46 protein-coding genes, 1 tRNA gene and 2 pseudogenes (1 of these 49 running past the window's edge) are annotated in these 49,813 nt (G+C 70.6%); 16 read left to right on the top strand and 33 right to left on the bottom strand.

The features are described from left to right. Positions 1-298 precede the first annotated feature (298 nt). A complete protein-coding gene (locus tag ABD419_RS02805) occupies positions 299-1,471 on the top strand; it encodes a thiolase family protein (RefSeq protein WP_344481447.1) in 1,173 nt (390 codons plus the stop codon). Between the two features lie 106 nt (positions 1,472-1,577). Here ABD419_RS02805 and ABD419_RS02800 read toward each other — a convergent pair whose 3' ends face one another. From ABD419_RS02800 to ABD419_RS02765, 8 genes are all read right to left on the bottom strand, one after another. Beyond that, entirely contained in the window at positions 1,578-2,387 is an 810-nt protein-coding gene (locus ABD419_RS02800) for an IclR family transcriptional regulator domain-containing protein (RefSeq protein WP_344481444.1), read from the bottom strand. A 34-nt stretch (positions 2,388-2,421) separates the two neighbouring features. Further along, positions 2,422-2,871, bottom strand: a complete 450-nt coding sequence (pcaC, locus tag ABD419_RS02795) for a 4-carboxymuconolactone decarboxylase (RefSeq protein ID WP_344481442.1) — start codon at positions 2,869-2,871, stop codon at positions 2,422-2,424. Further along, positions 2,858-3,844: an alpha/beta fold hydrolase gene (locus tag ABD419_RS02790; protein ID WP_344481441.1), complete on the bottom strand. Its 987-nt coding sequence runs from the start codon at positions 3,842-3,844 to the stop codon at positions 2,858-2,860. The genes pcaC and ABD419_RS02790 overlap by 14 nt, the downstream gene beginning before the upstream one ends. Then, positions 3,841-4,917, bottom strand: a complete 1,077-nt coding sequence (locus ABD419_RS02785) for a lyase family protein (protein WP_344481438.1) — start codon at positions 4,915-4,917, stop codon at positions 3,841-3,843. Before ABD419_RS02785 ends, ABD419_RS02790 begins: the two co-directional genes overlap by 4 nt. A 108-nt stretch (positions 4,918-5,025) precedes the next feature. Further along, positions 5,026-5,814 (bottom strand): protocatechuate 3,4-dioxygenase subunit alpha, encoded by a 789-nt coding sequence (gene pcaG, locus ABD419_RS02780; protein WP_344481437.1) that lies wholly within the window; start codon positions 5,812-5,814, stop codon positions 5,026-5,028. Then, complete coding sequence (gene pcaH / locus ABD419_RS02775) at positions 5,811-6,530, bottom strand: protocatechuate 3,4-dioxygenase subunit beta (protein WP_344481435.1); 720 nt, start codon at positions 6,528-6,530, stop codon at positions 5,811-5,813. Before pcaH ends, pcaG begins: the two co-directional genes overlap by 4 nt. A 35-nt stretch (positions 6,531-6,565) precedes the next feature. After that, on the bottom strand, positions 6,566-7,285 hold the full coding sequence (locus ABD419_RS02770; protein WP_344481478.1) for a CoA-transferase subunit beta: 720 nt from the start codon (positions 7,283-7,285) through the stop codon (positions 6,566-6,568). 221 nt (positions 7,286-7,506) lie between these two features. Then, entirely contained in the window at positions 7,507-8,316 is an 810-nt protein-coding gene (locus ABD419_RS02765) for a CoA transferase subunit A (protein ID WP_344481433.1), read from the bottom strand. 214 nt (positions 8,317-8,530) lie between these two features. On the opposite strand from ABD419_RS02765, the gene ABD419_RS02760 reads away from it, so the two are divergent. Continuing rightward, a complete protein-coding gene (locus ABD419_RS02760; protein ID WP_344481430.1) occupies positions 8,531-10,000 on the top strand; it encodes an aldehyde dehydrogenase family protein in 1,470 nt (489 codons plus the stop codon). Positions 10,001-10,113: 113 nt separating this feature from the next. Further along, positions 10,114-10,189: transfer RNA gene (locus ABD419_RS02755), tRNA-Ala, on the top strand. A 562-nt stretch (positions 10,190-10,751) separates the two neighbouring features. On the opposite strand, the pseudogene ABD419_RS24940 reads toward ABD419_RS02755, so the two are convergent. The 4 genes and pseudogenes from ABD419_RS24940 to ABD419_RS02740 all read right to left on the bottom strand — a co-directional run. Then, a pseudogene (locus ABD419_RS24940) lies at positions 10,752-11,831 on the bottom strand (recombinase family protein); the annotation flags it as partial. Beyond that, on the bottom strand, positions 11,828-12,022 hold the full coding sequence (locus tag ABD419_RS02750; protein WP_344481428.1) for a hypothetical protein: 195 nt from the start codon (positions 12,020-12,022) through the stop codon (positions 11,828-11,830). The gene ABD419_RS02750 and the pseudogene ABD419_RS24940, both read right to left, overlap by 4 nt. A 292-nt stretch (positions 12,023-12,314) precedes the next feature. Next, positions 12,315-12,785, bottom strand: coding sequence for an NUDIX domain-containing protein (locus tag ABD419_RS02745; RefSeq protein ID WP_344481426.1), 471 nt, complete (start codon positions 12,783-12,785; stop codon positions 12,315-12,317). 339 nt (positions 12,786-13,124) lie between these two features. Further along, positions 13,125-13,718 carry a hypothetical protein gene (locus ABD419_RS02740; protein WP_344481423.1) on the bottom strand — a complete coding sequence of 198 codons (594 nt, stop codon included), beginning with the start codon at positions 13,716-13,718 and terminating at the stop codon, positions 13,125-13,127. Between the two features lie 222 nt (positions 13,719-13,940). Here ABD419_RS02740 and ABD419_RS02735 point away from each other — a divergent pair, with 222 nt between their 5' ends. From ABD419_RS02735 to ABD419_RS02720, 4 genes are all read left to right on the top strand, one after another. Further along, positions 13,941-15,011: a helix-turn-helix domain-containing protein gene (locus tag ABD419_RS02735; protein WP_344481421.1), complete on the top strand. Its 1,071-nt coding sequence runs from the start codon at positions 13,941-13,943 to the stop codon at positions 15,009-15,011. Between the two features lie 133 nt (positions 15,012-15,144). Then, positions 15,145-15,621: a hypothetical protein gene (locus ABD419_RS02730; RefSeq protein WP_344481419.1), complete on the top strand. Its 477-nt coding sequence runs from the start codon at positions 15,145-15,147 to the stop codon at positions 15,619-15,621. A 382-nt stretch (positions 15,622-16,003) separates the two neighbouring features. Next, positions 16,004-17,803 carry a GmrSD restriction endonuclease domain-containing protein gene (locus tag ABD419_RS02725; protein WP_344481416.1) on the top strand — a complete coding sequence of 600 codons (1,800 nt, stop codon included), beginning with the start codon at positions 16,004-16,006 and terminating at the stop codon, positions 17,801-17,803. Between the two features lie 743 nt (positions 17,804-18,546). Beyond that, positions 18,547-19,167, top strand: coding sequence for a dihydrofolate reductase family protein (locus ABD419_RS02720; protein WP_344481414.1), 621 nt, complete (start codon positions 18,547-18,549; stop codon positions 19,165-19,167). Positions 19,168-19,200: 33 nt separating this feature from the next. Here the strand turns inward: ABD419_RS02720 and ABD419_RS02715 are convergent, their stop codons facing one another. The 6 genes from ABD419_RS02715 to ABD419_RS02690 all read right to left on the bottom strand — a co-directional run bounded on the left by ABD419_RS02715 (position 19,201) and on the right by ABD419_RS02690 (position 24,605). Beyond that, positions 19,201-19,842, bottom strand: a complete 642-nt coding sequence (locus ABD419_RS02715) for a response regulator (RefSeq protein WP_344481412.1) — start codon at positions 19,840-19,842, stop codon at positions 19,201-19,203. After that, positions 19,839-21,080 (bottom strand): sensor histidine kinase, encoded by a 1,242-nt coding sequence (locus tag ABD419_RS02710; protein WP_344481409.1) that lies wholly within the window; start codon positions 21,078-21,080, stop codon positions 19,839-19,841. The genes ABD419_RS02715 and ABD419_RS02710 overlap by 4 nt, the downstream gene beginning before the upstream one ends. Before the next feature lie 3 nt (positions 21,081-21,083). Continuing rightward, complete coding sequence (locus ABD419_RS02705; RefSeq protein ID WP_344481407.1) at positions 21,084-21,788, bottom strand: ABC transporter permease; 705 nt, start codon at positions 21,786-21,788, stop codon at positions 21,084-21,086. A 57-nt stretch (positions 21,789-21,845) separates the two neighbouring features. Then, positions 21,846-22,757 carry an ABC transporter ATP-binding protein gene (locus tag ABD419_RS02700; protein WP_344481405.1) on the bottom strand — a complete coding sequence of 304 codons (912 nt, stop codon included), beginning with the start codon at positions 22,755-22,757 and terminating at the stop codon, positions 21,846-21,848. Positions 22,758-22,981: 224 nt separating this feature from the next. Continuing rightward, entirely contained in the window at positions 22,982-23,611 is a 630-nt protein-coding gene (locus tag ABD419_RS02695; RefSeq protein ID WP_344481403.1) for an ADP-ribosyltransferase, read from the bottom strand. 142 nt (positions 23,612-23,753) lie between these two features. After that, positions 23,754-24,605, bottom strand: coding sequence for a D-alanyl-D-alanine carboxypeptidase family protein (locus ABD419_RS02690; protein WP_344481400.1), 852 nt, complete (start codon positions 24,603-24,605; stop codon positions 23,754-23,756). Between the two features lie 87 nt (positions 24,606-24,692). Between ABD419_RS02690 and ABD419_RS02685 the strand changes: the two genes are divergently transcribed. Continuing rightward, positions 24,693-25,454: a response regulator transcription factor gene (locus ABD419_RS02685; protein ID WP_344481398.1), complete on the top strand. Its 762-nt coding sequence runs from the start codon at positions 24,693-24,695 to the stop codon at positions 25,452-25,454. Next, positions 25,447-26,562 carry a sensor histidine kinase gene (locus ABD419_RS02680; RefSeq protein WP_344481396.1) on the top strand — a complete coding sequence of 372 codons (1,116 nt, stop codon included), beginning with the start codon at positions 25,447-25,449 and terminating at the stop codon, positions 26,560-26,562. The genes ABD419_RS02685 and ABD419_RS02680 overlap by 8 nt, the downstream gene beginning before the upstream one ends. Here the strand turns inward: ABD419_RS02680 and ABD419_RS02675 are convergent. From ABD419_RS02675 to ABD419_RS02660, 4 genes are read right to left on the bottom strand one after another with little or no spacing between them, the layout of a single operon-like run. Continuing rightward, positions 26,534-27,004 (bottom strand): GNAT family N-acetyltransferase, encoded by a 471-nt coding sequence (locus ABD419_RS02675; protein ID WP_344481393.1) that lies wholly within the window; start codon positions 27,002-27,004, stop codon positions 26,534-26,536. The genes ABD419_RS02680 and ABD419_RS02675 overlap by 29 nt on opposite strands. 5 nt (positions 27,005-27,009) lie before the next feature. Further along, positions 27,010-27,660 carry a D-Ala-D-Ala dipeptidase VanX gene (gene vanX / locus ABD419_RS02670; RefSeq protein WP_344481391.1) on the bottom strand — a complete coding sequence of 217 codons (651 nt, stop codon included), beginning with the start codon at positions 27,658-27,660 and terminating at the stop codon, positions 27,010-27,012. Continuing rightward, on the bottom strand, positions 27,657-28,685 hold the full coding sequence (vanA, locus tag ABD419_RS02665) for a D-alanine--(R)-lactate ligase (protein WP_344481389.1): 1,029 nt from the start codon (positions 28,683-28,685) through the stop codon (positions 27,657-27,659). The genes vanX and vanA overlap by 4 nt, the downstream gene beginning before the upstream one ends. Beyond that, positions 28,678-29,667: a D-isomer specific 2-hydroxyacid dehydrogenase family protein gene (locus ABD419_RS02660; protein ID WP_344481386.1), complete on the bottom strand. Its 990-nt coding sequence runs from the start codon at positions 29,665-29,667 to the stop codon at positions 28,678-28,680. The genes vanA and ABD419_RS02660 overlap by 8 nt, the downstream gene beginning before the upstream one ends. A gap of 447 nt (positions 29,668-30,114) precedes the next feature. Between ABD419_RS02660 and ABD419_RS02655 the strand changes: the two are divergent. Beyond that, a pseudogene (locus ABD419_RS02655) lies at positions 30,115-31,419 on the top strand (UDP-N-acetylmuramoyl-tripeptide--D-alanyl-D-alanine ligase); the annotation flags it as partial. A gap of 109 nt (positions 31,420-31,528) precedes the next feature. Here ABD419_RS02655 and ABD419_RS02650 read toward each other — a convergent pair. After that, positions 31,529-32,521, bottom strand: coding sequence for a TetR/AcrR family transcriptional regulator C-terminal domain-containing protein (locus tag ABD419_RS02650; protein WP_344481384.1), 993 nt, complete (start codon positions 32,519-32,521; stop codon positions 31,529-31,531). Positions 32,522-32,738: 217 nt separating this feature from the next. On the opposite strand from ABD419_RS02650, the gene ABD419_RS02645 reads away from it, so the two are divergent. The 3 genes from ABD419_RS02645 (at position 32,739) to ABD419_RS02635 (ending at position 34,955) form a co-directional block, all read left to right on the top strand. Further along, positions 32,739-33,305, top strand: coding sequence for a hypothetical protein (locus tag ABD419_RS02645; protein ID WP_344481382.1), 567 nt, complete (start codon positions 32,739-32,741; stop codon positions 33,303-33,305). 78 nt (positions 33,306-33,383) lie between these two features. Further along, the gene (locus tag ABD419_RS02640) at positions 33,384-34,073 is read left to right on the top strand and encodes a GNAT family N-acetyltransferase (protein ID WP_344481379.1); all 690 of its coding nucleotides are present in this window, start codon (positions 33,384-33,386) and stop codon (positions 34,071-34,073) included. Positions 34,074-34,082: 9 nt separating this feature from the next. Next, positions 34,083-34,955, top strand: coding sequence for an alpha/beta fold hydrolase (locus ABD419_RS02635; RefSeq protein ID WP_344481377.1), 873 nt, complete (start codon positions 34,083-34,085; stop codon positions 34,953-34,955). A gap of 79 nt (positions 34,956-35,034) precedes the next feature. Here ABD419_RS02635 and ABD419_RS02630 read toward each other — a convergent pair whose 3' ends face one another. The 8 genes from ABD419_RS02630 to ABD419_RS02595 form a co-directional block, all read right to left on the bottom strand. Then, on the bottom strand, positions 35,035-36,576 hold the full coding sequence (locus ABD419_RS02630; protein WP_344481374.1) for a pectate lyase family protein: 1,542 nt from the start codon (positions 36,574-36,576) through the stop codon (positions 35,035-35,037). A gap of 146 nt (positions 36,577-36,722) precedes the next feature. Further along, a complete protein-coding gene (gene ligD, locus ABD419_RS02625; protein WP_344481372.1) occupies positions 36,723-37,619 on the bottom strand; it encodes a non-homologous end-joining DNA ligase in 897 nt (298 codons plus the stop codon). A 78-nt stretch (positions 37,620-37,697) separates the two neighbouring features. Then, a complete protein-coding gene (locus ABD419_RS02620; protein WP_344481370.1) occupies positions 37,698-38,174 on the bottom strand; it encodes an SRPBCC domain-containing protein in 477 nt (158 codons plus the stop codon). Then, entirely contained in the window at positions 38,171-38,521 is a 351-nt protein-coding gene (locus tag ABD419_RS02615) for an ArsR/SmtB family transcription factor (protein WP_344481367.1), read from the bottom strand. Before ABD419_RS02615 ends, ABD419_RS02620 begins: the two co-directional genes overlap by 4 nt. A gap of 152 nt (positions 38,522-38,673) precedes the next feature. Next, positions 38,674-39,012 carry a hypothetical protein gene (locus ABD419_RS02610; RefSeq protein WP_344481364.1) on the bottom strand — a complete coding sequence of 113 codons (339 nt, stop codon included), beginning with the start codon at positions 39,010-39,012 and terminating at the stop codon, positions 38,674-38,676. Positions 39,013-39,041: 29 nt separating this feature from the next. Continuing rightward, entirely contained in the window at positions 39,042-40,157 is a 1,116-nt protein-coding gene (locus ABD419_RS02605) for a bifunctional 2-methylcitrate synthase/citrate synthase (RefSeq protein WP_344481361.1), read from the bottom strand. Then, a complete protein-coding gene (prpB, locus tag ABD419_RS02600; RefSeq protein ID WP_344481359.1) occupies positions 40,150-41,049 on the bottom strand; it encodes a methylisocitrate lyase in 900 nt (299 codons plus the stop codon). Before prpB ends, ABD419_RS02605 begins: the two co-directional genes overlap by 8 nt. Then, positions 41,049-42,548, bottom strand: coding sequence for an MmgE/PrpD family protein (locus tag ABD419_RS02595; RefSeq protein ID WP_344481356.1), 1,500 nt, complete (start codon positions 42,546-42,548; stop codon positions 41,049-41,051). The genes prpB and ABD419_RS02595 overlap by 1 nt, the downstream gene beginning before the upstream one ends. A 137-nt stretch (positions 42,549-42,685) precedes the next feature. Here ABD419_RS02595 and ABD419_RS02590 point away from each other — a divergent pair, with 137 nt between their 5' ends. After that, positions 42,686-44,095: a short-chain fatty acyl-CoA regulator family protein gene (locus tag ABD419_RS02590; protein ID WP_425555888.1), complete on the top strand. Its 1,410-nt coding sequence runs from the start codon at positions 42,686-42,688 to the stop codon at positions 44,093-44,095. Between the two features lie 5 nt (positions 44,096-44,100). On the opposite strand, the gene ABD419_RS02585 is transcribed toward ABD419_RS02590, so the two are convergent. Continuing rightward, entirely contained in the window at positions 44,101-46,065 is a 1,965-nt protein-coding gene (locus ABD419_RS02585; RefSeq protein WP_344481353.1) for a potassium transporter Kup, read from the bottom strand. Positions 46,066-46,357: 292 nt separating this feature from the next. Between ABD419_RS02585 and ABD419_RS02580 the strand changes: the two genes are divergently transcribed. Then, entirely contained in the window at positions 46,358-47,839 is a 1,482-nt protein-coding gene (locus ABD419_RS02580) for a glycoside hydrolase family 43 protein (RefSeq protein WP_344481350.1), read from the top strand. 151 nt (positions 47,840-47,990) lie between these two features. Here ABD419_RS02580 and ABD419_RS02575 read toward each other — a convergent pair whose 3' ends face one another. Continuing rightward, positions 47,991-48,449: a universal stress protein gene (locus ABD419_RS02575; protein WP_344481348.1), complete on the bottom strand. Its 459-nt coding sequence runs from the start codon at positions 48,447-48,449 to the stop codon at positions 47,991-47,993. A 207-nt stretch (positions 48,450-48,656) separates the two neighbouring features. On the opposite strand from ABD419_RS02575, the gene ABD419_RS02570 reads away from it, so the two are divergent. Continuing rightward, on the top strand, positions 48,657-49,813 hold the 5' portion of the coding sequence (locus tag ABD419_RS02570; protein WP_344481345.1) for a basic amino acid/polyamine antiporter. 283 nt of this gene lie beyond the right edge of the window; 1,157 of the gene's 1,440 nt are visible here — the first part of the coding sequence; its start codon is at positions 48,657-48,659; the stop codon falls past the right edge of the window.

Genomic DNA, 49,813 nt, shown 5'->3' with positions numbered 1-49,813 from the left:
CCCGCACCCCGCACCCCGCACCCCGCACCCCGCACCGAGTGTGATGTCCGCCCATCACCCGATCCGGTGAAATCCGGTCGGGAGACCCGGTTTTCGGGGCGTTTCTGTCGGACCCCTCGGCAAACATCGCCGCTACGGTCCCCTTCTGGGTGGGTGGGGGCTAGGGACGGTCTCCTGCCTTTAGCCCTCAATGCCCCTTGCGAAGCCCCCTCGCCTTCACTAGTGTTCGCATAGAGCACACAGTTTCACTGAGCGCACACCACTAATGGACCACTTCCGCAGACCCCCGGGGGCCGCCGTGAGCACCGCCTTCATCCTCGACGCCGTCCGCACCCCGATCGGCCGCCACCGCGGCGCGCTCGCCGGAGTGCGCCCGGACGACCTGGCCGCCAAGGCGATCGCGGGCCTCGTCAAGCGCAGCCCCGGCCTGGACCCGTCCGCCGTCGGCGACGTCGTCCTCGGCAACGCCAACGGCGCGGGCGAGGACAACCGCAACGTCGCGCGCATGGCCGCCCTCCTCGCCGGGCTCCCGACCTCGGTCCCCGGCACCACCGTCAACCGCCTCTGCGGCTCCGGCGCCGAGGCCGTCGTCGCCGCGGCCCGCGCGATCGAGTGCGGCGACGCCGCAATCGTCGTCGCCGGCGGCGTCGAGTCGATGAGCCGCGCCCCGTGGGTCCTCCCGAAGACCGAGCAGCCCTACCCGCGCGGCGGCCTCGAACTCGCCGACACCGCGCTCGGCTGGCGGCTCGTCAACCCCGCCATGGACTCCCGGTGGACCGTCAGTCTCGGCGAGGGCGCCGAGATCCTCGCCGACGAGTTCGGCATCACCCGCGAGGCCCAGGACGCCTTCGCCGCGCGCAGCCACCGCCTCGCCCACGCCGCCTGGGAGTCGGGCGCCTTCGAAGACGAGGTCCTCCCCCTCCCCGAGCTCGCCCGCGACGAGGCGATCCGGCCCGCGACCTCCCCCGAGATCCTCGCGAAGCTGCGGACCGCGTTCCGCGCCGACGGCACCGTCACCGCCGGCAACGCCAGCCCCCTGAGCGACGGCGCCGCCGCGCTCCTCCTCGGCGACGAGGCCGCCGCCGCGGACCACGGCAGGCCCTTGGCGCGCATCGTCTCCCGCGCGGTCGCGGCCGTCGACCCGCACCGGTACGGCATCGGCCCGGTCGCCGCCGCCGAGCGGGCCCTCGAACGCGCCGGCATCGGCTGGGGCGACCTCGACACCGTCGAGCTCAACGAGGCGTATGCGGCGCAGTCGCTCGCGTGCCTGGCGTCCTGGCCCGACCTCGACCCCGAGATCGTCAACCCGCAGGGCGGCGCCATCGCGATCGGCCACCCGCTCGGATGCTCAGGCGCACGACTCCTCGCGACCCTCGCATGGCGGCTCCGCAGGGAGGGACGGCGCTACGGCCTGGCGGCCCTGTGCATCGGCGTCGGCCAGGGCATCGCGGTCGTCATCGAAGCGGCCTGACGGCCACCGCACCGCACCGCACCGCACCGCACCGCACCGCACCGCACCGCACCGCACCGCACCGCACCGAGTGAAGCCAAGCACCGCCGAACCGGATAGCGCCCGCTCAGCCGAACTGGATCGCCATGTCCGCCAGGATCCTCGCCGCGGTCGCCATGAGCGGCGGCAGCAGGTCGCGGCGGGCCGAGTCGAGGTCGGTGCGGCTGGCGTGCGAGGAGACGTTCACCGCCGCGACCGCCCGGCCCCACTGGTTCCGGATCGGGACCGCGATCGAGCGCAGCCCCTCCTCCAGTTCCTGGTCGACGAACGCCCAGCCCTGCGCGCGGACCCGGTCGAGCTCGGCGCGCAGCCGGCCCTCGTCGGTGATCGTGTGCGGCGTGAACGCGGTCATCTCGGACGCGGCCAGCGCCGCGTCCAGCCCGTCCGCGTCCAGGTCGGCCAGCAGGACCCGGCCCATCGAGGTGCTCACGGCCGGGAAGCGGGTCCCGATGTTGATGGAGACGCGCATGATCCGCTGCGTCGCGACCCGTGAGACGTAGACGATGTCCGTCTCGTCGAGCACCGCGACCGACGCCGACTCCTGCACCTCCGCGACCAGGCGCTCCAAATGCGGCTGGGCGACCTCGGGCAGCGACAGGCTCGACAGGTACGCGAAGCCGAGCTCCAGGACGCGCGGCGTCAGCGCGAAGTACCGGCCGTCGAACCGCACGTACCCGAGCTCGGTGAGCGTCAGGAGGAACCGCCGCGCGGTGGCGCGGGTCAGCCCGGTCTCCTTGGCGACCTCGCTGAGCGTCATGGCCTCCCGCTCGGCCGAGAACGACCGGATGACGGCGAGCCCGCGCGCGAGGGTCTGCACGTAGTCGGAGTTGCGGGGCGCGCTCGTCGTCGCCTCGTCGCTGTCCGGGGTCTCCTGCATGGGCTCAGCCTATCCGTGCGCCGCGGGACGTGACTCAACCGCGCTCGGCGATGCCGTGGCCGTCGGGGTCACGTTCGGGGAGGTCGCCGAAGCCCTGCTCGTCGAGGGCCGCTTCGGCGGGGCCGCGCCCCGCGACGATCCCGCCCGCGACGTGGAAGGCCTGGTTCGCCCGCGGGAGCCCGGCGTACACGGCGGTGTGGAGGAGGACCTCCTTGATCTCGTCGGCGCTGACGCCGTCGTCGAGGGCGGCGCGCACGTGCATCGCGAGCTCGTCGTCGTTGCCGAGCGCGCACAGGACGCCGATGGTGAGCAGGCGCCTGGTGTGCGTCTCGAGGCCGGGCCGGGACCAGACGCCGCCCCAGGCGTACTCGGTGATGAACTCGCCGAAGTCGCGGTCGAAGTCGGTGCGGGCGGCGTTCGAGCGGTCGACGTGGGCGTCGCCGAGCACGGTGCGGCGTACGGCGTCTCCGTCAGCTTTCGTCATGGTCGTCCTCCAGGAACTCGGTGATCAGTCGGTTGAACCAGTCGGGTCGTTCGGCGGTGAGGAGGTGTTTGGCGCCCTCGGCGAGGACCATGCGGGCGCCGGGGATGCGCTCGTCGAGGAACGCGGCGTCGGCGGGGGTCGTGACCTCGTCGGCGGTCCCGCCGACGATGAGCGCGGGCGCGGTGATCCGGTGCACGTCGTCGCGCTGGTCCATGGCGCCCAGGGCTTCGCAGCAGGCGGCGTAGCCGTCGTCGTCGCAGGCGTCGAAGTGGCGCCGGAACCCGGCGACGGTGTCGGGCTGGTCGCGCACGAAGGCGGGGGAGAACCAGCGGCTCATCGCGGCGGCGCTGATGGAGGCGGTGCCGTGGGCGCGCACGGCGTCGGCGCGGTCGCGCCAGCCTTCGGGCGTGCCCAGCTCGGCGGCGGTGGAGACGAGGACGAGGCGGTCGACGCGTTCGGGCCGGCTCACGGCGAGCCGCATGGCGACGGCGCCGCCGAGCGAGACGCCCGCGAGGTGCGCGCGCTCGATCCCGAGATGGTCGAGGAGGTCCACGACGTCGCCGGCGAGGTCGTCGACGGTGATCGAGGCACTGCCGGGCCGTTCGCCGGTCCCGTCCTCGACCTGCGCGCGGCCGCCACGGCCGGTTCCGAGGTCACCATGGCCCGTTCCGCTGCCGCTTCCGTCGCCACGGCCGGTCCCGACCTCGCCTCCACTCTCGCGGCCGGTCTCACGGTCACCTCCACCAATCCCGCGGTCAGCTCCGCCAACGCCACGGTCGGACCCACTGTCACCTCCGCCTCCGCCGCCGGTCGCGAACGGCGTGCGCCCGTGGCCGCGGGCGTCGAAGCGGATCAGGCAGAACCGGTTCCCGAGGGGCGTGACCTGCGGTCGCCACATGTCGACCGTGGTGCCGAGCGAATTGAGGAGCACGAGCGGCGGGCCGTCGCCGTCGATCTCGAAGTGGGGGATCATCCTTCGGCCTCCCGCAGGTTCCGTGCCATGGCGTCGACGTCGTATCGCAGGCCCTCCAGGGACTCCCGCAGCCAGGCGGCGGCGGACCCGGTGAGCCGCAGCAGGTCCGAGAGGGTCTCCCATTCGCTGTGCCACAGCCCGGGGGAGCGCTGGAGCTCCTGCGGCATCGCGGCGAACAGGGTCGCCACCAGGCCCGGCGTGCGGGCGGCGCACGCGCGGGCGCAGGTCGCGGCGACCGGGTTGCGCTTGTGCGGCATCGAGGTCGAGCCGCCAGGGCGCCCTTCGGCGACCTCGCCGATCTCGTTCTGGCTCAGCAGGATGACGTCGACCGCGACCTTGGCGCACGCGCCCGCGGCCTCGGCGGCGGCAGCGCCGATGCGGACGACGGGTCCGCGCGAGGTGTGCCCCAGGGACCGGCCGGGGTCCATGCCGAGACGGCGCAGAAAGTGCGCGGGCAGGTCCTTCTCCGGGATCATGCGCTTCGACCAGTTCGTGCCGACCGGGCCCGCGATGACACCGGGGAACGCGAGCCCTTCGAGTGCGGTGCGGGCCTGGCGGATCCCGAAGCTCCAGCGGCCGTTCAGGTTCGTGATGTCGATGGGGGCCGCGCGCTGGAGCAGCGTCCGGCCCCACAGGGTCGGCACACGGTCCCATCCCTCGTTCAGGAGGTGTTCGAGCAGCGCGTCCTCGCAGGCGCGCAGGTCTTCCGCGACCGCGGCGACGGCGTCCCTTGCGACGAGCATCATCGCGGTGTCGAGGATGTCCTGGCTGGTCGCGGAGTAGTGGATCGCGTCGTGGTGGGCCTCGGGCACGAGTTCGCGGAGCCGCTCGACGACGCCCGCGACCGGGTTGCCGATGGTCGCGGCCGAGGCGGCGACGGCGGCGGGGTCGAAGTGCTCGGGGACGGCGGCCGCGGCGACGGCGTCGGCGGCTTCGCGGGAGACGTGCCCGGTGTCGGCGGCGGCCTCGGCGAGGGCCGCCTCGGCCCGGAGCATCGCGGCGAGCCAGGCGCGCCCCGAGACGGCCTCGGCGGCGCGGCCGCGGGAGAAGACCGCGTCGAACAGCTCGGTCATCAGGTCCCTTCCGTTCGCTCGGACATCGGATCCCGGCGCGCCCGCTAGCTCGGCGGACTACTCCGGGCGACGGCCCCGACGACTTCGAGTGCTCGGGCGCCGGGGTGCTCAAACATCGAAGAACACCGTCTCATCCTCTCCTTGGAGCCGGATGTCGAACCGAAGACCATCGTCATCGGGGACCGCGAGCAGCGTGTGCCGCCGGTCGTTCGGGACCTTGGCGAGCACGGGGTCGTAGGCGTTCAAGGGCTGGTCGGGGAAGTACACGCGAGTGTGCAGCTGGAGGAGCAGGCCGCGGGCGTGGACCATGACCGCGAGGTGCGGGGCGCAGCTGTCGCGGGTCTCGCCGGGCATGACCGTGGTGAACGCGAAGCGGCCCGCGGGCGCGGTCGAGCAGCGCCCGAACAGGCCGCCGTGCGGGCCGGCGCCGAGTCGGCCGTCGCCGTCGGCCTGGAGGACCTCGACGAGCGCGTCCGGCACCGGCTCCCCCGCGCCGTCGAACACGGTCCCGTGGACGCGCAGGTCGCCGCCCGCGACGATGACCGGCCCGCCCTCGTACGGGAGGGCGAAGCCGTAGAAGGGCCCGACGGTCTGGCCGGGGGTGAGTGCCTGCTCCGCGGCCGGGCCGGGGGTGAGTGCCTGCTCCGCGGCCGGGCCGGGCCGCTCGTGGACGGTCCGGTCCCGGGCCTCGCCAGCCGTACTGTCGGCGCGGCCGCGGGCCTCGCCGGCGGTCCTGTCGGCGCGGCCGCCAGCCTCGTCGGCGGTCCGGTGCCCGGCCTGGTCGGCGCGGTCGGCGCGGTCGCCAGCCTCACCGGCGGCCCGATGCCCGGCCTGGTCGGCACGGTCGCGGGCTTCGCCGGCGCTCCGGTGCCCGGTCCGGTCGGCGCGGTCGGTCATCGGACCTCCTCGGGGAGGTCGCTCTCGAAGACCGTCCGGTCCGGGCCGCGCAGGACGATGTCCCAGCGGTACCCCGTGGCCCACTGGTCGACCGTGGCGTCGAGGTCGAAGGACGCGACCATGCGGTCGCGCGCGGCCGCGTCGGTCACCGATCGCATCACCGGATCGTAGGCGACCAGCGGGTCGCCGGGGAAGTACATCTGCGTGATGAGCCGCGAGGCGAACGCGGTGCCGAACAGCGAGAAGTGGATGTGCGCGGGCCGCCAGGCCTTGTCGTGGTTGCGCCACGGGTACGGGCCCGGCTTGACGGTGACGAACCGGTAGTCCCCGTGCTCGTCGGTGAGGCAGCGGCCCACGCCGGTGAAGTTCGGGTCCAGCGGCGCGTCGTGGGCGTCCTCGGCCTGCGCGTACCGGCCCGAGGCGTTCGCCTGCCAGACCTCGACGAGCTGCCCGGCGAGCGGGGTCCCGTTGCCGTCGCGGACCCGCCCGGTGACGACGATGCGCTCGCCCAGCGGGGCCCCGTCGTGCTGCGCGGTGAGGTCGCCGTCGAGGGGCCCGATCGGGCCCGCGCCGAGGAACGGCGCGGACAGCTCGGTCTCAGGGTCGTGGAGCGGGACCAGCGGCCGCTTCGGGTGGCGCAGCGCGGTGGAGCCGTAGGCGGGGAAGTCGCGGTCGGGGTGGACGCCGCGGCCGTCGCGGCGCAGGGGGCCCGCCATGTCGTCGCTCCTTCGCTGGTCGAGTACCCGGATCGTCAAGAGGTCAAGGCGCGCAACGCGTCGAGTTCGGTCGCCGACGGCGGCTCGGTGACCGCGAGCGCGGGCGACACGAGCAGCGGCCAGCCGGTCCGGGCGACCGCCTCGCCGGGGTCGGCGCCCGGGTGCACGCTCACGAGCACGAGCTCCCGGGTGTCCGGGTCGGGTTCGAGCACACCGAGGTCGGTGATGACGCGGACCGGTCCGGCGCCGCGCAGGCCGAGCCGTTCGCGCGCGCCGGGGCCGTCGCCGTGGCCGACGGAGGTGGTGAAGTCGAGGCGGTCGACGAAGATCCGCGGGGTGTGCCGCACGACCACGATCGTCTCCCGGCACGAGGCCGCGATCTCGGGGGCGCCGCCGGCGCCGGGCAGGCGGACCTTCGGGCGGCGGTAGTCGCCGATGACGGTGGTGTTCAGGTTCGCGTACCGGTCGAGTTGGGCCGCACCGAGGAAGCCGACGTCGATGCGTCCGGGCTGGAGCCAGTAGTTGAAGATCTCGGCACTGGAGACCACGGTGTCGGCGGTCTCGGCGAGCGATCCGTCCCCGATGGACAGCGGGGGCCGGTCGGGCTTGGAGCCGATGGTCCCCGACTCGTAGATGAGGACGATGCCGGGGGCGCAGGTCGCGCGGGCGAGGTTGGCCGCCAGCGAGGGCAGTCCGATCCCCACGAAGCAGGTCCGCCGCCCGGCCAGCGCCCGCGCGGCGGCGACGGTCATCATGTCCTCGGCGCTGGGGGCGCCCGCGCGGTCGTCACTGTTCGGAGCGCCCGCGAGGCCGTCCTTGTTCGGGGCGTCCGCGCGGTCGTCCTGGTTCTGAGCGCCCGTGAGGCCGGGCGTGGCGCTCGTCCCGACGCCGGCCGCGCCGGCCGACTCTCGGTCCGTGCCGTTCACGCGGCCCACGCCGTTCGAGTTGTACTCGCCGTTCGAGCTGTACTCGCCGTTCACTCGACCCCCATGACGTTCGCGTCGATCCAGGACCGGAAGGCCTCGCGGTCGCGGCTGACGGCGTCCCAGTCGCGGTAGAACCCGTTGTCGCGGTCGGTGTACCCGGCGGCATAGGAGGGCGCGGCGCCGCCGGGGACCTCGCAGACCCAGTCGACGACCCAGTGCGGCAGCAGGATCGCGCCGGGCACGGGCTCCAGCTCGTCCACGACCTCCTCCACGGTGACGACCGAGCGCGCGGCGGCGAGCACGGCCTCCTTCTGCGCGCCGACGATCCCCCACAGCTGCACGTTGCCGTGCCGGTCGGCGCGCTGCGCGTGGATCACGGCCGCATCGGGGTTGAGGGCGGCGACGGCGGTGAGCCGCTCGCCGGTGAACGGGCAGGTGACGGGTGCGATGGAGTCGGTGACGTCGACCAGGTCGGTCCCGGCGTACCCGCGCAGGACGGCGAAGGGCAGGCCGGAGGCGCCGGCCACGTACCGGTTCACCATGCCCGCGTGGGAGTGCTCCTCGATGGCGAGTTCGCGGGGCCAGCCGTGCTCGACGGCGTCCCGGAGCCGGTGGAGCGACCCGACGCCGGGGTTGCCGCCCCAGGAGAACACCAGCTTCGCTGCACAGCCGGCGCCGATGAGCTGGTCGTAGATGACGTCGGGGGTCATCCGGATCAGGGTCAGGTCGCGCCGTCCCTGCCGGATCAGCTCGTGCGCGGCCGCATGGGGGATGAGGTGGGTGAAGCCCTCCATCGCCACGGAGTCGCCGTCCCGGACGGCCGCGGCGAGGGCTTCGGGGAGGGCGGCCAGGACGGCCATGCGCCACCTCCAGGGGAGTTCGGTATGCGAACGAACGAAGCATACACGAACATCTATCGTTTTCCAACGGCCGCGAGTTCGCACCCCTTGCCTGGAATACCCGATCCCGATACGATGCAGGTGTTCACATGACGAACATCGATCCGCAAGACGAACACCCGGTACCCTCTCGGCCCTCCGCACGCTCTCCCCCACGCCGACAGGAGCGACGACGATGTCCACCGAACTCCCTTCCCCCGCCTCCCTCCTCGACCCCTCCATCTGGGACTCCGCGCGCTTCGACGGCGCCTGGCACCCCTCCCGAACGGTTCGCGCCGTGAAGGAGCCGGCCACCGGCGAGACCCTCGCCCACGCGGCCGCGGCGACCCCCGCCGACGTCGCCGCCGCGGGCCGCGCCGCCGCCGCGGCCCAACCCGCCTGGGCCGCAACCCCGTTCCATGCCCGCGCCGCGGTCCTGCGCCGCGCCGGGAACCTCTTCGAGGCCCACGCCGCCGAGATCCACGAGTGGCTCACCCGCGAATCCGGTGCCGTCCCGATGAAGGCCGGCTTCGAGACCCACGTGGCCGCGGCGGAATGCCACGAGGCCGCCGCGCTCGCCTCCTCCCCCATCGGCGAGCTCATCCCCTCCGAGTCCCCGCGCCTCTCGCTGGCCCGCCGCGTCCCCGCCGGCGTCGTCGGCGTCATCGCCCCGTTCAACGCCCCGCTGATCCTCGGCATCCGCTCCGTCGCCGCGGCCCTGGCCCTCGGCAACGCCGTCGTCCTCAAGCCCGACCCGCGCACCGCGGTCTCCGGCGGCGTCGTCATCGCCCGCGTCTTCGAGGAGGCCGGCCTGCCCCCGGGCCTCCTCCACCTCGTCCCCGGCGGCCCCGACGTCGGCGAGGCGATCGTCACCGACCCGAGCATCCGGGTCGTGTCCTTCACCGGCTCCACCCGCGCCGGCCGCGCCGTCGCCGAAGCCGGCGGCCGCCTCCTCAAACGCGTCCACCTCGAACTCGGCGGCAACTCCGCCCTCCTCGTCCTCGACGACGCCGACGTCGAACAGGCCGCGAGCGCCGCCGCCTTCGGCTCATTCTTCCACCAGGGCCAGATCTGCATGACCGCCGGCCGCCACCTCGTACACGAGTCGCTCCACACCGCGTTCGTCGAGGCCCTCACCGCGAAGGCCGAGGCCATGACCGTCGGCAACCCGTTCACCGACAAGGTCGACCTCGGCCCGGTCATCGACGAGCCCCAGCGCGCGAAGATCCACGCCCTCGTCGAGGCGAGCGGCACGGCCACCACCGGCGGCAGCTACGAGGACCTTTTCTACCGCCCTACGGTCCTGACCGGCCTCACCGACGGCACCCCCGCCTGGCGCGAGGAGGTCTTCGGCCCCGTCGCCCCTGTCCGCTCCTTCAAAGACCCCGACGAGGCCGCGGCGTTCGCCGCCGACTCCGAGTACGGCCTCTCTCTCGGCATCATCACCCGCGACGTCATGAAGGCCTGGGACCTCGCCGAGCGCATCCCCACCGGCATCGTCCACATCAACGACCAGACCGTCAGCGACGAGGCCCACGCCCCCTTCGGCGGCGTCCGCGCCTCCGGCACCGGCGCCCGCTTCGGCGGCCGCCCCGCCAACATCGAGGCCTTCACCGAAACCCGCTGGATCACCATGCAGTCCCGACCCGGCCCCTACCCCTGGTAGAACCCCAGCTCACCAACGTGACCCCGATCTCGCGCCCCACCCCGGGCCCGCCCGCCAACACTGTGTAAACTGGTCCCGGTTCCAAGGTCTACGACCTCTGGAACGCCAATCAAGGGGCTTTGGCGCAGTTGGTAGCGCGTTTCCATGGCATGGAAAAGGTCAGGGGTTCGAATCCCCTAAGCTCCACCATAGGGTTCGCACTTGAACCCTGACCCATGGGAAGAACGGCACCAGCCTCCGGGCAGGTGCCGTTTCGCCGTTCCCGGTCCCGGAACGCGATCAGCGGAGCGATGGACTCCGACACCCCGCCCCGGAGCACGCTGGCCCGTCGGTCAGCGTCGGCGTCCAGGTAAAGGCGGGTGAAGCAGATCGTGTTGAGGACCTTCCGCTCGTCCTCGGAGAACGACTCGTACAGCGCCCGGGGCCGGGCGAGCAGGTCGATGAACGGTGCCACCGTTGCGACCGCCTCGTCGAGCCGGGGCCGGTCTGCCTCGGCAAGCTGGGCCTCGACCGCGTCGCGTTGCGCCTTGATGCCCTGGATCTTCGCGGTGAGCTTCTCGGTGGGCCAGTCGGGGTCCCCGATCAGATCGAGCACCTGGTCCTCCAGAGCGGCGAGGCGCTTGCGCTCGCGCTTGAGGTTCCGCTTCAGTGCTGAGGTCGTCTCCGCATCGGCCCGCCCGACCCGCTCCAGTCCCTCTCGAGTGAAGGCGGCCTCGTTCGGCGACAGCGCGATGGTCGCGTAATGCGCGGCTACTGCCGACTCGACCTCGGCCACGGGGAACCGAGGCAGCTTGCACCCGTCGCCCTCGTTGCGGCCCATGCACAGGAAGTAGAAGTACAACCGCCCAGTCTTGGACTTGCCACGTTCGATGATGAGCCGCCGCCCGCACCGGGCACACCACACGAGGCCCTTCAGGTAGTGGTCCCACTTCCGCTCGCGGGTGCCGGCCCCGCGCTGGCGCACGAGTACTTCCTGCACCCGCTCGAACTGGTCGGCGTTGATCAGCGGCTCGTGCCGCCCCGGGTACTCAGCGCCGTTGAAGGACACGTACCCGAGGTAGTACCGGTCCCGCAGAATCTGCCCGATCTTGTGAATCGACAGCTCGGTCCCGGCCGGATACGTCTTGGTCGGCCGCGTCCGCAGTCCAGCGCTGACCGCCAGCTCCCGCAGCCCCTTGAACGAGAACTGCCCAGTCGCGTACCGCTCGAACAGCATCCGCACCAGCGGGCCGCGCACCGGATCAGGCACGACGGTCCGCACCTCGCGGCCCTCGACCATCTCGCGGACGTTCAAGTACCCGAGCGGTGCCCGTCCCGGCGTCCCGCCCCTCGCGGCCTTGGCTTCCATCTTGTAGGCGATGTCCTGGCCCGAGACACGCGATTGGTACTCGTTGAACCCGTCGACCATGTGCGCCATGAGATCCCCGGTAGGGGAGTCGTCGGTCGGGTCCTTCACCGACAGGATCGTCATCCCGAGGCCGCGCAGCTCCTTCTTCGTGAACGCCGCATCAGCGGTATCCCGGAACAGGCGCGAGCGCATGTACACGACGATGTAGGCGACATCGCCTTCATTGCGTACCCGCCCCATCATCTTCCGGAACGCGGGCCGCCCGTCGATCGAGCGACCGGACTTCCCGGGTTCGACATACTCGTCAGCCACCTCAAGGCCCATCCGCTCCGCGAGCGCCAGACACGCTTTCCGCTGGGCGGGGATCGAGTTCCCCTCCGGGTCGTAGTCGGTGTCCACCTGCCCCTTGGAGGAGACCCGCAGATACACCACAGCCCTGCCCGCAGCCCCTTGTCGCCCCGTTTTCCGCCCGTGCCCGGTCATGCCGTCGCCCCTTCACCATCGCCTGAATCGCTGTCAGGGGCCGCAGCACCGCCCGCATCGGCCTGGTCCCGTTCCCGGGCGACCCGGCGCGCAACACGCAGCAGCAGCGCCGCCAACTGATCGGTATCGATGACCTCCCGGCGCGCACCGGTGACCCGGATACGCCGATCCACCCGGCTCATCGAACCCACCGCCTGGCGGTAAATGTGCTGGTAGCAGCCCCATCGGCGACCGTAACGCGAACTCGTTGCAGATACGAGCATCGGGCACAGACGGGTGAACAGCCTCGCTCAGTCGGAAACCACTCGGGCTGCGAGAAGAAGGAAGACGACCAAATCAAAATGGGCGGCGAACCGTCGCTTCGGTCTCAGAGACCAACCAAGGTACCTGCTCGCCACCGAGTCGTCCAGCAATCCGAATGCAGGCACCCGCACCGACCCGCACGATGCGGGTACTGAATGCATCTTCTTGTCCGGTCGCCGCCTATCCGATGTACGGCTCGGATCGATCTGCAAGGCCGTGCGCAATGCGAAGCCGCATCGACGGATTGATGGGCAGACGGTCAAGCTCCTCGACGCCGATCCAGGCGACTCGGGTGGACTCCGAACTCGTCGCGATGCTGCCACCCGTCACGCGCGCTCTGAAGGCGATCGAGAACTGCTGGCGGACCTCGCCGTCCCCGTACTCGATCAGGTGCCCAGGATCGGTGTAGAGGCCGACGATGCCGGTGACCTCGACATCGAGTCCGGTCTCCTCCTTCGCCTCGCGCACTGCCGTCATGGCGATCCGCTCACCGAGATCATGCCCGCCGCCGGGCAGTGCCCAGTCCCCGTTGTCTGACCTCTGGATCAACAGCACCCGGCCCGCTTCATCGGTCACGAACACCACCGTTGAAGGAACGACACTGTTGGGTGCAGGGGCATCCGGGTTGTTGATGTGATCGATACGGCCCATACCTCACCTTGCCACGGACACAAGCCCGCTCGTTTCAGCACCGGTGGGGAACCAATGAAGACTTGAAGTTTTGCTGCTCAGTTAGATATAAGTCCGCCCAGCACCGAATTTTGAGCCCGATACCTCTGAACAGGTGTTCCACCGTTCTGTCAATACGCATCTCCATACGCTCCCCGAAGCCCGGCGACATGCGTACAGAGACGCGGGGTGGAACCTCCGGAGTGAACGGCACCCGCACCGCACCCGCACCGCAAGTCCACAGTCGCCTTGGCTCCACCATGAGTCGGGGGGTGTGGGGCCGCCGCCACCTCGGCGGCCCCACTAGGGGAGGGAAGGGCCCTATCGGCTGCCGTTCTCGGCAGCCCGGATCAGAATCGCCTCGCTCTCGCGCCGCCATCGGCGGCGTCGTTCGTCGGGCGTCCCCTTCCATCCAGGTCTGGTGACGAGCCCGCAGATCCGGCCCGCCTCGTGAAGCAGATCGGCAACCGGCGTCAACCCGTTCTCGGAGTTGACGACGCAAAGCACCGCATGCTCAGGCGCGCTCGTCGGCTCGACAGCGAACCGGAACCCGTCAAGATCGAACACCCCAGCGACGCTCGCGGGCAATGGTGTGGGCTGCGCAGGACGCTGCACCTCGGCGTGCCAGTCCGCGATCAGCGACGCGATGTGGCCACGCTGCTGCGACTTCCAGGCCGGAGTCTGCTCGTTCCACGGGACTCCCCACCGCACCTCGCGCACAACTCCACCCGCGTGCAGCGCGTACCCGATCTTCACCGGCTTCCCCAGGTAGTCGAGCCACACCGACGCGTACCCGGTCTTCCGCCGCGCTTTCAACGACAGCCGATTCCCACGTACCGTCTCCCACTCGCCCAGCACCTCGAACTCGGTGCGGTTGCCGGTGCGGCCGTCGACTCGTAGTCTTTGATCCGTCACCATTTCTCCTCGTCTGTAGATCTGGTGAGGCGGCCCGCCGGAAGCTTGGAACCCGAAGGCGGGCCGCACTTATTGCATCGACAGCGGACCTGCGAAGCGACAGGTCAACAGGTCGCCCGATTGAGGGACCGCCACCGACTGTTGTCTCTGTAGTGTGGATTGAGCCACGATGTAAGTGCCATATCTGGAGTGATTCCGTTTGATTCCATCCGGAGCAGATCGATGACAGCAGACGTGAACCGGCTTATCTTTGGGCGCGTAGTCCGATCGCTGCGCGAACGCGCCGAGCGCGGACGCATCGAGTTCGCGGAGGCATGCCACACCTCGCCCTCGCACCTGCGGAACATCGAGAACGGCCACAAGTCGCCGAGCCCCGCCCTGTTGGAAGACCTTGAGCGCGAACTGGACACGCAGGGACTGCTCGCGGACCTAGCGACCTGTGGAGAGAACAGCATGCGCCGACGGATCGTCCTGCAATCCCTCGCACTTCTGGGCGCAGCCATCCCCGAGGCTGCCTCCAGCGAAGGAACGATCGGCACCGCCCAAGTCGACGTCGTGCGATCGATGACCGCAACCCTCCGAGGCATCGACAGCCTCCACGGCGGCACTCACGCCAGCCACAGCATCACCGCCTACCTGCACAATGTCGCGCTACCGATGCTCGATCAGCCCCACACCAGCAAGCTCAAGACCGATCTCTTCTCATCCGTGGCCGAGCTTGCTCTCCTCGCGGGCTGGTCGGCGTTCGACGCCGGAGTGCAAAGCAGCGCCCGAGCGTGCTTCGCCCAGGCACTCAAACTCGCTGGCGAAGCCAACAACCCCGAACTCGCCTGCGAGACGACCATCGCGATCTCGAACCAGGCCGCCATCCTCGGCGACGGCCCACGAGCAGTCACTGCCGCACAAGCCGCCCTCGACGCTGCCGAATCAATCTCCAGCCCCGCTCTCAAAGGTGAGGCCCGTATGGCGCTCGCTCACGGCGAAGCCGTCAACGGCAACACCGCGACCGTCGCACGCCTCATCACCCAAGCAAGCCGCGACATGGACCGCGCCGATCGCCCCGACGGACCCGCTTGGATCAGCCACGTCGGCAACGCCTGGTTCGAGGGCCGCATCGCGCAATGCCTTCACCTCACAGGCGACCGCACTAACGCCGCAGCGGCGGCCGAACAAACCGCGGCAAACGCCCGGCCGCTTCCCCGGGGAAACGTTCTCAACCTCGGACACATGCCCTGGTCATGTTCGCGGCCGACCGCCCCGAAGAAGCAGCCATATACGCTGGCCAAGCCCTGAAATCCGCCGAGCAAGTCCAATCGGCCAGGGTTGAGGAGTACATGACCCGCCTGGAAGTCGCAGCCGCCCGCTACGACAGCCTCCCCGAGGTCGCCGACCTCCGCACCGCACTCTCGACGAGATAGGAACGCCCGTGAGAATCGGCATCACCGGCCACATGAACCTGACCCCCGCCACGGTCGAACTCGTCCGCACCACCCTGAAAACCGAGCTCGCCCAATACGACCCCACCGACCTCGTCGGAGTCTCCTGCCTCGCCGAAGGCGCCGACTCAATCTTCGCCCAAGCCATCCTCGACGCCGGCGGCCAACTCGAAGCCCTACTCCCCGCCCCCGACTACCGAGACACCCGAGTCAGCAAAGCCCACCTGCCAACCTTCGACGCCCTCGTCAGCCAAGCCCACAAGATCCGCTACATCGCCGAAGCCTCCTCGATGCAGGTCTACGCCCAGGCCAACACCACCATGATTGAGACCATCGACATCCTCTACGCAGTCTGGGACGGCAAACCCTCCACCAAAACGGGAGGCACCGCCGACGCCGTAGCCACCGCTCGCATAGCTGATATCCCAGTGAGTCTGATCTGGCCCAAAGGTTCAAGTCGCTTCTAGAAAGCTATGTTTACCTCTCGCGCATTGCCCGTCATAATCCAGATTTTATATCTCAAAGCATCTTTTTCTTACAGATTTATGCGCAGTACATGCAATTGATGCTGACTAGTCGACTGTCCCCTCGCTTGGCATCGACTTCGCTGCCTGGTCGTAAATTACACGCCTGTGAGTTCTCGTCAGATCACTTTGCGCCCATATCTAATATCAAGGTATCAATTGCATAAAGCAGATCGGTAGGCAATGAAAGCCTATGAACGCGTAAAAACGGGATCGCGGATTCAGGTCACCTACATCAGAAGCAACTTCAATGCGATTTGTGCACACAGCTTTCACTCATATGGGAGCTGAACACGCTTGATTCACAAGGGGTATAGTGGCCCACATGCAGAACGCACAACTCTCGGTTCAACCGATGAATCTCGGCACGCTCTATAACTTGTTTCACGACAACAAACTGCGAGTGAACCGCAGGTACCAGCGAAAGCTTGTTTGGACGGTAGAGGAGAAGACCAAACTTATCGACTCTGTGGTGAACAAGCTTCCAATCCCACTCATCTTGCTTGCGCAGCGCAACGTTGATGGAGTTGATTCGTATGAACTCATTGACGGTTTGCAACGCCTTGACTCATTCTTCTCTTTCATGGAGAACCAGTTTGCTTTCAATGGATCTTACTTTGACCTCAATACGATCGGGGACACTAAGAATCGATTGGATGCAGGAGAAGTTCAACAGCTCGAACCAAAAATGTCCCGTAGTTCGTCACTAGCAATATCGAACTATCAAATTCCTGTCTCAATTTATCGAGAGGCATCTACGTCGTCTATTGATGAAGTCTTTCGTCGAATCAATAGCGGAGGCCGCGGCCTAAGTTTGCACGAAATTAGACAAGCTGGTGCGACCGGATCTCTCGCGGATATTGTACGGAAGGTCAGTGCTTCAATTCGTGGAGACGGGACGTTTTCAGAGTCTGTATTGATGAAAGACATGGCGAAGTTGAGTATTTCCAGGAAGGAACTTCAGTACGGACTTGCTATCGAGAACGTGTTTTGGGTTCGACACGACATTATTGCTCCCGAGGATGTAAGGGCGTCCGGGGACGAGCAACTGGTTCTCGATCTGGTATTGGATGCAGTAATTCGACCATGGCCAACCAGCGGATGGCAGAACCGAGATATTGCATATGGGTTGCCAAGAAAGATTCAGTCAGCCTCAGCAGAAACAGCCAATATTGCAGTTGAGAAGATCGGAATTGATATTCTCCACCAACGGCTGACTGAAATTGTTCGTCTCATCGATGAGGTGATGAGGGGTAAGTCGCTCGGTCAGCACATGGTGAGGCTTGAAACCTATGAGAAAGGCACGCAGCGGCAGTTCCAGGCGATATTTACTGCACTCTACGAGTTGATGTTTGAGCAAGATATGCTTCCACGCTCGCATGAAGCAGTATTCGACATATTGAATGGATTCTGGAATCGCAAACTTTCGATCCCAACTGGCGGCAGTGCCTGGGGAAAGGATACTAAGGCACAACTTTATCCGAAGGTTCGGAAGGAACTTCGGAAGGCATTCTACCAGCAGCGACCGCGCCGAAGTGCTGAAGCACTGAATTCAAGGCTGTATATCGAGAGTCTTCTTAATGGTTCCATCTCTGAAGAACCCTTGGTGGAACTGAAGCAAGGTTTCTGCGTTTTTTCAGATCCCCCGAAGGAGAATACAAAGCTATTCGAGGAGATTTTGCAAACTGCAGTTGCAATGGCAAACCAAGGTGCAGATTCTGAGGGATTGATTCTCATCGGTGTATGCGATAAGCCTTCTGCTGCAGCGCGAGCCCGTGATTTGTTTGGGGTCGAAAGCCTCGAGATTTTCGGCCATCTTATATTGGGCACCAAAGAACAGATTGAGTTTCTTGGATTTGATACCGATGGCTGGTGGAGAAAATGGAAAGATCAGATTCTCGCCTCTACCAAGATTTCAAGACCGTTTGCAAACGAACTTGCTTCCAGCTTCAAGCCTATTGTTTGCGATGGGCGCATTCTATGGGAGTTGAGGCCGAAGTCTCTAGGGAAGCCAATCACTTACGATGGAAGATTTTTCATCAGATCGGGCCCGTCCACTCACGAGTTTTCGGCTGACGAATTCCTTGAGATTGTAACTCCGAGGTTCTCCAAGCTCGTACCCTAGGAAGATCTGGTTGAGCTCGAATTAGGCAATCTGCAATATCCTTCAATTCTATTGGCTGCAGTGTGAGGAGCGCGTATTTGGGACTGATCCCTGGCGGCCATTGGTTAGCTTAGCTTGTCTGGCTAGCTTTCGCTCATTTCCATTCTGAGTAGACGCTTGATGCTGGAGAGGCTGAGGTTGTGGTGGGTGGCTAGGTCTTGTTGGCGGGCTCCTGCTTGGTAGGCGGCGACGATGGCTGCGCGGGTTTCTGGTGTTAGGCGGCGGGATAGGGCCCAGGGGCGGGGTTCAACCTGTTGCGGGCGTGAGGGTTCAGGGTCAGGATCTGCGGGCGTGGGGATGGGCAGGGTTGAGAGCTGGTTGGCGTGGGTTCTGACCTGCGGGGATGCTTGCCAGTAACGTGAGGCAATCTCCACCAGCGGGTCGCTTTTCGAACAGGTGGCCTTTGAAGACCTGGTAGACGCCAGCGGAAGTTTCTTCCGCTGGCGTTTTTCGTTTCCGCGCAACAGGTCCACGATGTCGTGCTCTTCACCGACGACGGCTATCTCAGCGGCTTGGACCCGAACTACGTGTCTGACGAGATCCCCGCGGGCTGGCCCGACCCTGCACTGCTCGAACCCGAGCCTCGTCGGTCTTGATACTTAGCTCTTGCGCTAACCATGGATTCATGTAACACTTTTCCTTATGGCTAAGTATCAGGCGACCGGTGCACCAGTTCTCAGTCTTCTGGAGAGCGGGGCGATGCAGTGAAGATCGCCATCACGCAGTTCCTCACGCTCGACGGTGTCTCACAGGGACCGGGGTCAGCGGCCGAAGATTCGAGCGGCGGGTTCGATCGGGGCGGCTGGTTCGTGCCGTATATCGATGAGGCGTTCGTGCGCGAAGCCTCCGACTGGCTCGATCTCGCCGACGGGCTGCTGCTGGGGCGCCGCACGTACGAGGCGTTCGCCCGCGACTGGCCCGGTATCGCCGAGCCCGATCCGTTCACCGCGCGTATGAACTCGCTGCCGAAGTACGTGGTGAGCAGCACGCTCGAGCGGGGGGACTGGAGTCCGACGACGGTGCTCGGCGAGGACTTCGCCGAGGCGCTCACCGCGCTCAAGGCGGGTCCTGGTCGCGAGGTGCAGGTGCACGGGAGCGCGCAGCTGGCCGCCGCTCTGCTCGACCTCGGCCTGGTGGACACGCTTCGCCTCGCGGTCGCACCGGTCATCGTCGGCAAGGGGCGGCGCCTCCTCACCGGGCGCGTCGACGCCGGGCTGCGCCTCGCCGGACAGCGGACGACGCCGTCGGGCATCACGATCCTCGAATACGAGGTCACCGGCCCGGCCCCCTTGGCCGACTACGAGGGCGTCCCTCAGTCGGCCTGAGACGGCCGGGGCACTCCTGCTGGGGCCGGGGGCCTATCGGTCGTCGAGGTGGAGGAGGCCTCTTCTGAAGCCGGTGGCGACGGCGGCGGCGCGGTCGTTGACGCCGAGTTTGGCGTAGAGGTGGAGGAGGTGGGTCTTGACGGTGGCCTCGCTGAGGAAGAGGCGCTTGGCGGTCTCGCGGTTGGAGCAGCCTTCGGCGATGAGGTGGAGGATCTCGAGCTCGCGGTCGCTCAGGGTCTCCTGGGGGGTGCGGACCTGGCTCATGAGGCGGGCGGCGACGGTCGGGGAGAGGACGGCCTCGCCGCGGGCGGCGGTGCGGACGGCCTTGACGAGGTCGGGGCGGGCGGTGTCCTTGAGGAGGTAGCCGGTGGCGCCCGCCTCGATGGCGGGGCGGACGTCCTGGTCGGTGTCGAAGGTGGTCAGGACGAGGACCTTGATCGGGAGGCCGGTGCGGGCGAGTTCGCGGATGGCCTCGACGCCGCCCATGACGGGCATGCGGAGGTCCATGAGGACGACGTCGGGGCGGAGGGCCTTCGCCATGGCGACCGCTTCGGCGCCGTCGCCGGCCTCGCCGACGACGTCGAAGCCGGGTTCGGCGGTGAAGATGCCGCGGAAGCCGTCGCGGACGACGGGGTGGTCGTCGGCGATGAGGAGGCGGATCGGGGTGTCGGTCATGCGCGGGCCTCTTCGGTGTCGCCGGCGGGGATGCGGTCGAGGGCGGGGACGGTGGCGGAGACCGCGGTGCCCTCGCCCGGTGCGGACTCGACCGCGAAGGTGCCGCCGAGGCGCTCGACGCGGCGGCGCATGCCGCCCAGGCCGAAGCCGCCGCCGTCGGCGGCGCGGGCGGGGTCGAAGCCGCGGCCGTCGTCGAGGACGTCGAGGGCCACGACGTCGTCGATGTAGGAGAGGGTGACGCCGACGCGCGAGGCGTCCGCGTACTTCCCGGCGTTCGCGAGGGATTCCTGGGCGACGCGGAGCAGCGTGCCCTCGACATCGGGGTCCATGGGCCGGAACGTACCAGTCACGTGGAGCGCCACGGGAATCCCGTGGAGGTCCGACCACTGGTCGGACACCGACTCGAGCGCCTCGGGCAGCGAGGCCGCTTCGAGCTGCGCGGGGCCGACGGCGTGGACGGTGCGGCGGGCCTCGGCGAGGTTCGCGCGGGCGAGGCGCAGGGCCTTGTCGACGCGGGGCCGCCAGTCGGGTTCGTCAGGGGCCGCCTGGAGCTGGGCGATGATCCCGGCGAGGCCCTGGGCGAGCGTGTCGTGGATGTCGGCGGCGATGCGCTGGCGCTCGTCCAGGATCCCGGCCTCGCGGGCCTGGACGAGCAGTTGAGCGTGGAGGCCGGCGTTCTCGGCGAGCGCGGCTTCGAGGCGTTCGACGGTGCGCTTGCGTTCGGCGCTGCGCTCGGTGGTGACGTCGCCGACGAAGCTGAACATGACGACGAGGCCGGTGATCGCGACGGTGAAGAGGACGAAGGTGAGCGCCTCGGCCGTGTCGGCGGGGATCCCGGTGTAGGCGGCGACGCTGACCGCGGCGGTGGCCGTCACGCCCGCGAACTTCCACGGGCCCTTGAGGAACCACCACGAGTGCAGGTAGCCGGTGAATCCGAAGAACGGCGCGAACCAGACGGCCTGGGCCCCGAGCGCCGCGATGAGGGCGACGAGGCCCGCGATGTAGACCCCCTGCCAGGCCGCGTCAGGGACGCGGGAGGGCTTGGCGGCCTGGAAGAAGCGCATCCAGGCCGCGGCGAGGGCGCTGGTGCCGAGGACCTGGAGCCGGTCGGTCCAGGACGCGTCCTCGGTGAGCCAGTAGAGGCCGAGCGAGATCGCCAGGAGCGCGTACGGCGCGAGCCGCATCTGGGTCTGGAGCCGCCGCTCCCAGCGGTCGAGCCGCCCGGTCGCACCCGCCATGTCCTACTCCCATCGGAAGCAGCGCGCCGCGATCGCGCTGATGATCACCGTGTACACGGCCAGCAGGATCAGCGGCAGGAGGTCGGGGGTCTGGCCCGCCCAGGCCTGGGCCAGGCCTGCTCTGAACGCGCCGAGGGGGGTGTACTCGCCGATGCGGGCCAGGCTAGCAGGCATCTGGGCCGTCGGCTGGATGAGACCGGCGAGGTAGGCCATGGGGAAGTACAGGAGGACGCCGATCCCGTTGGCGGCCCGGCCGTTCGGGGCGAGGGCGGCGATGAGCAGGCCGACCGCGAACATCGCGGCGGTGCCGAGGGCGAGGACGAGCGCGACCGGGAGGACCCGGGAGGGGAGCTGGATGCCGAGGACGCCGCCGGCCACGGAGAGCTGGAGGGCGGTCGCGACGGCCAGGAGCACCACCTGGAGGAGGAGCTGGACGGTGAGGAGGCTGCCGGGCCGGACCGGGGTGGTGGACAGGCGGCGGAGGATGCCGCGTTCGCGGTAGCCGGCGAGGGTGGTCGGCAGGAGGTAGAGGCCGATGAGGCCGACGGCGATCGACATGCCCATCGGGAGCAGGACCGTGTCGTCCTTCGGCGTGGAGGCGCCGAAGACGATCAGGAAGAACAGCGGGATGAGGATGCTGACGAGGGAGCCGGGCTCGCGCAGGAGCAGCTTGGTCTCGGTGTAGGTGAGCTTGGCGAGAGCGGTCATGGCGGTGCCTCCGGGGCGGTGGTTCGGTCGGGGGGAGATCGGGAGGGGACGGTCGCGTCAGTGGTCGAAGGGGCGGCCGGTGAGGGCGATGAAGGCGTCCTCGAGCGAGCGCTGGTCGATGCGCAGGTCGGTGACGAGCAGGTGCTCCTGGGCGAGGCGCGCGGCGACGGTCGTGGCGAAGTCGCCGGTGCCGGTGATCGTGACGTGCGCGCCGTCGCGGTCGAGCGAGGTGACCCCGGGGAGGCCGGCGAGCAGCGGCGCCGGGTCGGTGTCGCCGAGGAGCGTGAACCGCATCCGCTGGGGGCCGGCGTCGCCGCCGGCGATCCCGGACGGGGTGTCGAGCGCGACGACGGTGCCGCGGTCGATGACCGCGACGCGGTCGCAGAGCTCCTCGACCTCGTCCATGAAGTGGCTCACCAGGACCGTGGTGACGCCGCGGGCCTGGACGCGCTTGACGAGCTCCCAGGTGGAGCGGCGGGACTGCGGGTCGAGCCCGGTGGTGAGCTCGTCGAGGAACACGACCTTCGGGTCGCCGATCAGGGCGAGCGCGATGAACAGGCGCTGGCGCTGGCCGCCGGAGAGCTTCCCGAACCGGGTGCGGCGCAGCTCGCTCAGGCCCCACTCGTCCTGGAGCTCGCGCCAGTCGCGGGGGGCGCGGTAGAAGGAGGCGTACAGGTCGAGCGCCTCGCCGACCTTGAGGTTCTCGGGGAGCTGGGTCTGCTGGAGCTGGACGCCGACGTCCTCGCGGAGGGCCCGGGCGTCGCGGACCGGGTCGAGCCCGAGCACGCGGATGGTCCCGGCGTCGGGGCGGCGCAGGCCCTCGACGCATTCGACGGTGGTGGTCTTCCCGGCGCCGTTGGGGCCGAGGATGCCGAACACCTCGCCCTCCTCCACGGAGAACGAGACGTCCTCGAGGACGGTCCGGCCGGAGTAGGTCTTGCGCAGGTTCGCGACTTCGATGATTGCCATGCCTCAAGACTCGTCGTCCTGCGGCCCTGGCGAATCGACCCGCCGGCCCGGCCTGGCGCATCGATGTGCGGAGCGGGAATCAACCGGATGGTTGATGCGCGCCGGGCCGGGGTCGGCGTCGGGACCGGGCAGGGGCCGGCCAATGCGGGGCCGGGGAGGGTCCGCGCCGGATCAGACCGGGTCGGTTCGCTTCGGCGGCGTCGCCGCGGACCGGCGCGGGCGGGTCAGAGCTCCACCAGGTGGAGGTAGGTGGTGTCACCGTCTTTGGTCTTGTCCTGGACCCTGAAGAGGGAGCCCCGGTTGAAGAGCACCTCCTTCTGGTGGGAGAGGCTCGACTGGTCGGTGATGTCGCGGCCGCTCTTGCCGTCGATGGTCACCATGACGCCGTCCTTGCGCTCACCGCCGAAGGCGCCGGTGGCGATGGCCTTGAAGCGCTCTGCGGTCCGCTCGCTGGTGGAGGAGCTCATGAACGCGTGGTCGTTGTAGAAGTCGCCCTTCTTGAGCTTGTCGACCCACTCGCCGCCGGGGGCGCCCCGGTAGGTGCGGCCGTCGTGCTTCGGGAGCTCCTCGAGGCGCTCGGAGACGTCCTTGGTGAGGTCGTTGAAGCGCTTGCGGTCCGCTTCGCTGTAGTCCTTCTTGTTCACGGTGCGCAGGTACTTGTTCAGCGCGTCGCTGTCGTCGGAGTAGACGGTCAGCGGGTCCTTCTTCGGCGGCGCGTCGGCCGGGGTGTCGTCGCGGCCCTTGCCCTTGCGGTCCTTGGGGGACGGGGCGCGGAAGGCGTCGACGTCGTCGATGGTCCTGGTGAGGAGCTTCGCGGCCCCGTCCGGTGACGAGCTTCGGCTTCTCGGAGGCATGGGGGTTCCCGTCGTTCAGCGCTTGCGGACGAGGGGGACGTTACCGGAGAACGCTCCCACGCGCGGTCCCGGACATGCCCGCGCCGCAAGGGATCACGAGGTCGCGGCCGGTCGGTGGCTCAGGTTCCGGCCGGTCGGTTACTCAGGTCCCGGCCCGGTGGCGGGGATCGTCGGCGGGGGTCGGGTACAGGGGCGGGCGGCCGTGGACGGCGGCCTCGGGGCGGAGCTCGAAGTGCCACGGCTCGTTGCCGTAGATCCGGCACAGGCCGTAGGCGGCGCCGCGGGCGTCGAGCCAGGCCTGGGCGGCGGCGGGGCCGAGGTCGACGGCGAGCCCGGCGACGTGCGGAGACGTCTCGGGGGTGGAGACCCAGCGGGCGGCGGCCTCCTCGGAACCGTGGTGGGCGACGGCCTCTCGTCGGAGCCGGCGCTGGTAGTCGGCGTTGCGCCAGCCGCTGTTGACGGTGAACGCGACGCCGTCGGCGGCGGCGTCCGTTGCGGCGCGGCGGAGCGCGGCCAGGAGCGGCGCGTCGAGGTTGGCGACACCGGGCACGTCGTCGTCGAAAACGCTGGTGCCGTAGGGGATCGCGCCGTCCTCGAGGCCGAGGCCGCCGCGGTCGCGGATGCGGAGGAGCCGGTAGCCGAGGACGCGCGCGACCGCGTCCAGGGCCGGCAGGACGGCGGCCGCGGCCCGCCCGCGGACGCGGTGGACGAGCGGGACGGCGGGTCGGCCCGCGCGGCCGGGCGCGTCCTGGGACTGCTGCCGAGGGCGGTCGGGGCGGGAGCCGGTGCGAGCACGGGGGTCGGCGGAGCCGTCGGCGAGAGGGCCCGCGGCCTGACCGCGGTGGTCCGCGGCCTGACCGCGGTGGTCCGCGGTCGGATCGGGGCGGTCCGCGGTCAGGCCGCGGCGGTCGGCGGGCCGGCTTCCGCGCGGCTCGGCTCGGCCGCGGTCCGCGGCGGTCTGTGTGCGGGCGTCGGCCGCTTCGGTTCGGGTCATGCGACCAGTGAACGGGGCGCGAGGTCGTGAGGCCGTATGCGGATTTCGATATGCGGGCGATATGCCCGGACTCGTACCATCGGGGCCATGCGAGTACTGGTCGTCGAGGACGAGCCCTTCATGGCGGAGGCCATTCGGGACGGGCTGCGGTTGGAGGCCATCGCGGCCGACGTGGCGGGGGACGGCGACACCGCGCTGGAGCTGCTGAGCGTCAACGCGTACGACATCGCCGTGCTCGACCGGGACATCCCCGGGCCGTCGGGCGACGAGGTCGCCCAGAGCATCGTGGCCTCCGGGAGCGGCATCCCGATCCTGATGCTGACGGCCGCGGACCGGCTCGACGACAAGGAGAGCGGGTTCGGGCTCGGCGCGGACGACTACCTCACCAAGCCGTTCGAGCTGCGCGAGCTGGTGCTGCGGCTGCGGGCGCTCGACCGGAGGCGGGCGCACAGCCGGCCACCGGTGCGCGAGATCGCGGGGCTGCGGCTGGACCCGTTCCGGCGCGAGGTGTTCCGGGACGGCCGGTACGTCGCGCTCACGCGGAAGCAGTTCGCGGTTTTGGAGGTGCTGGTCGCGGCCGAGGGCGGGGTGGTCAGCGCGGAGGACCTGCTGGAGCGGGCGTGGGACGAGCACGCCGACCCGTTCACGAACGCCGTCCGGATCACCGTGTCCGCCTTGCGGAAGCGCCTCGGCGAGCCGTGGGTCATCGCCACGGTGCCCGGCGTCGGGTACCGGATCGAGGCCGGCGGGGACGGACGTGACGAGAGCGGAACGGCCCGCGCGGGAGGGGACGGCCGGACCGACAGAGCCGACGGTCCGGACGGTGCGGGAACGACCGCCCGTGCCTAGGCGCCGCGGGCTGAGCGTCCGCATGAAGCTGACCCTGAGCTACACGGGGTTCCTGCTGGTCGCCGGGGGTCTGCTGCTCGCGCTGGTGTGGCTGTTCCTGCTGCGGTACGTGCCCGCGGAGGCGATCTCGATCCGGGGCGACTGGGAGAACGGGATGCGCGGGCCGGGGACGTTCATCCCCGGCCGGTACGACCTGTGGCGGGCGTTCGCGCCGAAGGCGGCGATCCTCGCGGTGTTCCTGCTGGTGCTCGGGCTCGGCGGCGGATGGTTCCTCGCCGGGCGGATGCTCGCGCCGGTCGCGCGGATCACCGAGGCCACGCGCACGGCCGCGGGCGGCTCGCTCTCGCACCGCATCCGGCTGCCGGGCCGCGCCGACGAGTACCGGGAGCTCGCGGACGCGTTCGACGCGATGCTCGCGCGGCTGGAGGCGCACGTCGCCGAGCAGCAGCGGTTCGCCGCCAACGCCTCGCACGAGCTGCGGACGCCGCTCGCGATCACGCAGACCATGCTGGAGGTCGCCCGCAGCGACCCCGGCCAGGAGGTCGGGGAGCTCGTCGAGCGGCTCCACATCGTCAACGCGCGCGCGATCGAGCTCACCGAGGCGCTGCTGCTCCTCAGCCGCGCCGAGCAGCGGTCGTTCGCCCGCGACCGCGTCGACCTGTCGCTCATCGCGGAGGAGGCCGCCGAGACGCTGCTGCCGCTGGCGGAGGGGCGCGGGGTCGAGATCCGGACGTCGGGGGACGTCGCGCCGGCCGTCGGCTCGCACGCACTGCTGCTCCAGACGGCGGTGAACCTGGTGCACAACGCGATCGTGCACAACCTCCCCGAGGGCGGGACGGTCGAGGTGACGACCGGGCTCGGGCCGGACTCGGCGCAGTTCACGGTCGAGAACACCGGGCCGCGGCTCACCGCGCCGCTCGTGGCGACCCTGACCGAGCCGTTCCAGCGCGGCACCCGCCGCATCCGCGCCGACCACGCCGGGGTCGGCCTGGGCCTGGGCCTGGCGATCGTCAAGAGCATCGTCCAGGCGCACGACGGCGTGCTCCTGCTGGAGGCCCGCGAGGAGGGCGGCCTCCGCGTCACGGTGGCGCTGCCGCCGCAGCGGTGAGGTCGCGCAGGAACCGCGACGACACTCCTGTCTGGACGGTGTATCCGCGGGAGGCGTAGAACGCGTGCGCGTCCTCGCGGCGGTCGGCGCTGGTGACCTCCATGCGGACGCAGCCGCGTTCGACCGCGAACGCCTCGGCGGCCGCCACGAGCGCGCCGCCGACGCCGCGGCCGCGGGCCGAGTCGGCGACGACGAGCGCGACGATCCGGCCCCAGGAGCCGGCCCGTTCGAAGTAGGGCGCCGCGTGCACCGCGATCACGCCGGCGACCTCGCCGTCCGCGACGGCCGCGAACGCCTCGCTCAACGGGTCCGCGGCCCACGCCCCGATGCGGGCGGCGGCCGCGGCGGCGTCCTGGGGGTAGCCGAGACCGCTCAGGAGCGCCGCGACGGCAGCGGCGTCGGCGGCCCGCGCCGGGCGGACCTCGATCGTTCCGTTCGCCATGGCGCTCAACGCTCCTCGATCGGGAAGTCGAAGTACGTGTCGGGGTACGGCTCGTCCTCCAGCGTGTAGTGCCACCACTCCCACGGGTACGCCCGGAAGCCGCAGTCCTCCATGATGGAGCGCAGCAGGCGGCGGTTGGCGGCCGCGGCCGGGGCGACGCCCGGCGCGCCGTGGTGCGAGACGGGGTCCATGAGGTCGTGGCCGCCGCCCGTCGCGGCGAGGGCGCCGGTGTCGAGGTGGAAGAGGGTCAGGTCGACGGTGCCGCCGCGGCTGTGGCCCGAGCGCACGGCGATGTAGCCGCGCTCGACCATCTCGGTGCGGGCGATGTTCGGGTGGTGGCGGGCCTTCGCGGCGCCGTCCTCGGGTTCGGCGGTCCAGCGCAGGAACCGGTCGACGGCGCGCTGCGGCCGGTACGCGTCCCACAGGTGCAGGCCGAAGCCGAGCGGCCGGGCCTTCTCGGCGGCGGCGGCGAGGGCCGCGCACAGGGCCGTGGTGCCGACGATCCGGTTCGCGCGGTAGCCGTCGACGGGCGCGCCGGTGAAGTTGCCGGCGGTGGCGTACACGGCGGTCCAGCGGACGCCGGGGACGTGCTCGTCGACGAACACGAAGTCGGGCGGCGGCTCGGGACTCGGGGGATGCGGCGGCGTGCGTCTCAACGGTGCTTCTCCATTGCCAGCGAGATCATCCGGTCGATCACTTCGGCGAGCGGGATTCCCGCGGCCGCCATCATTCTCGGATAGCGGCTGTAGGAGGTCATGCCGGGCATGGTGTTGACCTCGTTGAGGACGGCGCGGCCGTCCGGGGTGAGGAACATGTCGACGCGGGCGAGGCCGGTGCAGCCGAGGGCCCGGTAGACGGCCTTCGCGGTCTCGCGGACGAGGTCGCGGGCGGCCGCGGGGATGTCGGCGGGGACGATGAAGGCCGAGTTCTCCGAGCCGGTCTCGGGTGCGTCCTCCTGGTGGATGCGGAAGAAGCCGTGCGAGAGCGCGATGCGGTCCAGCTCGCCGGTGAGCAGGTCGCCGCCGTTCCCGAGGATCGCGCAGCCGATCTCGTCCCCTGCGACGGCCTCCTCGACGAGGACCTTCGCGTCGTACCGCCGCGCGGCCGCCAGGGCGGCCCCGAGGTCCTCGGCGCGCTCGACCTTGGTGACGCCGAAGGAGGAGCCGGAGCGGGCGGGCTTCACGAACACCGGGTACGGGAGCGATCCGGGGTCGACGGCGTCGCCGTCCCAGGCGTTCGGCGTCGCGAGCCCCGCCGCGTTCGCGACGGTGTACGCGAGGGACTTGTCCATGCACACGGCGGAGCTCTGGACGTCGCAGCCCGCGTACGGGATGCCGGAGCACTCCAGGAGGCCCTGCACCGCGCCGTCCTCGCCGAGGCGGCCGTGGAGGATCGGGAGGACCGCGTCGAGGCGCACGTGCTCGTACTCGCCGTCGCCGAGGACGAGCAGGCCGGGGGCCTTCGGGTCCGGGGAGAGCACGGCCGGGCGGTGGTCGCCGGCCTCCCAGTCGGCGGCGGGGCCGTCGCACAGCCGCCAGGCGCCGTCCCGGGTGATCCCGATGTAGCAGGGCCGGTACCGGTCCGTGTCGAGGTGGCGCGCGACCTCCTGCGCGGACTTGACGGAGACGGGGTGCTCTTCGGAGACGCCGCCGAAGACGACGCCGATGGTGAGCCTATCCATGGCGGGTCCCGCTCTCGAAGTTCAGGCAGTCGGCGATTGACTGCTCGACGGTGTCGCGCAGCGCGCGGTCGGTGTAGTAGGCGGTGTGCGGGCTGACGATCGCGTTCGGGAGCTCCTGGAGGCGCAGCAGCGCCTTGCTCTCGACCGGCTCGTTTCGGCGGTCGGCGTAGAAGACCCCCTCCTCGCCTTCGACGACGTCGAGCGCCGCGCCGCCGAGGCGGCCGCCCTCCAGGGCCGCGAGGAGCGCCTCGGTGTCGACGAGCGGCCCGCGGCCGGTGTTGACGACGACCGCGCCGGGCCGCAGCAGTGCGATGCGGCGGCGGTCGAGGAGGTGGTGCGTGCCGGCGTCGAGCGGCGTGTGGAGGGTGACGATGTCGCTGCGGCGCAGCAGCTCGTCGAGCGGCACGTGTTCGGCGGCGGTCTCGGGCCGGCGGTCGTGCGCGAGCACGCGGCACCCGAATCCGCGGAGCCGGGCCGCGACCGCGGACCCGATCCGGCCGGTCCCGACGACGCCGACGGTGAGGTCGCGCAGCTCGCGGCCGCGTGTCTCGTGGAGCCGGTAGTCGTGGACCTCGGCGCGGAGGACGATCGGCTTCGCGTGGCGGATCGCCATGAGCATCAGCATGATCGTGTAGTCGGCGACGCTGTCGGGCGAGTAGGCGACGGTGCCCACCCGGATGCCGACGCGCTCGGCGTACTCCACGTCGACGTGGTCGAAGCCGACGCTGCGGGTCGACACGAACGCGACTCCGGCGCGGCTCAGCGCGCGGAGCACGTCATTGGCGACACGGGTCTTGTGGCCGATGCTGATGCATCGGTTCCCTTGCGCCAGTGCGATGTTCGCTTCGGACACGGGCTCGGCCGCGATCGTCGGCACTACGCCGAAACGCGGCGCGAGCGCCTGGAAGAGCGCGGCCTCGTCGCTGCCGCACCCGTACACGGTGATGCCGGTCGGCGGGCCGTGCGGTTCGCTGTCAGTCATGCGCCCAGTGAAGGCGGGACGGTGTTGTGGGGGCGTATGGGGTTTTCGATATGCGGGCGATACGGTCCGGCCGGGGGCGTATCGCCTGTGTATCGGGAAATCCGTACGCTCTCGCAACACGGCCGCGGCTTGTCTGGGCCGCATGATGAACGATGCACGAAACGGGTCCGGGGTGCGGACATGATCGCGATGCGGCTTGATGAGATCGCCGCGGTCGTGGGCGGCAAGGTCGTGAGCGGGGAGGTCGCGGACGGGAAGGCCGTCGGCGGCTGGAGCGGCGACTGCGGAGCGACGACGGGCGGGACCGCCGGAAGCGGTTCGGCCGGGAGCGGGCTCGATGAGCGGGCGGCGGCCGGTCGTGCCGGGGCCGAGTCGACCGGGACCGAGTCGGCCGAGAACGGGTCGGCGCGGAGCGGTCAGGTCGACTCGGTCCCGGTCGAGGACGCGGGTGCCGTCCTCGTGACCGCTCCGGCCGTGATCGACGGCAGGCGGTCGGAGCCGGGCGGGCTGTTCGTGGCGTTCGCGGGCGAACGGACCGACGGCCACGACCATGCCGGGCAGGCCGGGCGGGCGGGCGCGGTCGCCGTGCTCGGGTCGCGGCCGACGGCGCTGCCGACGGTGGTCGTGGACGACGCCCAGGCCGCGTTGCAGGTACTCGCGACCGAGGTCGTGGCCCGCATGCGCGACCGGCTGACCGCGGTCGCGGTGACCGGCTCGCAGGGGAAGACCAGCACGAAGGACCTGATCGGCGCGGTGCTCGCGACCGCCGGGCCGACCGTGACCGCGATCGGGTCGGCGAACAACGAACTCGGCGTGCCGATGACGATGCTGCGCGCCGATCGCACGACCCGGTACCTCGCGCTGGAGATGGGGGCGCGGCGGATCGGGGACATCGCGGCGCTGACGGCGCTCGTCGCGCCGGATGTGGCCGTGGTGCTGAACGTCGGGGTCGCGCACCTCACGTACTTCGGGTCGCGCCAGGCCATCGCGCAGGCGAAGGGCGAACTGGTGCGCGGGCTCGCGCCGGGCGGCACGGCGGTCCTCAACGCCGACGACCCGGCGGTCGCCGCGATGCGGGCGCTGACCGACGGCCCGGTGCTGACTTTCGGTACGGCGGCGCACGCTGACATACACGTGACCGATCTGGAGCTGGACCGCCTCGGCCGGCCGTCGTTCACCCTGCGGACCGCCGACGCCACGGCCCGGGTCTCGCTGCCGCTCGTCGGCGCCCACCAGGCTCACAACGCCTCGGCCGCCGCCGCGGCCGGCCTCGCGGTCGGCATCCCTCTGGAGGCGAGCGCGGCGGCGCTGGCCGGGGCGTCGCTCTCGAAGCGGCGCATGGAGTTGAGCAAGCTGCCGGGTGGCGCGGTCCTCCTCGACGACTCCTACAACGCCAACCCCGACTCGGCCCGCGCCGCGCTCGACGCACTGGCGGCGATCGAGGGCCGGCGCCGGTTCGCGATCCTCGGCGGCATGCTGGAACTCGGCGACGAGGCCGACGCCGAGCACCGCGCGATCGGAGCGTACGCGGCCGGGAAAGCCGACGTCGTGATTGCGGTCGGAGAGGAGGCCGCTCCCGCTGCGGCGGGGGCTGAGGCGGCGGGGGTGCGCGGCATCGCGCTGCCGGACAACGGCGCTGCGGCCGACTGGCTGCGCGGGAACGTCGAGTCCGGCGATGTGGTGCTGGTGAAGGGCTCCAGAGCGGCGGGCCTCGACGAGATCGCCGATGCGATTGCGGGACAGCGAGGTTGAGTAACTGGAGGTCTACGGCCCGGAGGAGGCGGACTCTTTACGGCGCGGGCGGCGAAGCGGAGAGCGGCGGGTTCGTGCTGGGGTGGAATGGGGATTCGAGGTGCCGAGTTCAGTCTCGGGGTTTGGGGGATCGGGCGGCCAGGAGGGAGGCGAAGCCGTCGAGGTGGCGGGCGAGGCTGTATTCGAAGAGGGCTTCGAGGTCGGTGAAGGCGTCTTCGGGGGCGGCGGCGAGGTGGGGGAAGTCGTGGTCGGAGATGACGTCGGCGGTGCGGGGGCGCTGGGTGCGGTGCCAGAGGGCGAGGCTGACGCCGGTCTCCTGCTCGGCTTCGGTCTCGGCGGCGACGGCGAGGGCGGCGGTGTTGACGAGCGAGTGGAGCGTGACGGCCTCGCGGACGCAGGTGCGCGGGGAGAGGCCGAGGCCGTCGAGGGCCCGGAGGGTCCACTCGGTGTAGGCCGCGAGGCCGGGCACGAGGAGCGGGCGGGTGAAGGAGATCGCGCGGGCGGCCCACAGGTGGCGGCGGTAGAGGTCCCATTGGCGGCGTGCGACCAGTTCGAGGTCGGCGCGCCAGTCCCCTGAGACGTCGGCGGGGAGGTCGCCGAGGCCGGCGATCGCCGCGATCATCTCGAGGAGGAGGTCCTCCTTCGTGGCGACATGGCGGTACAGGGACATCGGGCCGACGTTGAGTTCGGCCGCGACCCGCCGCATCGTGACCGATTGCAGCCCTTCGCGGTCGGCGATGCCGATGGCGGTGCGGCAGATGCCGTCGAGGCTCAGCGCGGGCGGCAGCAGGCCCCGGCGGGCCGCCCGGGACGCGACGGGGTCGGCGGCGCTCGGAGGGGTCGCGGCGGCGGTGCGGGAGGGGCGGCGGACCGCTTGGTCGCCGACGACCGTGCCGGAGCCGACCTTGGTGACGACCAGGCCTTCGTCCCGCAGCACGGCCATGACCCGGTTCGCGGTGGCGATCGCGACGCCCCAGCGCTGCGCGATCTGCCGGACCGACGGCACCCGGTCCCCCGGACGCAGGTCCCCCGCAGCGATGCCGGCCCGGAGCTCGGCGGCGATCTGCCGGTACGGGGGTTCGGCGGGTGTCGATGAGGACATTGCGGCCTCCGGTTCGGATGCGAGTGCGGAATCGGATCTCGGTGCGGTGCGGTGCGGTGCGGTGCGGTGCGGTGCGGTGCGGTGCGGTGCGGTGCGGTGCGGTGCGGTGCGGTGCGGTGCGGGCGATTGTGCGGATGATCCTGTGAGGTCGGGCGGCGGTGCGGCGATGCCCCGGGAGGTGGTCGCAGGACACGCGCCTTCGAGTTGAGGACCGGATGTGGCCCGTGGCCCGTGGCCCGTGGCCCGTGGCCCGTTCGCGTTCGCGTTCGCGTTCGCGTTCGCGTTCGCGTTCGCGTTCGCGTTCGCGTTCGCGTTCGCGTTCGCGTTCGCGTTCGCGTTCGCGTTCGCGTTCGCGTTCGCGTTCGCGTTCGCGTTCGCGTTCGCGTTCGCGTTCGCGTTCGCGTTCGCGTTCGCGTTCGCGTTCGCGTTCGCGTTCGCGTTCGCGTTCGCGTTCGCGTTCGCGTTCGCGTTCGCGTTCGCGTTCGCGTTCGCGTTCGCGTTCGCGTTCGCGTTCGCGTTCGCGTTCGCGTTCGCGTTCGCGTTCGCGTTCGCGTTCGCGTTCGCGTTCGCGTTCGCGTTCGCGTTCGCGTTCGCGTTCGCGTTCGCGTTCGCGTTCGCGTTCGCGTTCGCGTTCGCGTTCGCGTTCGCGTTCGCGTTCGCGTTCGCGTTCGCGTTCGCGTTCGCGTTCGCGTTCGCGTTCGCGTTCGCGTTCGCGTTCGCGTTCGCGTTCGCGTTCGCGTTCGCGTTCGCGTTCGCGTCGAACAGTACCATCCGATCGAGCTAGGTCACTTGCGCTTGCACTAGTACACTTCGCCGATTTATCACTTGTTTCCAAGCGAATCCATCTGGAACCGTTGTACGCATGAACGCTGATACAACGTACGCACCGGCCATCGGGCGGCCTGAGGTCGTCGCCTCGGTCCTCGCCTCCGCGTTCGGCGCCGATCCGTTCGCCGCGTGGCTCTTCCCCGATCCGGACCGGCGGGCCGCCTACCAGGACGGCTTCTACCGGTCGTTCCTCGACCACCCGGGGGCCGAGGCCTACCTGGCCGGCGGCGACACCGGGGCCGCAATCTGGGTGCGCCTCGGCGCGAACGAGTCCCTGCACCAGGACGGCCCTACCGCCGGGCCGCTCGCGCGGCTGTTCGCCGTCGGATCGGCACTGGCCCGGCGGCACCCGGTCGACCGGCCGCACCTGTACCTCGCGGTCATGGGCGTGGCCGCCGGAGCCCAAGGGCGCGGCATCGGGTCGGCGCTGCTGCGGCACCGGCTCGACCGGGCCGACCGCGAGGGCGAGCCCGCCTACCTGGAGGCCAGCTCGCCCGGCAGCCGGGCGCTCTACCTCCGGCACGGCTTCGCCGACCTCGGCGGGCCCGTGCAGGTCGAGGACTCGCCGCTCGTACAGCCCATGTGGCGCAACGCAACCACCGGCACCAGCCCCGCCGCGACCGCCACCGGCACTGCCGGGGCCGACATCGGCGCTGCCGCCGCCCGCACTGCCACTGCCGCTGCACCTGTCTCCACCGCAACCACTACCGCAACCGAGAACTGAGGAGTCGCCATGACCACTCTCACCCACGTCCCCACCGTCGTGCTCGTGCACGGCACGCACGTCTCGTCCTTCAGCTGGGTCGGGCTCACCTCCGAGCTCGCGCTGCGCGGCTACCGCACCGTCGCGGTCGACCTGCCGGGGCACGGCGTCGACGGGTTCTATCCGCAGTCGTACCAGGCCCCGCAGGACCTCCTCGCGCTGTCGAAGGAGCCGTCGCCGCTCGCGGGGTACACGCTCGACGACTACGAGGCGCACACGATCGAAGTCGTGCGCCGGGCGAAGGAGCACGGGCCCGTGGTGCTCGTGGGCTCCAGCCAGGGCGGGGTCACGCTGAGCCGGGTCGGGAACGCCGTGCCCGAGTTGGTCGACCACCTCGTCTACATGGCGGCGTACTGCCCGGTCGACCTGCCGAGCATGGCCGCGTACCTGGCCGAGCCGGAGAACGCGGGCAGCCTGATCGGCAAGGTCACCGCCGCGGTCGCGGGGGACCCGGCCGAGCTCGGGGTGGCGCGGGTGAACTGGCGGACCGCCGACCGGCGGCTGCTGGACGGCATCCGGGAGTGCCTCGCGGGCGGGTTCTCCGACGAGGAGCTCACCCGGGTGCTCAACCTGTTCCAGCCCGACGAGCCGGTCGCGATCCCCGTGGCGGAGACCAGGGTCGAGGCCGAGCGGTGGGGGCGCGTCCCGCGCACCTATGTGCGGTTCACGGAGGACCGGCTCATCCCGCCGGCGCTCCAGGACCGGTTCATCGCCGAGGCCGACCGGCTGACGCCGGGCAACCCGACCGAGGTGCACTCGGTGGCGGCGCCGCACGTCGGCCCGTTCCACCGGCCCGACGTGGTGGCGATCCTGGCCGGGATCGCCGAGCGCGCCGGACGGTAGGCGGGAAGGCTTGAAGGCAGGCGCGGACGCCCGGGGCACCGCCCCGGGCGTCCGCTGTTCCGAATCCCGTCGCCGGGGGTTATGCGTACGTCTCGAACTCGGTGATCTTCGGCGTGCCGGAGGCCGAGGTGATCACGAAGTTGATCTTCGTGAGGGACGTAGCGGTGAAGGTGATCGTGCCGGCCCCGGTGCCCGAGGCGAGGACCGCTCCGGTGCTGTTGTTGACCAGCTGCCAGTTGTCGATGTTGCCGATCGCGTCGGAGGCCTCACGGATGACGACCGTGTCGACCGTCTTCGCGGAGTCCCACTTGACGGAGATCCGCCCGGTGGTGCCGCTCGGCGACCAGTACGTGGAGGTGCTGCCGTCGATGGCGTTGCCGTAGCTGGTGCCGCCGCCCTTCGAGGTGCCGTCGGCGCCCGCGCCGAGGCTCAGGTTGGTGCCGGTGGTCGGCGGCGGGGTGGTGGTCGGCGGGTCCGTGGGGTCGGTCGGGTCCGTCGGCGGGTTCGTCGGCGTCTGGATGGAGCAGCTGCCGTCGGAGGTCTTCAGGCCCTTGTTCGCGCCCGCTGTCGCGGACACCACCGACGGGACGCAGTTGGCGTTGTCGAGGGTGTACGAGTAGGGGATGGAGACGGTGGTGGTGGAGGTCGGGTTCGGGCCGGCCGGGTAGTTGTCGGTGCCGGGGGACGACCAGGTCACGTTGTCGAAGACGTTGCCGCTGACCTGCCAGTAGCCTCGGAGATCGGTGTAGAAGGTGCCGATCGGGTCCTTGGAGTCCTCGAAGTAGTTGTTGTCGACCTTGATCTTCGCGCCGACGCGGGAGTTGATGCCCGACTCGACGATGCCGACGAAGTGGTTGTTGTAGCTGTGGGCGGTGCCGCCGCGCAGCAGCGGGATGCGCGAGTTCAGGTTCTGGTACAGGTTGTGGTGGTACGTGATGAAGCTGGAGTCCAGGTCGCTGTCGCCGGAGCCGACGAGGCCGCCGCGCTCGGAGTTGCGCAGGATGCTGTAGGACAGCGTCACGTACTTGGAGTCGTCCTTGAGGTCGAACAGGCCGTCGTAGCCTTCGGACTCGCCGCCCGAGGCCTCGAGGGTGACGTGGTCGACCCAGACGTTGCGGACGCCGTTCTCCATGCCGATCGCGTCGCCGCCGTTGGAGGTCGGGGAGCCCGACTTCTTGACGTTCTTGACGGTGACGTTCTGGATGATGATGTTGCTCGACTCGCGGATGTGGATGCCGATCTGGTCGAAGACCGCGCCCGAGCCGACGCCGAGGATCGTCACGTTGCTGACGCCCTTGAGGTCGATGAGCGTGTTGCCGACGTCGCAGCTCGAGCCGGACACGTCGGCGGTGTTGCCGTGGTTGATGGTGCCCTCGACCTGGATGATGATCGGCGTGCTCGTGCTGGCGCGGCCGCACAGGGCCTGGTTGATCTGGGTGCCCGTGGTGGCCCGGATGACCGAGCCGCCGGCGCCGCCGGTGGTGCCCCCGTTCTGGGAGGCGTAGCCGTTCGCGGCGTTGGTCTGGGCCGTGGCCGTGTTCATCGAGAGCGTGAGGCCGGCGACGGCCACGGCCATCGCGGCGGCGACTGTCCCGACTTTCAGTGCTAGCGATCGTCTCATCGCCGGCTCCTAAGGGGTAGGAATTGACATGTTTCAATGAGTCTAGGGAAAGCCCTTTCCTAAGGTCAAGAGTTTTGGGCAACCGATTGCACAACTTCGCGGAATTCTCGGCCGCACGCCCCTGAGCAGGGGTCGAGTCGGGAAGGTCAGGCCAGGCGCTCCAGGGCCTCGTCGGCGGAGCAGGCGTGGTCGTCCATCGCCGACCAGGGGTCGGCCTTGCGGACGAGGCGGCGGCGGATGCGGTCGGTCGTGTACCGGCCCGGGGTGGAGCGGCCGAGCTCGTCCCAGTCGAGCGGGGTGGCGACGGCGGCGCCGGGCCGGGCGCGCAGGGAGTAGGGCGCGACGAAGGTCTGGCCCTGGCCGTTCCGGTTGACGTCCAGGAAGATCCGGTCGCCGCGCTTGTCCTTGCGCTGCGCGGTGGTGAGCAGGTCGGGGTCCGCGGCGGCGAGGCGGTCGGCGATCGCCAGGGCGAGCTCGCGGACGGCGTCGAAGCCGGTCGTGCGGTCGAGCGGAGCCGCGACGTGGTAGCCGCGGCCGCCGGTGGCCTGGACGAACGGGGTCAGGCCGATCTCGGTGTAGACGTCGCGCAGGCGGCGGGCGACCCGGTGGAGGGTGCGGGGGTCGGTGCCGTCGGGCGGGTCGATGTCGATGACGAGCCGGTCGGGGTGCTCGAGGTCGTCGACGGTGGCGGGCCAGACGTGGAACTCGACGGTGGCCTGGTTGGCGAGGTAGACGAGGGTCGCCTCGTCGTCGCAGACCACGTAGTCGACGGCGCCGGAGTCGTTGTGCGCCGCGATCTTCTCGGTGGTGATCCACTCGGGGAAGTGGTCCGAGGCGTCCTTCTGGAAGAAGCCGCCCTCGCCGATGCCGTCGGGGTAGCGGCGCATCGTCAGCGGGCGGCCCGCGAGGTGCGGGAGCATCGCGCGCGCGACGGCGCGGTAGTGGTCGATGAGGTCGCCCTTGCTGACGTGGTCCTCGGGGAAGAGCTCCTTGTCGAGCCGGGAGACCTCGATGTCGCGGCCCTCGACCGAGATTGTCGGCATGCGGATGGCCCCTCTCTCTGTCATGCAGAGGTGTACCCGCAGGTCGAAGCGGTAAACGACCGCGACATCGGACCACCGCTAGGCGCCGGCCTCCTGCTCGGCGAGCGCGGCGAGCTGGTCGGCGACGGCGCCCCAGCCGTCGTGGAAGCCGAGCTTCTCGTGGCGGTCGCGGGCGGCGCGGTCGCCGTGGCGCACCAGGGCCCGGTACTCGGTGCCGTCGGGGTGGTCGGCGAGCGTGATCTCGGCGGTGAGGGCGACCGGCTGCGGTTCGGCCGGGCGCCAGGCGGAGTCGATCGCGTTGGTGAAGACGATGCGCTCGCCGTCCTCGACCAGGAGGAACGCGGCGTCCATGTGCGGGACGAACGTGTCGCCGTCCTCGCTCATGCTGGTGACCATCGGGCCGCCGGGCACGGCCTCGAAGCGCTCGACGCGCATGACCATCGGGGCGGGGAGCCACCACTGCTCGAAGCGGGCCGGGTCGGTCCAGGCGCGCCAGACGGTGTCGCGCGGGGCGCGGATGACGCGCTCGATGCTGAGGTCGAGTTCGGGATTCACTGCTGCTCCTCGGGATCGGTGACGAACTGCTCCAACCGGTCGGTGCGCGCCTCCCAGATCCGCCGCTGGTCGGCGAGCCAGTCGTCGACGAGCGCGAGGCGGTCGCGCCGGAGCGCGCAGGTGCGCACCCGGCCGGTCTTGGCGGTGCGGATGAGGCCGGTCGCCTCCAGGGTCCGCACGTGCTTCATGAAGGAGGGAAGGGTCATCGGGAACTCGCGGGCGAGGTCGCCGACGCTCATCGGGCCGCGCCCGAGGCGGCGGACGACCTCACGGCGGGTGGGGTCGGCGAGCGCGGTGAACACGCCGTCGAGCGCGGTGCCGTCGAGCGCCTCCGAATACTGTGCCATGAGGCTAAGTATGACGCGGGGACACGCTTAGCGCAAGGGCTAAGCGTTCGCTGTCTGACGATGAGCCGCGGCTCCACGAGCAGGCTGCGCGGCGGCGCCCGCGGGGCGCAGGCGTCCCCGGGGCCCGCGGAGGGGGCGGGTCCCGGGGACGCCTAGGGGTACCCCGTGACCGCGCCGGCCACCCCTGCGAACACGCCGCTGCCCAGGAGGAGCGCGCCGATGCCGAGCCCGGCGGCGAGGAAGGCCCACCCGGCGAGCCTGCGGCCGTTCCAGAACGAGAGCAGCGCGATCACCACGGGCCCGACGGCCGCCACGACGACGGCGACGAGCAGGACCGCCAGCCGGAGCTGCGAGACCCAGGACGACTCGTTGTGGTCGTTGCCCGAGGTGCCGACGGTCCATCCGACCGCCGTGACCACGATCCACGCCAGGATCGCCAGCGGCTCGGCGGCGGCGCGGAGTCCGGTGAGGACGGGTCGCTCATGTGCCATGGGGCCGAGGTTATCGGCCCCGTGCGAGGTCAGGCGGCGGCCGGGACGGCGCGCTCGCTCGGGCCGGTGTACGCCGACAGCGGCCGGATGAGGGAGTTCGCGTCGAGCTGCTCGATGATGTGCGCGGTCCAGCCGGTGATGCGGGCCATGACGAACAGCGGCGTGAACATGGGGATGTCGAAGCCCATGAGGTGGTAGGCGGGCCCGGCCGGGAAGTCGAGGTTCGGGTGGATGCCCTTGGCGTCCAGCATCGCCGACTCCAGCTCCTCGTACATGCGGACCCACTTGCCGCCGCCGGTCAGGGCGGCCATGTCGACGAGCGCGGCCTTCATGGTCGGCACGCGCGAGTCGGCGTCCTTGTAGACCCGGTGCCCGAAGCCCATGACCTTCTCCTTGGCGGCCAGGCGCTCGGCGAGCCAGTCGCGGGCGAGCTCGGGCTCGCCGATCTCCAGCATCATCCTCATGACGGCCTCGTTCGCGCCGCCGTGGAGCGGGCCCTTGAGGGCACCGACCGCGGCGGTGACGGCCGAGTACATGTCCGAGAGGGTGGAGGCGACGACGCGGGCGGTGAACGTGGAGGCGTTGAAGGAGTGCTCGGCGTACAGGATCATCGAGACCTCGAAGCAGCGCAGCACCTCCGGGGCCGGGACGGCGCCGAAGCACATGTGGAAGAAGTTCGCCGACCAGCCCAGGGACGGGTCGGGCGCGATCCGCTCCAGGCCGCGGCGCCTGCGGTGCGCGTGAGCGATGACCGTGGGCAGCTTCGCGAACAGGGCCTCGGCCTTGGCCTGGTTGGACTCGCGCCGGTTGTCGTCCTCGCTGGGGTCCTCGGCGCCCAGGCACGAGACCGCGGTGCGCAGCAGGTCCATCGGGTGGCTGCTGTCGGGGACGCGGTCGATCACGCCGATCGTGGACCGGGTGACCTCCCGCTGCGCGCGCTCGCGGGCGCAGAACGCCGCGAGCTGCGCGGCGTCGGGGAGCTCGCCGTACCAGATGAGGTGCGCGACCTCCTCGAAGGAGCGGGAGGCGGCGAGCTGCTGCACCGGGTAGCCGCGGTACGTCAGCGACAGGGTCTCGGGCACGACCTCGGAGATCGCGGTGGTGTCCGCGACGACGCCGGCGAGGCCCTTGCGGATGTCACTCATGATGCCCTCCGGGGACGTCGAAGTTGAACAGCTCCTGGTCGAACTCGTTGTAGGAGGCGTAGTCGACCAGGTCGTAGAGGCGGGCGCGGGTCTGCATCCGGTCGACCACGGACGCCTGGGTGCCCTCGGACCTGAGCGCGGCGAACAGCTCGTCGACCGCGCCCATGGCGGCGCGCAGGCTGGAGACCGGCCAGATCACGAGGTTGTAGCCGAGGTCCTCGAGCTGCCGGGCGGTCAGGTTCGGGGAGGCCCCGAACTCGGTCATGTTGGCGAGCAAGGGGACGTCGACCGCGGCGCGGAAGGCCGCGAACTCGGCCTCGTCGCGCATCGCCTCGGGGAACACCATGTCCGCCCCGGCGTCCACATAGGCCTTTGCACGGTCGATCGCGGCGTCGAGGCCCTCGATCGCGCGGGCGTCGGTGCGGGCGCAGACCACGAAACCGGGGTCGGTGCGGGCCTTCACCGCGGCCGCCACGCGGCGGACCATCTCGGCGGCGGGCACGACCTGCTTGCCGTCGAGGTGCCCGCAGCGCTTGGGGTTCACCTGGTCCTCCAGGTGGCACCCGGCGAGCCCGGCGTCCTCGAACGACGCGATCGTGCGCGCCACATTGGACACCTCGCCGAAGCCGGTGTCGGCGTCGATCAGGGTCGGCAGGTCAGTGGCGCGGGCGATCTGCCCGCCGCGCCCGGCGACCTCCGTCAGCGTCGTCAGCCCGATGTCCGGCAGCGCCAGGTCGGCCGCGAGCGCCGCGCCCGAGACGTACACGCCGTCGAACCCGTGGTCGGCGGCGGCCTTCGCCGCGAGCGGCGAGAACGCGCCCGGCAGCCGCTGGAGCCGGCCCGACGCCAGGCCCGCCCGCAGGCGGCGGCGCTTCTCAGTGGGAGTCGCCATCAGAAGAGCCCCTTCGCGGTCGGTTCGGACAGGTATCCGGCGGGCGCGGCCAGGTTGAGCGCCCGGACGCCGTTCGCGTCCAGGGCGTCGATGCGGCACGCCAGGTCGAGGAAGCGGTCCTGCTCGGCCTCGGCGATGACGCCGTCGGCGAGGGTCCGGAACTTCGCGATGTACTGCTCGCGCCCGAACGGGCGCGCCCCGGCCGGGTGCGCGTCGGCGACGGCCAGCTCGTCGGAGACGACCTCGCCGTCCTCCATCACGATGTCGACGCGGCCGCCGAACGCCCGCTTCGCCGGGTCCGGGTCGTGGTACCGCGCCGTCCACTCCGGGTCCTCCACGGTGCGGACCTTCCGCCACAGCTCCACCGTCGAAGGCCGGTGCGCGCGTTCGGGAGTGTAGGACGCCTCGTGGTGCCAGGCCCGGTCCTCCAGGGCCACCGCGACGATGTACATGATCGAGTGGTCGAGGGTCTCGCGGCTCGCGTCCGGGTCGGTCTTCTGCGGGTCGGCCGCGCCGGTGCCGATGACGTAGTGCGTGTGGTGGCTCGTGTGGATGACCACCTCGCGGACCTTCGCCAGGTCGACGCGGGGGGCCATGCGGCGGGCCAGGTCGATGAGCGCCTGGCTCTGGTACTCCGCGGAGTGCTCCTTGGTGTACGTGTCGAGGATGGCGCGCTTCGGCTCGCCGGGGGCGGGCAGCGGGACCTCGTACACCGCGTCGGGGCCGGACAGCAGCCGCGCGATCACGGCGTCCTCTCCCTCGTAGACCGGCGACGGCGCGCCCTCGCCGCGCATCGCCCGGTCGACGGCCTCGACCGCGGCCTTCCCCGCGAACGCCGGCGCGTACGCCTTCCACGAGGAGATCGCGCCCTTGCGGGACTGCCGGGTCGCCGTCGTCGTGTGCAGCGCCTGCCCGATCGCCTGGTAGACCGTCTCGACCGGCAGGTCCATGAGCGCGCCGATGCCGGCCGCCGCCGACGGGCCGAGGTGCGCGATGTGGTCGATCCGGTGCTCGTGCAGGCAGATCCCGCGCACCAGGTCCACCTGGACCTCGTACCCGGCGGCGATGCCGCGCACCAGGGCCCGGCCGTCGAGGCCGCGGTGCTGCGCGACCGCGAGCACCGGCGGGATGTTGTCGCCCGGGTGCGAGTAGTCCGCGGCCAGGAACGTGTCGTGGAAGTCGAGTTCGCGCACGGCGACCCCGTTCGCCCACGCCGCCCACTCCGGCGAGGACCGCACCGCCGCCGGGGCGCCGAACACGGCCGCGCCGGGCGAGTACGGGTGCTCGAGGGCCTGGGCCCGCGCCGAGGCGACCGGGCGGCGCGCGAGCGACGCGGCGGCCACGGCCGCGTTGTCGATGACCCGGTTGCCGATCATCTCCGCGACCTCGCGCTCCACCGGGACCGGGTCGACCGCGGCCGCCGCGAGCTTCCAGGCGAGCTGCGCCTCGCGGGGCAGGTCCTCGCGCGAGGCGTGTGTGCGGACGCGGTGGGTGATCACTCGGCATCTCCTAGTCAGGCGGCGGGAGGGTACATTTCACAGTATGCACACCCCGGTATGCCGTTGAAACCGCTGTAAATGTGGTTTCTTGTGGAATTTTCCGGACCTCTTTGTGGAACTTGTGAAAGGCCGTGGTCATGGCGTTGAGGAAGGCGAAGGTGGGGCTGCGGCTGCGCCGGTTCCGCGAGGAGCAGGGGCTCACGCAGGCCGCGCTGGCGACGGCACTGGGCATCTCCACCAGCTACGTCAACCAGATGGAGTCGAACCAGCGGCCGATCACGGGCCCGGTCCTGCTGCGCCTCGCCGAGGTGTACGACGTGGACGTGCAGCGGTTCTCGGCCTCCGAGAGCGACCGCCTCACCGCGCAGCTGCGCGACGCGCTCGCCGACACCGCCCACGCCGACCGCGTCTCGGCCGGCGAGGCGCGGGAGCTGGCGGAGTCGATGCCCGAGCTCGCGCGGTACGTCGTGGACCTGCACCGCCGCAACCAGCACATGCTGGAGCGGAACGCCGCGATGAGCGCCGAACTCGACGCCGGGGCCGCGCCGACCGCGCACGAGGAGGTGCGGGACCTGTTCTACGCCAAGCGGAACCACGTGGCCGCACTCGACGAGGAGGCGGAGCGGATCTATGCGGAGGCGTCCTTGGACCCGGGCGACCTCGCGGGCGGGCTGGCCCGGCTCCTCCACGACCGGTACGGCACCGTCGTCGCCGACCTCGACGCGGGCGAGGCCGGCAGCGTCAAGCGGCGCTTCGACCCCGCGGCCCGGCTGCTGCGCGTCTCGCCGCTGCTCAGCCCCGGCCAGCGGGCGTTCCAGCTCGCCACCCACCTCGCGCTCGTCGCCTGCGACGACCTCATCCGCGCCGAGGCCGACGCCGCCGACCTCTCCGGGGACGAGGCCCGCGGGCTCGCCCGGATCGGCCTCGCGAACTACTTCGCCGGGGCACTGATCCTCCCCTATGGACTGTTCCTGCGGGCCGCTGAGGAGCTGCGGTACGACATCGACCTGCTCGGCCGGCGCTTCCGCGTCGGCTTCGAGACGGTGGCGCACCGGCTCTCGACGCTCCAGCGGCCGGGCGCGCGCGGCGTGCCGTTCTTCTTCGTGCGCGTCGACCGGGCCGGGAACATCTCGAAGCGCCAGTCCGCCACCGACTTCCACTTCTCGCGCGTCGGCGGCACCTGCCCGCTGTGGGACGTCTACGAGGCGTTCGCGAACCCAGGCGAGATCCGCACCCAGCTCGCGCAGATGCCCGACGGCCGCTCGTACCTGTGGGTCGCCCGCACGGTGACCCGCCGCTACGGCGGGTTCGGGACGCCCGCGAAGACGTTCGCGATCGGCCTCGGCTGCGACCTCCACCACGCGCACCGGCTGGTGTACGCCGACGGCCTCGACCTCGCCAACCCCGCGATGCTCACCCCGATCGGCCCGGGCTGCAAGGTGTGCGACCGCAAGGCCTGCCCGCAGCGGGCGTTCCCCGCGATCGGCGCGCCCCTGGAGGTGACCGACCGCCAGAGCCGGTTCACGCCCTACCCGTCGGCGGGGTAGCGGGGCTACACCTCGACCTGGGATCCCATGATGATGGTCCGCTCGCGCGGGAGCCGGAAGTGGTCGGCCGCGTCGGCGGTGATCCGCGAGGTCGCGATGAACAGGTGCTTGCGCCAGGTCGCCATGGTCGGCTGCTCGCCGGGGCGCAGCTGGATCGTCGACAGGAAGTAGGAGGCGTCCTCGACGTGCAGCCGGCCGCCGTGGCGGGTCCGGTCGAGGCGCGCGAGCGCGCGCGGCACGTCCTGGACCTCCATGTAGCCGAAGCGGATCTGCACGTAGACGATGCCGTCGTCGGCGAAGCCGAGGAAGTCCTCGCTGACCCGGTCCTCGTCGGCGACCCGCGGGACCGGCTTCGTCTCGATCGAGGCGATGACGATCTGCTTGTGCCGCACGTGGTTGTGCTCCATGTTGGCGCGCAGCGCCAACGGCGTGGTGAGCTTGCCGCGGTTGAGGAACACGGCCGTGCCCGGCACGCACTTCGTCTTCGGCAGCTCGGCGCGGAGCTGCTTGACGCAGGCGCGCAGCGGGCCCTCGCGGCGCTCGCGCTCGGCGGTGACGACGCCGCGGCCCTTCTGCCAGGTCGTCATGACGGTGAACGCGACGAGGCCGATGAGGAGCGGGAGCCACGCGCCGTGGACGATCTTCGTGAAGTTCGCGGCCAGGAACAGCAGGTCGAACGCGAGGAGCAGGCCGCCGCCGCCGAGGACCAGCCACAGCGGCAGCCGCCAGCGCGACTTCGCGATGTACAGGAACAGCAGCGTCATGATCGTGATCGTGCCCATGACGGCCATGCCGTACGCGTACGCGAGCGCGTGGGAGGACCGGAACGCGAACACGAGGGTGAGCACGGAGACCATGAGCAGCCAGTTGATCCACGGGACGTAGATCTGCCCGTACTGCTCGGCGGAGGTGTGGTCGATGCGCAGGCGCGGGAGGTAGCCGAGGCGCGAGGCCTGCGCGGCGACGGAGTACGCGCCGGTGATGACGGCCTGCGCGGCGATCACGGTGGCGGCGGTGGCGAGGACGAGCAGCGGGATGCGGGCCCAGCCGGGCGCGAGGAGGAAGAAGGGGCCGCTGACGGCGGTGCCGTCCTCCAGGACCATGGCGCCCTGGCCCATGTAGTTGAGCAGGCACGCGGGGAAGACGAGGATGAGCCAGGCCTTGGTGATCGCGGGGCGGCCGAAGTGGCCCATGTCGGCGTACAGGGCCTCGGCGCCGGTCACGCACAGGACGATCGCGGCGAGTGCGAAGAACGCGATGTGGAAGTGGTTGAAGAGGAAGTCCGCGGCGTAGACGGGGCTGAGGGCCTTGAGGATCTCGGGGTGCTGGCCGATCCCGCGGACGCCGAGGACGGCGAGGACGCAGAACCAGACGATCATGACCGGGCCGAACGCGCGTCCGACGGCGGCGGTGCCTTTGCGCTGCACGACGAACAGGACCACGATGATGACGGCGGTGACGGGGACGACGAGGCTCTCGAGGTGGGGTTCGACGACGCCGATGCCTTCGACGGCGGAGAGGACGGAGATCGCGGGCGTGATCATGGAGTCGCCGAGGAACAGGGACGCGCCGAAGATGCCGAGGGCGGCGAGGGTGAGCGCGGCCTTGCGGCCGCGCTGGTGCTTCCAGCGGTGGAGGAGCGTGATGAGGGCCATGATGCCGCCCTCGCCGTCGTTGTCGACGCGCATCGCGAGGAGCACGTAGGTGACGGTGACGATGATGAGCATCGACCAGAACATGAGCGAGACGACGCCGTAGATGCTCGCCTCCTCGACGGGCACCGGGTGCGGGTCGAGGGGGTTGAACACGGTCTGGAGGGCGTAGATGGGGCTGGTGCCGATGTCGCCGAAGACGACGCCGAGGGCGCCGACGACGAGGGCGAGGCGGGTGACGTCCCGGACGCCGCGCCCCGGTGGGGGCTCGGCGCCGGGTGCGAGTCCGGGCTGACTCGCGCTGCCGGCGGCGGTCACTGCTGATACTCCTCGTCAGGCGGGCGGGCACCCGCGGTCCTGTCCAACCGATGCACGATACCTCGCGGATCGCCCTCGCCGACCTGGAGTCGCGGGGCGCTCACGCCTGCCGGGCGGCCCCCGTTGCCGCGGATCACACCGCCGGAGCGCACCATGAAGGCCGCCTTCACCTCTGGGTAAGGGCCCCCGGTCTCGAAGGTAGCCGGGGGTCCCTGAAGGGGAGCTGAAGCCGGTTGACATAGTTTGTCGACACAACTTAATTCCGTCCGACCGCCGCGCCGAAGGAGCCACGTTGAGCCGTCCCACCACGTCCGAGGCCGTGTCCGCAGCCGTGCACCCGATCGTCCCGGGGTTCCACCCCGACCCGTCGGTCTGCCGGGTCGGCGACGACTACTACCTGGCCCATTCCAGCTTCGAGTACTTCCCCGGGGCGCCGCTCTTCCACAGCCGCGACCTCGTGTCGTGGCGGCGGATCGGGAACATCCTCGACCGGCGCGGCCAGTTCCTGCGCGGCGACGGCCGCCCCTCCGGCGGCGTCTACGGCCCGACCCTGCGCCATCACGACGGCCGCTTCTACTACGTGACCACGAACGTCGGCGACCCCGGCTCGGGCCAGACCATCGTCTCGGCCGAGGACCCCGCGGGCGACTGGAGCGACCCGATCCTCGTCCCCCGGGCCGTCGGCATCGACCCCGACCTCGCCTGGGACGAGGACGGCACCTGCTACCTCACCTGGGCCGGCACCGTCGCCACCGACGACGGCGACACCGGGAACGGCGTCTGGCAGGGCCGCCTCGACCTGAAGACCGGCGACTTCGAGGCGCCCCCGTACCTGGTGTGGCAGGGCTCGGGCCTCGCGCACCCCGAGGCGCCGCACCAGTACCGCATCGGCGGCCGCTGGTACCTGCTGCTCGCCGAGGGCGGCACCGAGCGCGGCCACAGCGTGACGATCGCGCGCGCCGACCGCCCCGAGGGCCCGTACGAGGCGTGCCCGCACAACCCCGTCCTCACCCACCGCTCCACTCCGCACCCGGTGCAGAACACCGGCCACGCCGATCTGGTCGAGACCGCCTCGGGCGAGTGGGCCGCCGTCTACCTCGGGGTCCGCCCCGGCGGGTTCACGCCCTCGTTCCACGTCCTCGGCCGCGAGACGTTCCTCGCCGGCGTCGACTGGGTCGACGGCTGGCCGGTCTTCGTCGAGGACCGCTACACGTTCACGCCCGACCCCACCGGTTTCGAGGACGACTTCACCGGGGCGGCGCTCGACCTGCGCTGGGTGTCGCCCGCGAGCGAGCCCGAGCGGCTCGCGACCCCGCGCCCGGGCGGCGGCCTCGACCTGCGCGACCCGGGCGACCGCTCCCCGGGCCTGCTGTGCGCCCGCGTCACGGACCTCCGCTGGGAGGCCGAGGCGGTCTTCGCCGGCTCGGGGCGCTTCGAGGTCCGCATCGACGACCGGCACCGCTACGGCCTGGTCTTCGCCGGCGGCGAGGTCCGCGCCGAGGCCCGCATCGGCGGCGTCCGGGCCGAACTCGGCTCGGTCGCGGCCGCGGGCGACGCGGTCCTGCGGATCGCCGCGGTCGAATGCGATGCCGAGACGATGACCGCGTACGGCCCCGACGACATCGTGCTCTCCGTGGACGGCGCCGAACTCGCGCGCCTGGACGGCCGCTACCTGTCGACCGAGGTCGCGACCGGGTTCACCGGGAGGATGCTCGGCGTCGGCGCGGCCGGCGACGACTCGCACCTGCGCCGCTTCGCGTACCGGCCCGTGTAGGAGCGGGGCCGCGCCCGCAGTCCGATTCCGGCCATCTAAACCAGACGTTCAGGTTCACGGCTGCCTCCTCGAGTCGCCGAACGGCAACGGGGCCGGCACCCGCGAACGGGTGCCGGCCCCGAGCGAATCCTCGGCCGGGCAGCGGCGGAACCTAGTCCTTCTCGGACAGGTCGCGCACCACGACCACCGGGCACGGGGCGTGCGAGACGCAGTACTGGCTCACCGAGCCGACGAGGGTCCCCACGAACCCGCCGTGCCCTCGCGAGCCCACCACCAGGAGTGACGCGCCCTCGGCGGCGTCCATGAGGACGCGCGCCGGATGCCCGGCGACCGTATTCCGCACGATGTCGACCTCATGGTCAGTTCCGGCCACCTGCTCGACCGCCCGCGTCAGGGACTCCCTGGCGGCGGCCTCGAACTCCTCGCTGCTGGGCACCGTCATCACCATGCCGGTGCCGTACGCGGCGGGCACCTCCCAGGCGTGCAGCGCCTCCAGCGTCGCGCCGGTGAGCGCCGCCTCGCGCAGGGCCCATTCGAGCGCGCGCAGGGACGCCGCCGAGCCGTCGACGCCGACGACGATCCGGTCCGGCTTGCTCTCCGTGACGTCCATGTCCGCTCCTTCCGTCGAACCCCTTCTTGGGGGGAGCCGAACGGATACCCGAGGACGCCGGCGGCGAATCCGAGCCCAGCTCAGAACCGCCGCGAACAGTCCCGGGGATCGGCGCGAATCGCGGCAGAGCCGCACGGACCGGAGTTATATTCAGGCCCATCGCCCGTCCGGGAACCGGAGACCGCGGGCCGGACCTGCGAGGCTCCCATGGCGCACGACACCGCGACCGAGGCGCGGCCCGCCGCGAAGCTCGCGTTCTGGACGCTCACCTCCATGGTCGTCGGCTCCATGGTCGGCGCCGGCGTCTTCTCCCTCCCGTCGCGCTTCGCGCAGCAGACCGGCGTCGCCGGCGCGCTGATCTCCTGGACCGTCGCCGGCACCGGCATGCTCATGCTCGCGTTCGTGTTCCAGCAGCTCGCCGTCCGCCGCCCCGACCTCGACGCCGGCGTCTACGCCTACGCGAAGGCCGGGTTCGGCGAGTACCCCGGCTTCTTCTCCGCGTTCGGCTACTGGGCCTCGGCCTGCGTCGGCAACGTGACCTACTGGGTCCTCATCATGTCGACGATCGGGGCCGTCGTGCCCGCGCTCGGCGAAGGCGACACCGTCCTCGCGATCGTCCTGTCCTCCGCGGGCCTGTGGGGGTTCTTCCTCCTCATCAAGCGCGGCGTCAAGGAGGCCGCGGCGATCAACCGGATCGTCACCGTCGCCAAGCTCATCCCCATCGCCGTGTTCGTGATCCTCGCGCTGTTCTTCCTCGACCCGCACGCGTTCGCCGAGAACTGGGGCGGCGCCGACTACGCCGGTTCCCTGTTCTCCCAGGTGAAGGGCACGATGCTCGCGACCGTGTTCGTGTTCCTCGGCGTCGAGGGCGCGAGCGTCTACTCCCGGCACGCCAAGCGCCGCGAGGACGTCGGCCGCGCCACGGTCACAGGGTTCCTGTCGGTGTTCGCGGTGTTCGCGTCGGTCACGATCGTGTCCTACGGGATCATGCCGATGGACGAGATCGCCGAGCTGCGCCAGCCCTCCATGGCCGGGGTCCTGGAGCACGCGGTCGGCACGTGGGGCCTGGTGTTCGTCAGCGTCGGCCTCATCGTCTCGGTCCTCGGCGCGTACCTGGCGTGGACGCTCATGGCCGCCGAGGTCCTGTTCGTGGCCGCCAAGGACAAGGACATGCCGCGGTTCCTGGCCCGCTCGACGCCGGCGGACGTCCCGGTCCCGGCGCTCGCGCTGTCGACGGCGCTGAGCCAGGTCGTCCTCGTCGTCACCTACTTCTCGGAGGACGCGTTCAACTTCGCGCTCGACCTCACCAGCGCGCTCACCCTCATCCCGTTCCTGCTCGCGGCCCTGTTCGCGGTGAAGGTGGC

Source organism: Glycomyces endophyticus (genome assembly GCF_039531525.1).
Lineage (GTDB): Bacteria > Actinomycetota > Actinomycetes > Mycobacteriales > Micromonosporaceae > Glycomyces > Glycomyces endophyticus.
This window is presented reverse-complemented; position numbering and strand designations above follow the sequence as displayed.

What these genes read in the sequence shown, in the direction of transcription:
- ABD419_RS02800 (WP_344481444.1), bottom strand. Translation starts at nt 2,387, where the DNA reads ATGCAGGAGACCCCGGACAGCGACGAGGCGACGACGAGCGCGCCCCGC.
- pcaC (WP_344481442.1), bottom strand. Translation starts at nt 2,871, where the DNA reads ATGACGAAAGCTGACGGAGACGCCGTACGCCGCACCGTGCTCGGCGAC.
- ABD419_RS02790 (WP_344481441.1), bottom strand. Translation starts at nt 3,844, where the DNA reads ATGATCCCCCACTTCGAGATCGACGGCGACGGCCCGCCGCTCGTGCTC.
- ABD419_RS02785 (WP_344481438.1), bottom strand. Translation starts at nt 4,917, where the DNA reads ATGACCGAGCTGTTCGACGCGGTCTTCTCCCGCGGCCGCGCCGCCGAG.
- pcaG (WP_344481437.1), bottom strand. Translation starts at nt 5,814, where the DNA reads ATGACCGACCGCGCCGACCGGACCGGGCACCGGAGCGCCGGCGAAGCC.
- pcaH (WP_344481435.1), bottom strand. Translation starts at nt 6,530, where the DNA reads ATGGCGGGCCCCCTGCGCCGCGACGGCCGCGGCGTCCACCCCGACCGC.
- ABD419_RS02770 (WP_344481478.1), bottom strand. Translation starts at nt 7,285, where the DNA reads ATGATGACCGTCGCCGCCGCGCGGGCGCTGGCCGGGCGGCGGACCTGC.
- ABD419_RS02765 (WP_344481433.1), bottom strand. Translation starts at nt 8,316, where the DNA reads ATGGCCGTCCTGGCCGCCCTCCCCGAAGCCCTCGCCGCGGCCGTCCGG.
- ABD419_RS02760 (WP_344481430.1), top strand. Translation starts at nt 8,531, where the DNA reads ATGTCCACCGAACTCCCTTCCCCCGCCTCCCTCCTCGACCCCTCCATC.
- ABD419_RS02745 (WP_344481426.1), bottom strand. Translation starts at nt 12,785, where the DNA reads ATGGGCCGTATCGATCACATCAACAACCCGGATGCCCCTGCACCCAAC.
- ABD419_RS02735 (WP_344481421.1), top strand. Translation starts at nt 13,941, where the DNA reads ATGACAGCAGACGTGAACCGGCTTATCTTTGGGCGCGTAGTCCGATCG.
- ABD419_RS02725 (WP_344481416.1), top strand. Translation starts at nt 16,004, where the DNA reads ATGCAGAACGCACAACTCTCGGTTCAACCGATGAATCTCGGCACGCTC.
- ABD419_RS02715 (WP_344481412.1), bottom strand. Translation starts at nt 19,842, where the DNA reads ATGACCGACACCCCGATCCGCCTCCTCATCGCCGACGACCACCCCGTC.
- ABD419_RS02710 (WP_344481409.1), bottom strand. Translation starts at nt 21,080, where the DNA reads ATGGCGGGTGCGACCGGGCGGCTCGACCGCTGGGAGCGGCGGCTCCAG.
- ABD419_RS02705 (WP_344481407.1), bottom strand. Translation starts at nt 21,788, where the DNA reads ATGACCGCTCTCGCCAAGCTCACCTACACCGAGACCAAGCTGCTCCTG.
- ABD419_RS02700 (WP_344481405.1), bottom strand. Translation starts at nt 22,757, where the DNA reads ATGGCAATCATCGAAGTCGCGAACCTGCGCAAGACCTACTCCGGCCGG.
- ABD419_RS02695 (WP_344481403.1), bottom strand. Translation starts at nt 23,611, where the DNA reads ATGCCTCCGAGAAGCCGAAGCTCGTCACCGGACGGGGCCGCGAAGCTC.
- ABD419_RS02690 (WP_344481400.1), bottom strand. Translation starts at nt 24,605, where the DNA reads ATGACCCGAACCGAAGCGGCCGACGCCCGCACACAGACCGCCGCGGAC.
- ABD419_RS02685 (WP_344481398.1), top strand. Translation starts at nt 24,693, where the DNA reads ATGCGAGTACTGGTCGTCGAGGACGAGCCCTTCATGGCGGAGGCCATT.
- ABD419_RS02675 (WP_344481393.1), bottom strand. Translation starts at nt 27,004, where the DNA reads ATGGCGAACGGAACGATCGAGGTCCGCCCGGCGCGGGCCGCCGACGCC.
- vanA (WP_344481389.1), bottom strand. Translation starts at nt 28,685, where the DNA reads ATGGATAGGCTCACCATCGGCGTCGTCTTCGGCGGCGTCTCCGAAGAG.
- ABD419_RS02660 (WP_344481386.1), bottom strand. Translation starts at nt 29,667, where the DNA reads ATGACTGACAGCGAACCGCACGGCCCGCCGACCGGCATCACCGTGTAC.
- ABD419_RS02650 (WP_344481384.1), bottom strand. Translation starts at nt 32,521, where the DNA reads ATGTCCTCATCGACACCCGCCGAACCCCCGTACCGGCAGATCGCCGCC.
- ABD419_RS02640 (WP_344481379.1), top strand. Translation starts at nt 33,384, where the DNA reads ATGAACGCTGATACAACGTACGCACCGGCCATCGGGCGGCCTGAGGTC.
- ABD419_RS02635 (WP_344481377.1), top strand. Translation starts at nt 34,083, where the DNA reads ATGACCACTCTCACCCACGTCCCCACCGTCGTGCTCGTGCACGGCACG.
- ABD419_RS02630 (WP_344481374.1), bottom strand. Translation starts at nt 36,576, where the DNA reads ATGAGACGATCGCTAGCACTGAAAGTCGGGACAGTCGCCGCCGCGATG.
- ligD (WP_344481372.1), bottom strand. Translation starts at nt 37,619, where the DNA reads ATGCCGACAATCTCGGTCGAGGGCCGCGACATCGAGGTCTCCCGGCTC.
- ABD419_RS02615 (WP_344481367.1), bottom strand. Translation starts at nt 38,521, where the DNA reads ATGGCACAGTATTCGGAGGCGCTCGACGGCACCGCGCTCGACGGCGTG.
- ABD419_RS02610 (WP_344481364.1), bottom strand. Translation starts at nt 39,012, where the DNA reads ATGGCACATGAGCGACCCGTCCTCACCGGACTCCGCGCCGCCGCCGAG.
- ABD419_RS02605 (WP_344481361.1), bottom strand. Translation starts at nt 40,157, where the DNA reads ATGAGTGACATCCGCAAGGGCCTCGCCGGCGTCGTCGCGGACACCACC.
- prpB (WP_344481359.1), bottom strand. Translation starts at nt 41,049, where the DNA reads ATGGCGACTCCCACTGAGAAGCGCCGCCGCCTGCGGGCGGGCCTGGCG.
- ABD419_RS02590 (WP_425555888.1), top strand. Translation starts at nt 42,686, where the DNA reads ATGGCGTTGAGGAAGGCGAAGGTGGGGCTGCGGCTGCGCCGGTTCCGC.
- ABD419_RS02575 (WP_344481348.1), bottom strand. Translation starts at nt 48,449, where the DNA reads ATGGACGTCACGGAGAGCAAGCCGGACCGGATCGTCGTCGGCGTCGAC.